At 53.5% G+C, this 49,771-nt stretch carries 82 protein-coding genes and 1 pseudogene (2 of these 83 cut by a window edge); 53 read left to right on the top strand and 30 right to left on the bottom strand.

The window, feature by feature from the left end:
• From OXR61_RS09455 to OXR61_RS09445, 3 genes are all read left to right on the top strand, one after another.
• Positions 1 to 295: the end of an FUSC family protein gene (locus tag OXR61_RS09455; RefSeq protein WP_021508755.1), read on the top strand. 1,760 nt of this gene lie to the left of the window's left edge; only the last 295 of its 2,055 coding nucleotides appear in the window; the start codon falls outside the window, past its left edge; its stop codon occupies positions 293 to 295.
• 106 nt (positions 296 to 401) lie between these two features.
• Positions 402 to 623: a YdgH/BhsA/McbA-like domain containing protein gene (locus OXR61_RS09450; RefSeq protein ID WP_010615756.1), complete on the top strand. Its 222-nt coding sequence runs from the start codon at positions 402 to 404 to the stop codon at positions 621 to 623.
• Between the two features lie 150 nt (positions 624 to 773).
• Positions 774 to 1,475, top strand: a complete 702-nt coding sequence (locus tag OXR61_RS09445; RefSeq protein ID WP_021508754.1) for an aspartate/glutamate racemase family protein — start codon at positions 774 to 776, stop codon at positions 1,473 to 1,475.
• A gap of 125 nt (positions 1,476 to 1,600) precedes the next feature.
• On the opposite strand, the gene OXR61_RS09440 is transcribed toward OXR61_RS09445, so the two are convergent.
• The 6 genes from OXR61_RS09440 to OXR61_RS09415 all read right to left on the bottom strand — a co-directional run bounded on the left by OXR61_RS09440 (position 1,601) and on the right by OXR61_RS09415 (position 6,472).
• Positions 1,601 to 2,872, bottom strand: a complete 1,272-nt coding sequence (locus OXR61_RS09440; RefSeq protein WP_021508753.1) for an alanine racemase — start codon at positions 2,870 to 2,872, stop codon at positions 1,601 to 1,603.
• Positions 2,873 to 2,883: 11 nt separating this feature from the next.
• Complete coding sequence (locus OXR61_RS09435) at positions 2,884 to 3,621, bottom strand: amino acid ABC transporter ATP-binding protein (protein WP_021508752.1); 738 nt, start codon at positions 3,619 to 3,621, stop codon at positions 2,884 to 2,886.
• Positions 3,618 to 4,262 carry an amino acid ABC transporter permease gene (locus OXR61_RS09430; RefSeq protein ID WP_021508751.1) on the bottom strand — a complete coding sequence of 215 codons (645 nt, stop codon included), beginning with the start codon at positions 4,260 to 4,262 and terminating at the stop codon, positions 3,618 to 3,620. The genes OXR61_RS09435 and OXR61_RS09430 overlap by 4 nt, the downstream gene beginning before the upstream one ends.
• Positions 4,259 to 4,996: an amino acid ABC transporter permease gene (locus tag OXR61_RS09425; RefSeq protein ID WP_021508750.1), complete on the bottom strand. Its 738-nt coding sequence runs from the start codon at positions 4,994 to 4,996 to the stop codon at positions 4,259 to 4,261. The genes OXR61_RS09430 and OXR61_RS09425 overlap by 4 nt, the downstream gene beginning before the upstream one ends.
• 53 nt (positions 4,997 to 5,049) lie before the next feature.
• Positions 5,050 to 5,886 carry a transporter substrate-binding domain-containing protein gene (locus tag OXR61_RS09420; RefSeq protein WP_021508749.1) on the bottom strand — a complete coding sequence of 279 codons (837 nt, stop codon included), beginning with the start codon at positions 5,884 to 5,886 and terminating at the stop codon, positions 5,050 to 5,052.
• Between the two features lie 193 nt (positions 5,887 to 6,079).
• Positions 6,080 to 6,472, bottom strand: a complete 393-nt coding sequence (locus OXR61_RS09415) for a RidA family protein (RefSeq protein WP_021508748.1) — start codon at positions 6,470 to 6,472, stop codon at positions 6,080 to 6,082.
• Between the two features lie 381 nt (positions 6,473 to 6,853).
• Between OXR61_RS09415 and OXR61_RS09410 the strand changes: the two genes are divergently transcribed.
• The 3 genes from OXR61_RS09410 to zigA all read left to right on the top strand — a co-directional run bounded on the left by OXR61_RS09410 (position 6,854) and on the right by zigA (position 10,240).
• Positions 6,854 to 7,606, top strand: a complete 753-nt coding sequence (locus OXR61_RS09410; protein ID WP_021508747.1) for an IclR family transcriptional regulator — start codon at positions 6,854 to 6,856, stop codon at positions 7,604 to 7,606.
• A 150-nt stretch (positions 7,607 to 7,756) separates the two neighbouring features.
• Entirely contained in the window at positions 7,757 to 8,863 is a 1,107-nt protein-coding gene (locus OXR61_RS09405) for an ABC transporter substrate-binding protein (protein WP_021508746.1), read from the top strand.
• 159 nt (positions 8,864 to 9,022) lie between these two features.
• Positions 9,023 to 10,240: a zinc metallochaperone GTPase ZigA gene (gene zigA, locus OXR61_RS09400; protein WP_021508745.1), complete on the top strand. Its 1,218-nt coding sequence runs from the start codon at positions 9,023 to 9,025 to the stop codon at positions 10,238 to 10,240.
• A gap of 41 nt (positions 10,241 to 10,281) precedes the next feature.
• Here the strand turns inward: zigA and OXR61_RS09395 are convergent, their stop codons facing one another.
• Both OXR61_RS09395 and OXR61_RS09390 read right to left on the bottom strand, forming a co-directional pair.
• Positions 10,282 to 10,515 carry a hypothetical protein gene (locus OXR61_RS09395; protein WP_021508744.1) on the bottom strand — a complete coding sequence of 78 codons (234 nt, stop codon included), beginning with the start codon at positions 10,513 to 10,515 and terminating at the stop codon, positions 10,282 to 10,284.
• A gap of 57 nt (positions 10,516 to 10,572) precedes the next feature.
• A complete protein-coding gene (locus OXR61_RS09390) occupies positions 10,573 to 11,253 on the bottom strand; it encodes an O-methyltransferase (RefSeq protein ID WP_031279936.1) in 681 nt (226 codons plus the stop codon).
• A gap of 93 nt (positions 11,254 to 11,346) precedes the next feature.
• Between OXR61_RS09390 and OXR61_RS09385 the strand changes: the two are divergent.
• A pseudogene (locus OXR61_RS09385) lies at positions 11,347 to 11,571 on the top strand (helix-turn-helix domain-containing protein); the annotation flags it as partial.
• Between the two features lie 43 nt (positions 11,572 to 11,614).
• Here the strand turns inward: OXR61_RS09385 and OXR61_RS09380 are convergent.
• From OXR61_RS09380 to OXR61_RS09305, 16 genes are all read right to left on the bottom strand, one after another.
• Entirely contained in the window at positions 11,615 to 12,892 is a 1,278-nt protein-coding gene (locus tag OXR61_RS09380) for a DUF3596 domain-containing protein (RefSeq protein WP_267411923.1), read from the bottom strand.
• Positions 12,893 to 12,924: 32 nt separating this feature from the next.
• On the bottom strand, positions 12,925 to 13,173 hold the full coding sequence (locus OXR61_RS09375) for an excisionase family protein (protein WP_267411922.1): 249 nt from the start codon (positions 13,171 to 13,173) through the stop codon (positions 12,925 to 12,927).
• Between the two features lie 97 nt (positions 13,174 to 13,270).
• The gene (locus tag OXR61_RS09370) at positions 13,271 to 13,579 is read right to left on the bottom strand and encodes a hypothetical protein (protein ID WP_267411921.1); all 309 of its coding nucleotides are present in this window, start codon (positions 13,577 to 13,579) and stop codon (positions 13,271 to 13,273) included.
• A 46-nt stretch (positions 13,580 to 13,625) separates the two neighbouring features.
• The gene (locus OXR61_RS09365) at positions 13,626 to 13,955 is read right to left on the bottom strand and encodes a hypothetical protein (protein WP_267411920.1); all 330 of its coding nucleotides are present in this window, start codon (positions 13,953 to 13,955) and stop codon (positions 13,626 to 13,628) included.
• Complete coding sequence (locus tag OXR61_RS09360) at positions 13,952 to 14,158, bottom strand: hypothetical protein (RefSeq protein WP_267411919.1); 207 nt, start codon at positions 14,156 to 14,158, stop codon at positions 13,952 to 13,954. The genes OXR61_RS09365 and OXR61_RS09360 overlap by 4 nt, the downstream gene beginning before the upstream one ends.
• Positions 14,159 to 14,163: 5 nt before the next feature.
• Positions 14,164 to 14,403, bottom strand: a complete 240-nt coding sequence (locus OXR61_RS09355; protein ID WP_267411918.1) for a hypothetical protein — start codon at positions 14,401 to 14,403, stop codon at positions 14,164 to 14,166.
• A 189-nt stretch (positions 14,404 to 14,592) separates the two neighbouring features.
• Entirely contained in the window at positions 14,593 to 14,814 is a 222-nt protein-coding gene (locus OXR61_RS09350) for a hypothetical protein (protein WP_267411917.1), read from the bottom strand.
• Positions 14,804 to 15,148, bottom strand: a complete 345-nt coding sequence (locus tag OXR61_RS09345) for a hypothetical protein (protein WP_267411916.1) — start codon at positions 15,146 to 15,148, stop codon at positions 14,804 to 14,806. Before OXR61_RS09345 ends, OXR61_RS09350 begins: the two co-directional genes overlap by 11 nt.
• Positions 15,141 to 15,548, bottom strand: coding sequence for a hypothetical protein (locus tag OXR61_RS09340; RefSeq protein WP_267411915.1), 408 nt, complete (start codon positions 15,546 to 15,548; stop codon positions 15,141 to 15,143). The genes OXR61_RS09345 and OXR61_RS09340 overlap by 8 nt, the downstream gene beginning before the upstream one ends.
• On the bottom strand, positions 15,548 to 16,057 hold the full coding sequence (locus OXR61_RS09335; protein WP_267411914.1) for a hypothetical protein: 510 nt from the start codon (positions 16,055 to 16,057) through the stop codon (positions 15,548 to 15,550). Before OXR61_RS09335 ends, OXR61_RS09340 begins: the two co-directional genes overlap by 1 nt.
• Before the next feature lie 41 nt (positions 16,058 to 16,098).
• Positions 16,099 to 16,413 carry a hypothetical protein gene (locus OXR61_RS09330; RefSeq protein ID WP_267411913.1) on the bottom strand — a complete coding sequence of 105 codons (315 nt, stop codon included), beginning with the start codon at positions 16,411 to 16,413 and terminating at the stop codon, positions 16,099 to 16,101.
• 26 nt (positions 16,414 to 16,439) lie between these two features.
• Complete coding sequence (locus OXR61_RS09325; protein WP_267411911.1) at positions 16,440 to 16,832, bottom strand: single-stranded DNA-binding protein; 393 nt, start codon at positions 16,830 to 16,832, stop codon at positions 16,440 to 16,442.
• Entirely contained in the window at positions 16,832 to 17,470 is a 639-nt protein-coding gene (locus tag OXR61_RS09320; protein ID WP_267411910.1) for an ERF family protein, read from the bottom strand. The genes OXR61_RS09325 and OXR61_RS09320 overlap by 1 nt, the downstream gene beginning before the upstream one ends.
• A gap of 7 nt (positions 17,471 to 17,477) precedes the next feature.
• Positions 17,478 to 17,864 carry a hypothetical protein gene (locus OXR61_RS09315; RefSeq protein WP_267411908.1) on the bottom strand — a complete coding sequence of 129 codons (387 nt, stop codon included), beginning with the start codon at positions 17,862 to 17,864 and terminating at the stop codon, positions 17,478 to 17,480.
• 64 nt (positions 17,865 to 17,928) lie between these two features.
• Positions 17,929 to 18,900 carry a cell envelope biogenesis protein TolA gene (locus tag OXR61_RS09310; RefSeq protein ID WP_267411906.1) on the bottom strand — a complete coding sequence of 324 codons (972 nt, stop codon included), beginning with the start codon at positions 18,898 to 18,900 and terminating at the stop codon, positions 17,929 to 17,931.
• A gap of 151 nt (positions 18,901 to 19,051) precedes the next feature.
• Positions 19,052 to 19,348: a hypothetical protein gene (locus OXR61_RS09305; protein WP_267411905.1), complete on the bottom strand. Its 297-nt coding sequence runs from the start codon at positions 19,346 to 19,348 to the stop codon at positions 19,052 to 19,054.
• A gap of 81 nt (positions 19,349 to 19,429) precedes the next feature.
• Between OXR61_RS09305 and OXR61_RS09300 the strand changes: the two genes are divergently transcribed.
• On the top strand, positions 19,430 to 19,567 hold the full coding sequence (locus OXR61_RS09300; protein WP_346733068.1) for a DUF2256 domain-containing protein: 138 nt from the start codon (positions 19,430 to 19,432) through the stop codon (positions 19,565 to 19,567).
• Positions 19,568 to 19,580: 13 nt separating this feature from the next.
• On the opposite strand, the gene OXR61_RS09295 is transcribed toward OXR61_RS09300, so the two are convergent.
• The 5 genes from OXR61_RS09295 to OXR61_RS09275 all read right to left on the bottom strand — a co-directional run bounded on the left by OXR61_RS09295 (position 19,581) and on the right by OXR61_RS09275 (position 22,267).
• Complete coding sequence (locus OXR61_RS09295; RefSeq protein ID WP_267411897.1) at positions 19,581 to 19,844, bottom strand: hypothetical protein; 264 nt, start codon at positions 19,842 to 19,844, stop codon at positions 19,581 to 19,583.
• A gap of 124 nt (positions 19,845 to 19,968) precedes the next feature.
• The gene (locus OXR61_RS09290) at positions 19,969 to 20,457 is read right to left on the bottom strand and encodes a hypothetical protein (RefSeq protein ID WP_267411895.1); all 489 of its coding nucleotides are present in this window, start codon (positions 20,455 to 20,457) and stop codon (positions 19,969 to 19,971) included.
• A 63-nt stretch (positions 20,458 to 20,520) separates the two neighbouring features.
• A complete protein-coding gene (locus OXR61_RS09285; protein ID WP_267411893.1) occupies positions 20,521 to 20,838 on the bottom strand; it encodes a hypothetical protein in 318 nt (105 codons plus the stop codon).
• Positions 20,839 to 20,840: 2 nt separating this feature from the next.
• Positions 20,841 to 21,137, bottom strand: coding sequence for a hypothetical protein (locus OXR61_RS09280; RefSeq protein ID WP_267411891.1), 297 nt, complete (start codon positions 21,135 to 21,137; stop codon positions 20,841 to 20,843).
• Between the two features lie 422 nt (positions 21,138 to 21,559).
• Positions 21,560 to 22,267 (bottom strand): helix-turn-helix transcriptional regulator, encoded by a 708-nt coding sequence (locus OXR61_RS09275; RefSeq protein ID WP_267411889.1) that lies wholly within the window; start codon positions 22,265 to 22,267, stop codon positions 21,560 to 21,562.
• 110 nt (positions 22,268 to 22,377) lie between these two features.
• On the opposite strand from OXR61_RS09275, the gene OXR61_RS09270 reads away from it, so the two are divergent.
• The 21 genes from OXR61_RS09270 (at position 22,378) to OXR61_RS09170 (ending at position 32,282) form a co-directional block, all read left to right on the top strand.
• Positions 22,378 to 22,602, top strand: coding sequence for a helix-turn-helix domain-containing protein (locus OXR61_RS09270; RefSeq protein ID WP_267412142.1), 225 nt, complete (start codon positions 22,378 to 22,380; stop codon positions 22,600 to 22,602).
• A gap of 114 nt (positions 22,603 to 22,716) precedes the next feature.
• A complete protein-coding gene (locus OXR61_RS09265) occupies positions 22,717 to 22,986 on the top strand; it encodes a CII family transcriptional regulator (protein ID WP_267411887.1) in 270 nt (89 codons plus the stop codon).
• Between the two features lie 34 nt (positions 22,987 to 23,020).
• Positions 23,021 to 23,713 carry a GIY-YIG nuclease family protein gene (locus OXR61_RS09260; protein WP_267411885.1) on the top strand — a complete coding sequence of 231 codons (693 nt, stop codon included), beginning with the start codon at positions 23,021 to 23,023 and terminating at the stop codon, positions 23,711 to 23,713.
• Positions 23,713 to 24,591, top strand: coding sequence for a hypothetical protein (locus OXR61_RS09255; protein ID WP_267411883.1), 879 nt, complete (start codon positions 23,713 to 23,715; stop codon positions 24,589 to 24,591). Before OXR61_RS09260 ends, OXR61_RS09255 begins: the two co-directional genes overlap by 1 nt.
• A 2-nt stretch (positions 24,592 to 24,593) precedes the next feature.
• Complete coding sequence (locus tag OXR61_RS09250; RefSeq protein WP_267411881.1) at positions 24,594 to 25,445, top strand: ATP-binding protein; 852 nt, start codon at positions 24,594 to 24,596, stop codon at positions 25,443 to 25,445.
• A complete protein-coding gene (locus OXR61_RS09245) occupies positions 25,442 to 25,789 on the top strand; it encodes a LexA family transcriptional regulator (protein ID WP_267411879.1) in 348 nt (115 codons plus the stop codon). The genes OXR61_RS09250 and OXR61_RS09245 overlap by 4 nt, the downstream gene beginning before the upstream one ends.
• Entirely contained in the window at positions 25,786 to 26,007 is a 222-nt protein-coding gene (locus OXR61_RS09240) for a hypothetical protein (protein ID WP_267411877.1), read from the top strand. The genes OXR61_RS09245 and OXR61_RS09240 overlap by 4 nt, the downstream gene beginning before the upstream one ends.
• Positions 26,007 to 26,396, top strand: a complete 390-nt coding sequence (locus OXR61_RS09235; protein WP_267411875.1) for a hypothetical protein — start codon at positions 26,007 to 26,009, stop codon at positions 26,394 to 26,396. Before OXR61_RS09240 ends, OXR61_RS09235 begins: the two co-directional genes overlap by 1 nt.
• Positions 26,393 to 26,917, top strand: a complete 525-nt coding sequence (locus tag OXR61_RS23380; protein ID WP_346733067.1) for a DUF551 domain-containing protein — start codon at positions 26,393 to 26,395, stop codon at positions 26,915 to 26,917. The genes OXR61_RS09235 and OXR61_RS23380 overlap by 4 nt, the downstream gene beginning before the upstream one ends.
• Before the next feature lie 4 nt (positions 26,918 to 26,921).
• A complete protein-coding gene (locus OXR61_RS09225; RefSeq protein ID WP_267411874.1) occupies positions 26,922 to 27,242 on the top strand; it encodes a hypothetical protein in 321 nt (106 codons plus the stop codon).
• Positions 27,214 to 27,642: a recombination protein NinB gene (locus OXR61_RS09220; protein ID WP_267411873.1), complete on the top strand. Its 429-nt coding sequence runs from the start codon at positions 27,214 to 27,216 to the stop codon at positions 27,640 to 27,642. The genes OXR61_RS09225 and OXR61_RS09220 overlap by 29 nt, the downstream gene beginning before the upstream one ends.
• 3 nt (positions 27,643 to 27,645) lie before the next feature.
• Entirely contained in the window at positions 27,646 to 27,840 is a 195-nt protein-coding gene (locus OXR61_RS09215; protein WP_267411872.1) for a hypothetical protein, read from the top strand.
• A gap of 142 nt (positions 27,841 to 27,982) precedes the next feature.
• Positions 27,983 to 28,159, top strand: a complete 177-nt coding sequence (locus tag OXR61_RS09210) for a NinE family protein (protein WP_267411871.1) — start codon at positions 27,983 to 27,985, stop codon at positions 28,157 to 28,159.
• The gene (locus tag OXR61_RS09205) at positions 28,156 to 28,488 is read left to right on the top strand and encodes a phage protein NinX family protein (RefSeq protein WP_267411870.1); all 333 of its coding nucleotides are present in this window, start codon (positions 28,156 to 28,158) and stop codon (positions 28,486 to 28,488) included. The genes OXR61_RS09210 and OXR61_RS09205 overlap by 4 nt, the downstream gene beginning before the upstream one ends.
• A gap of 267 nt (positions 28,489 to 28,755) precedes the next feature.
• On the top strand, positions 28,756 to 29,115 hold the full coding sequence (locus OXR61_RS09200) for a hypothetical protein (protein WP_267411869.1): 360 nt from the start codon (positions 28,756 to 28,758) through the stop codon (positions 29,113 to 29,115).
• On the top strand, positions 29,108 to 29,743 hold the full coding sequence (locus OXR61_RS09195; protein WP_267411867.1) for a recombination protein NinG: 636 nt from the start codon (positions 29,108 to 29,110) through the stop codon (positions 29,741 to 29,743). The genes OXR61_RS09200 and OXR61_RS09195 overlap by 8 nt, the downstream gene beginning before the upstream one ends.
• A 111-nt stretch (positions 29,744 to 29,854) precedes the next feature.
• Positions 29,855 to 30,478: a hypothetical protein gene (locus OXR61_RS09190; RefSeq protein ID WP_267411865.1), complete on the top strand. Its 624-nt coding sequence runs from the start codon at positions 29,855 to 29,857 to the stop codon at positions 30,476 to 30,478.
• Between the two features lie 186 nt (positions 30,479 to 30,664).
• The gene (locus OXR61_RS09185) at positions 30,665 to 30,889 is read left to right on the top strand and encodes a hypothetical protein (protein ID WP_267411863.1); all 225 of its coding nucleotides are present in this window, start codon (positions 30,665 to 30,667) and stop codon (positions 30,887 to 30,889) included.
• Between the two features lie 192 nt (positions 30,890 to 31,081).
• A complete protein-coding gene (locus OXR61_RS09180) occupies positions 31,082 to 31,324 on the top strand; it encodes a phage holin (protein ID WP_059010141.1) in 243 nt (80 codons plus the stop codon).
• A 3-nt stretch (positions 31,325 to 31,327) separates the two neighbouring features.
• Positions 31,328 to 31,831 carry a lysozyme gene (locus tag OXR61_RS09175; protein ID WP_082678661.1) on the top strand — a complete coding sequence of 168 codons (504 nt, stop codon included), beginning with the start codon at positions 31,328 to 31,330 and terminating at the stop codon, positions 31,829 to 31,831.
• A complete protein-coding gene (locus OXR61_RS09170; RefSeq protein ID WP_267411860.1) occupies positions 31,821 to 32,282 on the top strand; it encodes a lysis protein in 462 nt (153 codons plus the stop codon). Before OXR61_RS09175 ends, OXR61_RS09170 begins: the two co-directional genes overlap by 11 nt.
• Before the next feature lie 37 nt (positions 32,283 to 32,319).
• Here the strand turns inward: OXR61_RS09170 and OXR61_RS09165 are convergent, their stop codons facing one another.
• Entirely contained in the window at positions 32,320 to 32,730 is a 411-nt protein-coding gene (locus OXR61_RS09165; protein WP_267411858.1) for a DUF6173 family protein, read from the bottom strand.
• 34 nt (positions 32,731 to 32,764) lie between these two features.
• On the opposite strand from OXR61_RS09165, the gene OXR61_RS09160 reads away from it, so the two are divergent.
• The 24 genes in view from OXR61_RS09160 to OXR61_RS09045 are tightly spaced (at most 58 nt apart) and all read left to right on the top strand, a layout consistent with a single transcriptional unit that may run on beyond the window.
• Entirely contained in the window at positions 32,765 to 33,259 is a 495-nt protein-coding gene (locus OXR61_RS09160; RefSeq protein ID WP_267411856.1) for a terminase small subunit, read from the top strand.
• A 2-nt stretch (positions 33,260 to 33,261) separates the two neighbouring features.
• Positions 33,262 to 34,878 (top strand): TerL protein, encoded by a 1,617-nt coding sequence (locus OXR61_RS09155; RefSeq protein ID WP_267411854.1) that lies wholly within the window; start codon positions 33,262 to 33,264, stop codon positions 34,876 to 34,878.
• 2 nt (positions 34,879 to 34,880) lie between these two features.
• Positions 34,881 to 36,356, top strand: coding sequence for a DUF1073 domain-containing protein (locus OXR61_RS09150; protein ID WP_267411853.1), 1,476 nt, complete (start codon positions 34,881 to 34,883; stop codon positions 36,354 to 36,356).
• 13 nt (positions 36,357 to 36,369) lie between these two features.
• A complete protein-coding gene (locus OXR61_RS09145; protein WP_276591576.1) occupies positions 36,370 to 36,960 on the top strand; it encodes a phage minor head protein in 591 nt (196 codons plus the stop codon).
• A 2-nt stretch (positions 36,961 to 36,962) separates the two neighbouring features.
• Positions 36,963 to 38,204, top strand: a complete 1,242-nt coding sequence (locus tag OXR61_RS09140; protein WP_267411851.1) for a DUF2213 domain-containing protein — start codon at positions 36,963 to 36,965, stop codon at positions 38,202 to 38,204.
• Positions 38,205 to 38,214: 10 nt separating this feature from the next.
• A complete protein-coding gene (locus tag OXR61_RS09135; RefSeq protein ID WP_267411849.1) occupies positions 38,215 to 38,709 on the top strand; it encodes a hypothetical protein in 495 nt (164 codons plus the stop codon).
• Positions 38,710 to 38,723: 14 nt separating this feature from the next.
• Positions 38,724 to 39,662, top strand: a complete 939-nt coding sequence (locus OXR61_RS09130) for a DUF2184 domain-containing protein (RefSeq protein ID WP_267411847.1) — start codon at positions 38,724 to 38,726, stop codon at positions 39,660 to 39,662.
• Positions 39,663 to 39,699: 37 nt separating this feature from the next.
• Positions 39,700 to 40,080 (top strand): hypothetical protein, encoded by a 381-nt coding sequence (locus tag OXR61_RS09125; RefSeq protein WP_267411845.1) that lies wholly within the window; start codon positions 39,700 to 39,702, stop codon positions 40,078 to 40,080.
• The gene (locus OXR61_RS09120; RefSeq protein WP_267411844.1) at positions 40,046 to 40,450 is read left to right on the top strand and encodes a DUF4054 domain-containing protein; all 405 of its coding nucleotides are present in this window, start codon (positions 40,046 to 40,048) and stop codon (positions 40,448 to 40,450) included. Before OXR61_RS09125 ends, OXR61_RS09120 begins: the two co-directional genes overlap by 35 nt.
• Positions 40,447 to 40,941: a hypothetical protein gene (locus OXR61_RS09115; protein WP_267411843.1), complete on the top strand. Its 495-nt coding sequence runs from the start codon at positions 40,447 to 40,449 to the stop codon at positions 40,939 to 40,941. The genes OXR61_RS09120 and OXR61_RS09115 overlap by 4 nt, the downstream gene beginning before the upstream one ends.
• Complete coding sequence (locus tag OXR61_RS09110; protein WP_267411842.1) at positions 40,928 to 41,311, top strand: head-tail adaptor; 384 nt, start codon at positions 40,928 to 40,930, stop codon at positions 41,309 to 41,311. The genes OXR61_RS09115 and OXR61_RS09110 overlap by 14 nt, the downstream gene beginning before the upstream one ends.
• Positions 41,292 to 41,849 carry a hypothetical protein gene (locus OXR61_RS09105; protein ID WP_267411841.1) on the top strand — a complete coding sequence of 186 codons (558 nt, stop codon included), beginning with the start codon at positions 41,292 to 41,294 and terminating at the stop codon, positions 41,847 to 41,849. The genes OXR61_RS09110 and OXR61_RS09105 overlap by 20 nt, the downstream gene beginning before the upstream one ends.
• A gap of 3 nt (positions 41,850 to 41,852) precedes the next feature.
• On the top strand, positions 41,853 to 42,998 hold the full coding sequence (locus OXR61_RS09100; protein ID WP_267411840.1) for a DUF3383 family protein: 1,146 nt from the start codon (positions 41,853 to 41,855) through the stop codon (positions 42,996 to 42,998).
• A gap of 10 nt (positions 42,999 to 43,008) precedes the next feature.
• Positions 43,009 to 43,449 carry a DUF3277 family protein gene (locus tag OXR61_RS09095; protein WP_059010168.1) on the top strand — a complete coding sequence of 147 codons (441 nt, stop codon included), beginning with the start codon at positions 43,009 to 43,011 and terminating at the stop codon, positions 43,447 to 43,449.
• 3 nt (positions 43,450 to 43,452) lie between these two features.
• Complete coding sequence (locus OXR61_RS09090) at positions 43,453 to 43,899, top strand: phage tail assembly chaperone (RefSeq protein ID WP_267411839.1); 447 nt, start codon at positions 43,453 to 43,455, stop codon at positions 43,897 to 43,899.
• Between the two features lie 35 nt (positions 43,900 to 43,934).
• Complete coding sequence (locus OXR61_RS09085; protein WP_007882930.1) at positions 43,935 to 44,084, top strand: hypothetical protein; 150 nt, start codon at positions 43,935 to 43,937, stop codon at positions 44,082 to 44,084.
• A complete protein-coding gene (locus OXR61_RS09080) occupies positions 44,081 to 46,036 on the top strand; it encodes a transglycosylase SLT domain-containing protein (protein WP_267411837.1) in 1,956 nt (651 codons plus the stop codon). The genes OXR61_RS09085 and OXR61_RS09080 overlap by 4 nt, the downstream gene beginning before the upstream one ends.
• Positions 46,036 to 46,602 (top strand): phage baseplate protein, encoded by a 567-nt coding sequence (locus OXR61_RS09075; protein ID WP_224481670.1) that lies wholly within the window; start codon positions 46,036 to 46,038, stop codon positions 46,600 to 46,602. Before OXR61_RS09080 ends, OXR61_RS09075 begins: the two co-directional genes overlap by 1 nt.
• A gap of 8 nt (positions 46,603 to 46,610) precedes the next feature.
• Positions 46,611 to 46,916 (top strand): hypothetical protein, encoded by a 306-nt coding sequence (locus tag OXR61_RS09070; protein ID WP_267411836.1) that lies wholly within the window; start codon positions 46,611 to 46,613, stop codon positions 46,914 to 46,916.
• A 2-nt stretch (positions 46,917 to 46,918) separates the two neighbouring features.
• Positions 46,919 to 47,980, top strand: coding sequence for a hypothetical protein (locus tag OXR61_RS09065; protein ID WP_267411835.1), 1,062 nt, complete (start codon positions 46,919 to 46,921; stop codon positions 47,978 to 47,980).
• Positions 47,980 to 48,318, top strand: coding sequence for a hypothetical protein (locus OXR61_RS09060; RefSeq protein ID WP_267411833.1), 339 nt, complete (start codon positions 47,980 to 47,982; stop codon positions 48,316 to 48,318). Before OXR61_RS09065 ends, OXR61_RS09060 begins: the two co-directional genes overlap by 1 nt.
• A 58-nt stretch (positions 48,319 to 48,376) precedes the next feature.
• Entirely contained in the window at positions 48,377 to 49,129 is a 753-nt protein-coding gene (locus OXR61_RS09055) for a Gp138 family membrane-puncturing spike protein (RefSeq protein ID WP_260640772.1), read from the top strand.
• Entirely contained in the window at positions 49,129 to 49,482 is a 354-nt protein-coding gene (locus OXR61_RS09050; RefSeq protein WP_267411828.1) for a hypothetical protein, read from the top strand. Before OXR61_RS09055 ends, OXR61_RS09050 begins: the two co-directional genes overlap by 1 nt.
• On the top strand, positions 49,482 to 49,771 hold the beginning of the coding sequence (locus tag OXR61_RS09045) for a baseplate J/gp47 family protein (protein WP_267411826.1). The gene runs 910 nt beyond the window's last position; only the first 290 of its 1,200 coding nucleotides appear in the window; it begins with the start codon at positions 49,482 to 49,484; its stop codon lies beyond the right edge, outside the window. The genes OXR61_RS09050 and OXR61_RS09045 overlap by 1 nt, the downstream gene beginning before the upstream one ends.

Below are 49,771 nucleotides of genomic sequence, written 5' to 3'. Positions count from 1 at the left end.
TAACTGCTATGACTATTACACCCGTCATCGGCACCTGCTGCTGGCGCACCAGATAGAAAGCGCGGCCATGTTTCACGAGCTGAGCCAGTTTCTTAAGCAGCGGCTAAAAACGCTGGACAGCACGCCGTCGCCGGCGCTGCTGCATGAGCTTGATGTGTTACTGCTGCGGCTGGAGGCGGCGGCGCAGCAGGAAAATGCGCTGTTTGCGCCGCTGTTTCATCTGTTCAATATCCATCTGTCGCTCTTTCCTGGCGCGCGCTGGCCGCAGCCGCTGGCAGAGCAAAACCGCACATAGTGTGATTAAGATCGCACTTTTTGTTAGGTGGTTAATAATAACAATGGTTACTATAACTTCCATGCAGAGCATTCAGCTCTGACCCAAACATTGAAGGAACATGACCATGAAAAACGTAAAAACTCTGACCATCGCTGCTGTTGCTGCTCTTTCTATGATCTCTTTCGGTAGCTTCGCCGCTGAAAGCATCTCTGTCCACGGCAGCACCCTGGATAGCGCTGAAGCCCAGGTAGCCGCTCAGGCTAAAGCGAGTGGTGCAGACAGTTACAAAATCACCAGCGCCCGCGCAGACAACGGCGTGGACATGACTGCTGAGCTGTACAAATAATAACAATCCCTTTCTCCGTTAACGTGCTTAGCCCGGGTTATCCCGGGCTTTTTTGTGCCTGCGATGCGGTTCAGCGCCGCGACGCTTTCATGCCTTCATTGAATACCGTACAGTGCCAGACGAGCTAATTTCCGTGGGGAACGGTAACTGATGAAAATGATTGGCCTGATTGGCGGCATGAGCTGGGAATCCACCGCGCTCTATTACCGCATCATCAATGAACAGGTAAAGCAACAGCTGGGCGGACTGCACTCGGCGCGCAGCCTGATGTACAGCGTCGATTTTCAGCAGATTGAGAAATTGCAGGTCGCCGGTGAATGGCAGCAGGCCGGTGAAGTCCTGGCCGAAGCCGCCCGTAGCCTGGAGAAGGGCGGGGCGGATTTCATTGTGCTGTGCACCAACACCATGCACAAAGTCGCCGATCACATCACCACGGCCACCCGCATTCCGCTGCTGCATATCGCTGACGCCACGGCACAACGCATTCGTCAGGCCGGCGTGAAACGCGTTGGTCTGCTGGCGACCGCGTTCACCATGGAGCAGGAATTCTATAAAGGGCGCCTTGAGCAGCAATATGACATTGAGGTGCTGGTACCGGACGCTACCGGACGTAAAACGGTGCACGACATTATTTATCAGGAGCTGTGCCTCGGCGTGATCCGTGAAGAGTCACGCGCGCAGTACCGTGACATCATCGCTCAACTGGTGGCAGAAGGAGCTGAAGCCATTATCCTTGGCTGTACCGAAATCACGCTGCTGGTAAAAGCGGAGGATGCGGCGGTGCCGCTGTTCGATACCACATTAATCCATGCGCAGGACGCGGTGAAGCTGGCGCTGGCAACAAATAACTAGCCTGCTAATTATAAGCTGTGTTATTATGTGCTCATTGAAGGCACAACGCCGACCCGCATGGTCGCACAGGGATGTGCCAGAACTGGCTGCCAGCACTGGCAGCCTTTTTTGTGGCTGAAAAAGCGTCAGAACGCTGTTTCCAGTGAATCGGTGACGCAATAGTCATCATCCACCAACGGTAAATAGCGCCATTTATCAAATGCGGTACAGGGATGGGAAATGCCGCAGCCAATCCAGTCGCCCGGTTGCAGCGGATCGTCCGCCGGTAACTGCAAATAAGCGTGCTGATCGTTGACGTCGGTGATGCGCAAATGCGTGGCCGCGCGCGGTGCGCTGCCGTCCGCCTGACGAATCCACAGCGGATTGGGCAGATCCTGATCGAACGGCACATCGCGCCGGCCGAAATCGACAAAGGCCAGCCCCGGCTCCGGACGCGATAACACGCGGCCCCAGATCTCCAGTGCGGCGCTGAAATGGTGCGTTGCACCCGGCTGCGCAAAGGGGGCAATGCGTGCATACAAGCCGCTGTCGTGTGCCATGTACGCACCGGATCGAATCAGCGGCGTGACCGGCAGCGGCAACTGTGCCGCGCTGAAGCCGGCCGCGACCACATCGAACCACGCGCCACCGCCGGCGCTGAGAATAATTTCTCCGCTGGCAAACAGCTGATGTTCAGCCAGCAGCGCGGCGGTCGCGATCATCATCTCGCAGTAATCTTTCACGCGCTGCACGCCTGCGGCATCGCGTCCGGCACCCAGCGCACCTTCATAACCGGCCACACCCACCAGCTGCAGCGAGCGGCTGTCATGGATTGCCTGGGCGATTTCCAGCGCGGTCTGCGGCGAGCGACAGCCGGTGCGGCCGCCGCTGACCGACATCTCCAGCAGCACGGCGATCTGTGCGCCGCCGAGATGCTGCTCAAGCAGTTTTACGCCCTGCAGCGAATCCACATAACAGAGAAAGCCGTGGTCGGGATGTTGCTGTTGCCACTGGCCAATCCAGCGGATCCCGGCGGGATCCACCAGTTCATTGGCGAGAAACACGTTGCGGATGCCAAACTGGCGCAGCGCGCGCACCTGGGCCGGCGTCGCTGCGCTCAGGCCCCAGGCGCCGCCTTCACTGACGGCACGGCGCAGAATCGCCGGCGACATCGAAGTTTTGCCGTGCGCGGCCAGCATCACGCCGTTTTCCTGGCAGAACGCCGCCAGTTGCCGCAGGTTATTCTCCAGCGCCGATTGTTTCATCAGCATCAGCGGTGAGAAAACGTCAGGGCTGTTAAACACAGGCGTACCGTTAGCCAGCGGCTGATTGCCCGTTCCGGCCACCGATTTAAACCGCGGCGCAGGCTGCAGCGCATCCAGCGCGCCGTCGGCCTGCAAAGGGAAGTGAATCGACATCCTGCCTCCTGTTAGTGCTCAAGCACGCGCGACAAAAACTGCTGGGTGCGCGGATTCTGCGGATTAACAAAAATCTGCTCCGGCGAACCCTGTTCGGCGATCACCCCCTGGTCCATAAACACCACGCGATCGGCGGTTTTACGCGCAAAGCCCATCTCATGCGTCACCACCACCATGGTCATGCCTTCGCGTGCCAGACTGCGCATCACTTCCATCACTTCACCAACCAGTTCGGGATCGAGCGCGGAGGTGGCTTCATCGAAGAACATGATTTTCGGCTCGACCGCCAGCGCGCGGGCAATCGCCACACGCTGTTGCTGCCCGCCGGACAGCTGAGCCGGATAGTGATGCGCGCGCTCCGCCAGGCCAACGCGCGTCAGCGCCGCCATGCCGCGTTTGTTCGCTTCCGCTTCGGACAGCTTCTGCGCTTTAATCAGCGCCAGCGTCACGTTGCCGAGTGCGGTTTTATGCGGGAACAGGTTGAACTGCTGAAACACCATGCCGACGTGGCCGCAAATTTCACTGCTGCGTTTACGGTCGTGCAGCGGTACTTCATTGACCCAGATTTCACCGCCGTCGGCGGTTTCCAGACCACTCATAATGCGCAGCACGGTACTTTTTCCCGAGCCGGAGGCGCCAATCAGCACCAGCACTTCGCCCGGCGACACGTCCAGGCTGATCTCTTTCAGTACCTGGGTTGCGCCAAAGGATTTGGTAATACGGCTCAGCGTAATGGCGGATTTGCTCATGATAACTGGCTCCTGGTTTGATGATGTTGAACCCAACGGGAAAGCGGAAAGCAGACAGCGAAGTAGAGCAGGGCGACCAGGCCGTAAACCACCACAGGCTGGCCAATGCGATCGACAATCGCCTGCCCCTGGTGCATCAGCTCCGACATGCCGATCATGCTGACAATTGACGTATCTTTGATCAGTGAAAGATACTGACCCACCAGCGGCGGCAGTACGATGCCGCGCGTTTGTGGCAGCACTACGCTGAGAAACGTCTGGCGTTTTGATAAACCGAGGATCCACGACACTTCCCACTGCCCTTTCGGCACGGCTTCGATGCCGGCCCGGAACACTTCAGCAATGTAAGCGCCCTGATAAATGCTCAGGCCCAGAATGCCGGCGGCGAACAAATTGATTTCATAGCCAAAATAGGCCACGCCGAAGTAAATGAACATCAGGGTGATCAGCACCGGCGTGCCGCGAAACAGCTCGGTGTACAGCACGGCAATCTCTCTGGCGATCGGCAGACGGCTGGTGCGAAGCACCGCGGCGAGTAAACCGAGCAGGGTGCTGCCGGCGATAGCGGCGATGGACAGCAGTAAGGTGATGACCAGCCCTTTCAGCAGGATTGGCAGCGAGCTGATGATAAGTTCGCTCATAACGCATTCTCCCGTTTCACTGGATTAATCAGCCATTTTTTTGCCCACCGCCAGCCGGACTTTTTTACCGGCGTTACCAGCGGCGGGTGGAACAGCCGGCGTCCGGCTACGGTGCCAAGCCATGAAAACAGGTTGCTCAGCACCAGATACACCAGGGCAACGACGCTGAAGGTCTGGATATAAAGCAGGGTGCGCGCGTTGATCACCGTGGCGGTGCCGGTCAGCTCCGGCAAAGCGATCGCCGAGAGCAGCGACGTACCGAGCAGCAGCTGAATCAGGTTATTGATGATCGCCGGCCAGACGGCACGAGCAGCCTGGGGCAGCACCACGCTGAGGAAAATCTGGTGGCGCGGAATGCCGAGGATATATGCCGCTTCCAGCTGGCCCTTCGCCACGGACTGAATACCGGCGCGGAAAGTTTCCGACAAATAGGCACCAACGTTAATCCCCAGTGCCAGCACCCCGGCGGTAAAAGCGCTCATGGTGATACCGAGCGACGGCAGGCCAAAAAAGATGATAAAAATTTGCAGCAGCACCGGCGTATTGCGGATGAACTCAACATAACAGTGGCTGATCCAGCGCAGCGGCGCCAGCGGTGAAGATTTCGCCAGTGCGGCCAGCAGACCGAGCGCCACCGCCAGCGCGAACGCCAGCAGGGTAACCTGCAACGTGAGCCACGCGGCCTCCAGAAAGGTGTCGGCGTAACGCCACAGGGTTAGCCATTGATAACTCATGGTATGACTCCTTCAGGCGGCGCAGCCTGTGCGACTGCGCCGTGGGCGGACAATCAGTATTGCGGATTCAGCGGATAACGCGGTTTGCTGCCGAACCATTTCTCATACAGCTGGGCGTTCTCACCAGATGCGTTGATTTCAAACAGGAATTCGTTGAGGTAATTGGTCCATACCTGGTCGCCCTGTTTCACCCCAAAGGCGTTGTACTCCAGTGGTACCAGCGCTTCGTTGGTCACGGCCAGTGACGGATCGAGCTTCGCCTGGTAAGCGAGGAAGTTGTTATCCTCGATCATCGCATCGGCCTGACCCTGTTTGACGGCCAGAATCGCCGCCTGGGATGAGTCGTACTCCTGAATTTTCACGTCGATGCCGAGGTTGCGCACTTCGTCGCCATTGGTCGAGCCTTTCACCGTGGCAATGGTTTTGCCGGCCATGTCATGCGCAGACTGAATGCCGCTGTTTTTGCGCACCAGCATTGCCTCACTGGCCACTACGTACGGATGGGTGAAGCCAATCTCTTTGGCGCGTTCCAGATTGCGGGTGAAGTTACAAAACACCACATCGACTTTGTTGGTTTGCAGATTAGGGATGCGGTTGGCGCTGGTGGTGTTGACCATTTCCAGCTTCACGCCCATCTCTTTGGCCAGCGCTTTCGCCAGGTCAACGTCGTAACCATCCGGGTTGCCGTCTTTGTCATAAAAACCGAACGGTGCGAAGCTCAGGCAGTCACCGACGCGCAATGTGCCGCGCTGCAGCACGGTTTGCAGCGCCGACTGTGGCGCAGCGCCAGCCTCTTTTTTCTCTTCAGTCGGCGTACAGCCTGCTATCGCCAGCAAGACCAGCGCACCGGCCACGGTTTTGGCACTTAATTTCAGCGATGTTGCATTCATCTTTATGCTCTCTTTAAATGTTTGACGAGACGGCGTTATTCCGCATCACCCGTTTAATAGACGATCGCCAGCGCAGCGGCAGCACCGCCTGTTTCGGGTTATTTTTTTGAAAAAGCAAATGTATTAATTAATATCAGGCTGGCCTGGTGTTGGCGAAGAAAATGAACATCGCAGCCTGGTTGGATGGTATTACTTATTTACGGTCGGCGCGGAAACATTTCATGTCCACTTCGACTTTGCAGTCGACCACTAAATCCTGCACGCTACAAATACGCGCCGGTGGATGACCACTGAATATCTCACTGAATACTTTGTTGAAAGAACTGAAATAACGCGCGTCGGTCAACACCGCCGTCACATGGACCACATCCTCCACGCGATAACCCGCTTCGCGCATGATAGTGAGGCAGTTGTCGAACGCTAACTGTGTCTGTTCGATGATGCCGCCTTCTACCACTTCGCCGTCGCGCATCGGCGTCTGGCCTGAGATATACAGCCAGCCATCGGCCTCAACGGCGCGGGCGAACGGCAATTTTTGCCCGCCGGTACCGGTACCGCCCTCAATGCCATAACGTTTGATCGTCATGTCTTTCTGCTCCTTTGCACACTTCTGTTTCTGTCTGATATACCAGACTGCTATCTGCAATACCGGATAGGACGAGATTTGCACAGCTGTTGCTTTTTTGCAATATGCCAATCGGCAATTAATTTTTTGCCGTGCTGGTGCGATCGCAAAATAAAATCCAGTGCCTGATTTTTTTGAATGGAAATGTGACCGCTATCGAAATTAACAGTGAGGCTCATCCTTTTTATGCGCCACAATGGGGCCCGAAAATAGCGCATGATAAATAAATTCGCCGGAAAGATTTTTATTATTGTGGGGATGGGTAATTCCGTTTGCCGGGTGTATCATGCAGCTCTTTTTAAACGCAGATGAGTAGCACCATAACGACAGGGGAGTGAGCGTATGCCGGATGAAAAAACGTCCCGGGCACGCGGTGTTGACCGGGTTATTGATATTTTTCGCCAGCTGCATATCGCGCGTCAGCCTATGGCGATGCGGGATTTAATCGAAGCGACCGGTGCACCGCGCTCCAGTATTTATGAGCTGGTCAGTTTGCTGAGTGAAGCGGGTCTGGTTGAGCTTGATGCGGAAGGTGCCGTGTTTTTCGGTCGTGAAATGCACTATTACGGTGCGGATTACATGGCCCACAATGATCTGATCCGTCGTGCACATCAGCTTATGGTTGAGATCGTGGCGCGTCATGGCGAAACCGTGCAGCTGTGTATGCTGGAAGGTAACAAATACACCGTGGTGCTGTCGGAGAGCAACGCCCATCCGTTTAAAATCACCTCTGATATCGGTGTACGCGTGCCGATCACCTGGACAGCGACCGGTCGTTTGCTGCTGAGTAACTGGTCGGACAGCGCCATCCTCGACCTGATTCCGGAGGAGGATTATCGGCTGGTCAGCGGTCAGATTCTCGATAAGCAGACCTTCCTTGAAGAGATTCACCGAGCCGGCCAGCTGGGCTACTGCATGACCGAAGGTCTGTCCGAAAGCTTTACCTGCTGTATGGCTGCACCGATTCGCTCGCGCAGCGGCCAGGCGGTCGCGGCGATCTGCTTTATGGTCAGTCGTGATACCCCGGCGGAACGCCGACAGATGCTGTTGCAGGAGCTGATCGCGTCCGGGCAAAAATTGTCTGATTTCACCTGAGCCGTTGCTTCGCCACAGCGTAATGCAGCGGACTCCCGGCGCCGTATTATTCGCTTACAACCCCATGCCGTCGGGTTTATTTTGCCGTGATTAAGGTTGTGTTAAGGTAATTGATAATAATAACTATTTCTTTTACCACGGAGTTTTGGCATGAAAACGCGCCTGTTACTGGCAATGGGGATTCTGGTCTCAACCGCAGCCTGCGCGACTGACTATCCGCTCACCGTCACCGACATGGATGGTCACACGCAAACCATCAGCAAAGAACCGCAGCACATCATTCTGCAGGATGGGCGCGATGTGTTGACGCTGGCGCTGCTCGATCGCGACAATCCGTTTAAACGCGTTGTGGCCTGGAACAATCTGCCGAAAAAGCAGGATACGCAAACCTGGGATATGCTAAAGCGCCGCTGGCCTGAAGCGACAAAAATTGTCGATATGGGCTTCAGCGATCAGGGCCAGGTTAATCTGGAAAGCGTGCTGGCGCAGAAACCGGATCTGATGATTGCGCAGCTGCGCGCTAAGCCGGCGCTGGAACAATCCGGCGTGCTGAGCACGCTGAACAACCTGCACATCCCGGTGCTGTTCGTCGATTATGAACTGCATCCGGCACAAAACACCGCCCCGAGCGTCACGCTACTGGGCAAAGTGCTGAACCGCGAAAGCGAAGCCAAAGCCTACACCGATTTTTACCAGCAGCGCTTCGACCGCATCACGCAAGCCGTTGCGAAGGTCAAAAACAAACCCACGGTATTTATCGAACCCATTGCCGGTAACAGCGATAACTGCTGCTTTACCCACAGCCATAATGGCTGGGGTGGCCTGGTAGAAGCGGTCGGCGGCAAAAATATTGGTTCGGCACTGCTGCCAGGCAATGCCGGCTTTGTCGCGCTGGAAAAAATCATCGCCATGAAACCGGACGTTTACATCATGACCGGTTCGAAGCGGCCAAACAGCAATGTGCTGCCGTTTGGTTACGGCGTGCAACCGCAGGAAGTGCGTGCCACGTTCCAGACGTTATTGCAGCGTACCGGTCTGGCGCAAATCGCGCCGGTGAAGCAGGGGCGCGTGTATGGGGTGTATCATCACTTTTACAATCACCCGTACAACATTATCGGCATGGAAATCCTCGCGAAGGATCTCTATCCACAGCAGTTTGCCGATCTCAAACCGGTGGCGGATTTCCATACCCTCGTGAAAACCTTCACTCAACTGCCGGACGATGCCATCGAACTGAGCTATCCGGACAACCAGTAATTGCCCGCAGCGGGCGCCCGGCCCGCTGTTCGCTTTCCCTGAAAGGCAAAATCCCCACAAAAAGTGCACGACGATCATGACACTGCATATTGTTATGTTATAACATATCAATATCAGCACCCCTTCAGGTGCGCGTGATGTCATTATTCAGGAGTGATTATGTCAGCTTTATCCACAAACGGCGGCTTCAGGCGGCTGCCGGTCACCGTACTCTCTGGCTTTCTCGGTGCCGGAAAAACCACTTTGCTTAACCATATTCTCAACAACCGCGAAGGCCGCCGCGTGGCGGTGATCGTCAACGATATGTCGGAAGTGAATATTGATGCCGCGCTGGTGCGCGAGGGCGGGGCGGCGTTGTCACGTACCGACGAGAAGCTGGTGGAAATGAGCAACGGCTGCATCTGCTGCACGCTGCGCGAAGATTTACTGCTGGAGGTCAACCGGCTGGCTAAAGAGGGGCGTTTTGATCATCTGGTGATTGAATCGACCGGCATCTCTGAGCCGTTGCCGGTGGCGGAAACCTTTACGTTTGCCGATGAAGAGGGGCAAAGCCTGTCCGTCGTGGCGGCGCTGGATACCATGGTGACCGTGGTGGATGGCTACAATTTCCTGCGTGACTATGATTCCAGCGAAAGCGTCCGCTCGCGCGGCGAATCGCTTGGCGAGGAGGATGAGCGCACGGTGGTCGATTTGCTGATCGATCAGATTGAATTTTGCGATGTGCTGATTCTCAACAAAACCGACCTGATTGATGCGGCGGAACAGGCACGGTTGACCGCGATTCTGCACTCGCTCAATCCCCGTGCGCGGATTATTCGCGCGCAGTTTGGTCAGGTGGCGCTTGATCAGGTGCTGAATACCGGCCTGTTTGACTTCGATGCTGCGGCACAGGCTCCTGGCTGGCTGAAAGAGTTGCGCGGCGAGCACACGCCTGAAACTGAAGAGTATGGCATCCGCAGCTTTGTTTTCCGCGCGCGTCGTCCCTTCCATCCGCAGCGTTTTTATCAGGTGATTACGCAGCACATGCAGGGCGTGGTGCGGTCGAAAGGGTATTTCTGGCTGGCAACCCGCCCGCGTCACGCCGGATCCTGGTCGCAGGCCGGCGGCGTCACGCGGCAGGGGCTGGCCGGGATGTGGTGGGCCTGCGTGCCTGAAGATCGCTGGCCGCAGGACGCAGACACGCTGCACTACATCCGCGAAAACTGGCATGAAGGCACGGGGGATGCGCGGCAGGAGATGGTGATCATCGGGATCGATATGGATGAAACCGTGCTGCGTCAGCAGCTGCACCATGCGTTACTGACCGATGAGGAGATGGCGCTGGGGCCAGACGGCTGGGCACAGTTGCCGGATCCGTTCCAGCCATGGTTTGACTGATGCGTCGCCGCGCAGCGGGCTGTGCGGCGACGCACCTATCATCATAACCCGCTATTCACCAGCCGCATCTGGGTGCAGAACGGACACTGACAGCCGCTCACCGCCGCCGCCAGGCGCGCATGCGCTTCGGCAATCGCCAGCGGCTGCGCCTGATCGGTGCTGGCAAGTGCGTTAGCCGGTTTCAGCGCCAGCTTTAACGGATCAATTTTCGCCTGAAATGCCCCCGCTTTCGCCGAAGCAAAAGCAATCACTAACAGTGGAACGGTAACCTTCATCGCAGCAACCTCAATCAGAGCACGGGATTGTAACGATATAACATAAACGTGACGCTGTTAAGCGCCTTTATGTGGCGATCCCAGCCACATTGAAACTTCGACGCCATCAGCAAAAGGCAGCGAGGTATAGAGGCGGCTGCCGTGGACCATTTCCAGATATTCCGGGCTGAAATCGGCATCATCGGCCACAATCAGGGCACCCGGACGCAACCAGGGCTGCACCAGCTGCAAAATCTCCGGATAGATCGCCTTCGCGCCATCCAGCACCAGCATATCAACGCTGGCTGGCAGGTCCTGACTCAGCGTGTCCAGCGCATCGCCCACGCGAATTTCAATCAGGTCACTGACGCCAGCATCGGCAAAATGATTGCGCGCCAGCGCCACTTTGCCCGGTTCAAACTCGCTGGTGATGATGCGACCGCCGCCGTTATCGCGCACCGCCGCCGCCAGGTGCAGGGTGGAGAGACCAAACGAAGTACCAAACTCAACGATATGCTGCGCCCGGCTGCTGCGCGCCAGCATGTACAGCAGTTTGCCGGTTTCCCGCGAGACCGCCAGCGGCACATCTTTTAAATGACCGTAAAGTTCGCGGTAATCGGTTTTGCTCTGCAGCAGACGCGTTTGTTCCTCATCGGACATCACGCGAAACGCTTCATTAGTGGGATGCGCCATGTTATCCGCCAACTCAAACAGATAGTTAAGCAGCGGTGCCAGCGGCGCGGAAGTCAGGGTGTTCATCATCGGGGTTCCTGCATCAGAAGATGGATTTTGCGTCAGGAACATAATACGATGAATTACTCGCATTTCACTATTCGCGTTCAGGAGCAGACAATGGCCGCACAACGTAACGCTAAGATTTCTGAAAGAAAAAAGCCGCAGCAGGCGCGATCCAGTGAGCTGGTGGCAGCCATTTTGCAGGCGGCGACTCAGGTTCTGGAGCAGGAAGGTGCCACACGCTTTACCACTGCCCGCGTGGCCGAACGGGCGGGCGTCAGTATTGGATCGCTGTACCAGTATTTTCCCAACAAGGCCGCTATTCTTTTCCGTCTGCAGAGTCAGGCTTGCTAGATAGTTATCTATCTAAATCATTAGGATGCGTTCAGGCGGTTTTGTTTTGGGGCATGTATGGGGTATTCCTGCCAAATCCGGCGTTCATGATAGTCATCTGATCCAGATTGTTCTCCTTCATCCACTTTCCATATACTGTGTAAATCATCTGCGCAGAAACGTGACCCATCTGGTTAGCTATGAAGCTTGGGTTGGCCCCAGCACTCAATGCCCAGCAAGCATACGTGTGTCTCGTTTCGTAAGCTTTCCTGTGCCTGACGCCCGCCTTCCTTAAAATAATCGCCCATGCTTTGTTAAGAGACCCGTTTACGTACCAGTGCGTTACTTTTCCATTTTTTGCAGTCAGGTGCGGTGAAAAAATGAATGTGCACAAGTCCTTTCTGGTTTCACCGTTCTGCCTGAGGTTAATTTTTACCTCATGCTGAATCCCCATTCTGGTAAGTGGCATCTGGTTTTTCAGCGCCTCTATCGCGGGTTGTGTCAGCTGAATTGTTCTTACTCCAGCCTCAGTCTTAGGCGGCGCGAAGTGATTGGCCAGAGCCTCTCCCCGAGTAACCTTCACGGTCCAGTTTACAGTGTCAACATCCTCCCATGCTAAAGCGTTGAGTTCTCCATGCCTCAGGCCCGTGTTCACAGCGAAGCAGATCATGTTCCTCATCTGCTCTGTCGGACAGCAGTTGAGTATCCGCTGGTACTCTTCTTTCGTAAGTGGGTCCGGATCTGGTCGTGATTGTTTTAGAGGCGAGATTCCCTGGAACGGATTTTTCTCCAGATATCCATTGCATAACCCGAAGTCGAACATGCTGTATAGACGGAGCATGTATCCATTTACGGTTGTTGCCTTCCTTCCAGCCTTAGGGGTGTGCGTCCGTCCTCTCGGTCTTTGCCACCCTTCCATCAATTGCTTTCTGGCAACCAGAATATCTTCCTGTGTAACACTGTTCGCCAGCCTCTCTCCATCAAGAACCTCAAACACGCTCCTGAACGATGCCCTGTAATTTGAAATGGCGTTGACTGAAAGCTCCATCTCCTTGAGTTCCATCCATTTCGTGGACAGCTCGTTTAAGGTGACTGGCTTACGGTTTCCTCCAAATTTGAAAACGTTACGCGAATCAGGGAATTGCTTGCTGTAATCGAAATTTCCTGTTTTGATTGCATAGCACACCGTTGTGCGCAATTCTCCTGCCATTTTCCTGTTCCGGGGTGTATCCGGCACCCCGAGACTTTCCCTAACTCTTTTACCCTGGTAAATGAACCAGATGCGCAGGAACCCTCCATGGTTCTCTACACCAGTTGGATAGCTTGCCATTCACTTTCCTCGGTTGTTGATGGATGCGCCATTTAAGCAGAAATCCGCCGGCGGATCGCCGGTCGCTGCTTCTCAATCCAGTGATTAATTTCTGGCAGGCAATACATGATGGTGCTGTTTTCCTTGGGAGAAAGGTCTGGCGAAACGTGCTTATACTCCCTTCCTTCCATCCATGTGGAGCGGCGGGCATGCTGAATCATGTGTTTAGTCATGCCAGTCACTATGGTGAGAACTGATTCTGAAACCCACTTATTGGGAGCCAGTTGCACAACGTTTTCCATCTCTACTCCTTTGGCGGCCATCGCCACGCAATAATCAGGGCAATAAAAAAGGCGATCCACAGTGTGATATCGCCTGGTGACAGGGTGGGGAGGGTGTTCATGATTCGGTTAGCATCTTGCTGAAATTCGCGCTCATCTCCTTTTTATATCTGTCAATGTCATCTTCCATATTTTTGAATGGAACTTGCTTCCTGCTGCGCTGCAATGTGTATCCGCATCGGGCCATGTACCAGAGAAATGTGTCGACGACATAGATATGACCATCTCTCCAGTTTCCGTTTTCATCAGCATTAGTAATGGTGTTGTGCATAGCCTTAAACAAATCTTTCTGGCTGTGGAAGTCGCGCAGGAATTCAGGCATATATTCACCACTGGTGAGCCACTCAGATAGTAAGTCTTTTGACATAACAGCTCCTCACGCAGAGCGCGATAAAGGTTAATGGGGTGGGGGATTAGATGTGCTGAGCGAAATCCGCGGCTAGCAGAGTTATTGCTTTGCGCAGAGCTTCAGTGCGACGGTTAAGCTTATATTCGACAGTGCGTGATTGGGCGCCATCGGGCTCGCTGACCATCACAACCATTCCGCCAAAGCAGATAGTCATATTCATCAAAGCGGCAAGGTGCACAGCCTGCTCTGTCGAAGCGATCGGATTCCATTCCTTGCCAGCGGCTGCAGTCAGGTTAATTTTTTCCAGTGGTGATACAGCCAAATATCGGGCTGTTGCATGCGACAACTCACATAACTCCTCGTTTCGAAGCTCCAGAATTTCCTCCTGACTCATGCCGCCCCCTTAAACTGCTTGGCGCGCTCAACCTTCTGGTAGTCCTCGCCACACTCCTTGCTGCAGAAACTTCCCTTACTGATAGATTCCTCGCAGTAGTGGCAATGGCCGGTAAACTCAATGGCAGGGCGCTGGCGGTTCTTAAGTGCTATCTCAACGTTGAGTAATTCCAGTTCTGCTGCTGCGTCGATTTCGTCACACATTTTCGTCACTCCCTGATATTGGCAATCATCTTGTCAATGTATTCATCTACCTCAGCGGCATCGCCTGATGCAGATTCCAGCACAGAAACCAGCTCGTCATCGCTCATGGATAATGCAGAAAGAATTTCAACGATGCAGTTGCCAGCAATATAAAGTTCTGATTGGTCAGAGCAATCAGCGAAACAGCCCTTAATGGCTGACACCAGGTTGCATCGAAGCTCATTCGGATAGTCGGTATTAATCATGTTCGGTTCCTTTGGGCAAAAAAAACCGCTTTCGCGGCTAACGGTAAACAGGTGAGCACTCAAGCTGCGCCATTGGCCGGCGCTGCAGTATTCGCTCTTTGATGGATTCGCAGGCTTCCTTTGTCTCCCATATGCGCTCAGAGACGGGAAAGCCTGATGACAGGATGAGTACGAAGCCGATTAGCATGGTCAGGCCTCTGGCTTGCTGTAGAGCGGCTCTGGCTTTCCTGTGAAGCCGTAACTGAGAGCTTCTTCTTCAGTGGCGAATATGTGGCCTGCGATTTCCCAGCAATCCGGCACACTGAACGCCTTACGCAGCGCCAGCAACTCCTTCGCCATTTGCGCCTGCTCCCTCATGGTTTCCTGTGCAGCCAGTATCTCCAGCCGCTCGTTGCTGATTTCATTGGTCATTGCTCGCCTCCGGTGGTGAAGGTTGGGTGTTGAGGCGCTTAACTTCGTCAATGCAATCCGCCCAACCTTCCGCATAATCAATATGAGATTGGTGAGAACCATTCTTCACCTTTAATTCATCCGGCGCCCGCAGCACCGGCGCTGGCGGTGATGTAAGCGCCGCGAGGGCGATTTTTGCCGTCAACACGTCCATCTGATAGCGTGACGTGTTGAACTGTCCAGGCATATGCTTTTCAAGACGGGCAATGTGCCCGGTCTTTAGTCGAATCTCTTCAGTTGCGTGCTGGATCAGCTCCTGCCGCTGCTCCTCAGTCATAGCCGGTAAATTATTCATGGCTGCCATCCTTAATCACTCGATAGGCGATGATGTCCGCCGGAGAATTGTGTCGATGCCAATTCCAGTAACACGCCAATTCTGATGGAATTACCTTTCCGTGACGGAATCTGACTTCCACCTGTACATCAGCCCTAACAGGCCTTTCCCCACCACCCCATTCAATCCAGTCATCCTTACCAGCATTGCCGGGTTCCCAACGAAATGCTGGTGAGATAACTTCATGGACATACGTCCCGCGCTCGTTGAATTGCTCTAGCATTTCCAGGATATCCTCGTCACTTTGCGTATCGCCGTACGAGCCGATGAGAAACATCAATTCAGCCGGTGCGCCGATATTCTGCATCGCGATTACCAACTGTTTGGCAATCTTCATTTTCATGGTGCATGGGTCACTCATCACACACCATCCTTACCAGCATTGCCGGCGCGGAGTTGGGCGGCGAATAAAAGCGCTTGCTCACCCGCATAAACGATCGCAGAGTCATTTTCTTCTTCACCAACCGCGATAGTACGATTTCCGAACATCTCCGCGCCCTCCGCCCGCACCGCGTTCAGGTAAGCGTCAGCGGCTGGGGTTTCCAGTTCCATATTAAGCGGATAGTCGGCATCAATTTCTTCCAGAATGAATTCACCCAGGCGATTGCGACTTTCTGCCATCGCTGACATTTCCGTCACCACCTGATTCATCCTGCTCACCAGTTCCATCACTCCCGCCTGCACCGTATCAGCTTCAATCCCTGCTGATTTAAGCGCTTCCTGTGCTTTGGTGAGGGAGTTAGTGGTGGCGGAGAGTTGCTGCTGCAGTGCGGCGTATTCTTCGTACTTAACCCACTTGCCGCTTAGGCTCTCCATATGACCAGCAACTCCACATTCGGTTGCTAACTTATATCGCTTCACTTCGCTCATCTGAATCCCCTTATTCAATGCCGACCGGGTAAATGCCGGCGTCATTCCTGAATCACGGCACCAAAACGGCCGCGACGTTCTGTTGTGTAATCGCGCCATTCATCAACCGGCCTGGTGACGATGATTCGCGGTAGCGGCGGCATCTTCGACGTTTCCATTGCTATTCGCCGGAGCCGATCGATTTCCTTCAGCTCAGCCTTCCTTGCTGGCGTGAGCAGGCGAGGGTGATCCTTTCCATCTTTGTGTGCTGCTAAGGCCGCCATGACGCCACTCAGCACTTCCTGCTTCCTTCTGGCTATCTCCGCATCGGCTGCATTCAGGCGTGCGAAAGGCGCCGGGTTTACCGGTGATGTCATAGTGGTGGCCTTATTGGTGGGTTAAATCAGAATGGAATATCGGTGTCGTAATCAGGTTCGGTAGATTGACCACGCGATTGCTGCGGCCGACTCTGTTGCTGCCCACTCTGCTTTGGCGGCAGGTCGATATCCCGCACGAGAATGGTTGGAGTCGAAACTTTGGTGCCGTCATCCTTCGTCCATTCGTCCAGAACGAACTCGCCAGTAACGGTGACCTTCGCGCCTTTCAGGATTGATGCCGACAGCTTCTCAGCCATGGCACCGAACATCTTGCACTGCAGCCAGGATGTTTTCTCGTTATCGCCAAAGCCTGATTTGGCCGGCAAAGAGAATGACGAGATGTGCTTTCCATTTGGGGTAACACGCAGAACGGCATCCTTGCCGACATTACCTGCGATTGTGATCGTGTTGATTGGCATTATGCTGTGGCTCCTTCAAGCTCTGATTTTCTGATTTCGTAGACTTCCTTCGCTTTAGCCTGCTCTGGTGTTCCGTCGAGCATCTGCCACGCTTTAGCGAATGCCTGCTTCAGTTCTTCGAGTGTTGCCTTCTTCATCGCTGCTTCAGTGAATGCGGTCAGCGCCGCATCGGGAGCAGGTTTGGCTTTTGGTTGTGGTGCCACATGGTGAACTTCAGCATCTGGATCAACTGCAGTTTCTTCCGTTGGGATGCAGAACGCCTGAAACGCTGCGTACTTATAGGCGATGGACATGGCTTTGTTGGTGGCCTTGTCGCCGCTATCCATGGCTTCACCATATGTCGTAACGGTGTGAACGCTACCGTCTTCTGTGGCAACGAAATCGAACTCAGCCTTAACCACAACGTAAAACAACACGCCGCCTTTTTGCGTGGCTCGCTCAGTTACCGTGCGCTCTGTGATACGCGGAAGAATGACCAGGCCATTCTTAGCCAGCGCTGGAGCCAGTGCGTTATAAACCTGGTCTATGCCGCGAAACTGGAATCCCTGCTGGACGTTTTTTCGATCCTTGCTGATACCTTTCTCAGCCATTTCTTTCGCAACTGCACTGATCGCCTGATAAACCTTTTTTGTTTCCATAAAAACCTCAGAACGGGCATGGCCCGATGAAATATTTCTGTTTCAACTTTTCGCACTTAGCCATGTTCAGCTCTATCTTCATGCGAATGCGATCTCCTGATTTGCGGTACATCAACGCGCTGGCCACGTATGACAACCGGGCAAATTTGCTTATCTGCATCTCAACTTCTGGATTCATGGCTTTCATTTGATAGCTCTCCGTAACAGCTGCATTGCCATTGCCCACTTCGCTTTGTCGCCGAATAAATGGGCTTCGCGTGAAAGCTCCTGCGCTTTCATGAAGTAGCGGTTTTTCATAATGGGTCGCCTTTCTCGTTAAGGGTTCTGGCAATGCGGAGCAGAAGCTCGATGAGTGGACTACGTTTTGGTTCTTCAGATTCAGAGCAGCCAGCAACGGGCCACCCTGCAACGGCGTACGGTTGCATGGCTATTCCTTGGTGTTGGTTAAATTGGGGAAATCAGTAGTTGATAGTGATGGCGCTAATGGTTCCTTTGGCGATCGCAGTGATTACCGCAATGGCTTGCTCTTCGGTCAGCCCGGCATTGGCAATCAGATTGGCTTTGGCCTGATTGTTGATGGCTTTGCGATGCTTCACGTCAGCTGCACGCGCTGCGGCTTCGTCGGCAATGCGTTTCTCTTCAGCCAGGCGGGCATCTTCCGCTGCTTTGGCCTTGCGCTGCTCTTCAGCGATAGCGGCTTGTTTCTCACGCTCTGCCTGATCACGCGCTTCCTGCGCTAAGCGTGCTGTTCGCTCTTGTGCCTCTTTGGCCTCACGCTCTGCACGTTCCTGTGCGGCTATACGATCACGTTCTGCCTGCTCAGCTTTTGCCTTCAATTCTGCTTCGCGCCGCGCTGCTGCTTCGCGTTCCTGCTGCGCTTTCTGTTCAGCCTCAATTTTTGCCTGCTCGACAGCCCGGCGCTTAATCTCTTCTTCGTGAGCAATACGCTGGCGCTCTGCTTCGGCTTTCGCTTCTGCTGCGTCACGGTCGAACTTTTCATTCAGTAGCAGGGCGATCTCATGGTCTGATTCGATTTGCGCTGCCAGCTTCTCAGCGGCAATACGCGCCTCTTCTTCAGCCTTAATTCGCTCCTGTTCAGCCTCCCAGTCGGTGTATGGCTGGCGAGCCTTATCACGCAGCGCATCGAGGCGGTCACGCACAGTCTTGCGGTTGGCGTCGATAAGCTTCGGCACCTCTTTCAACTCTGCGACCAAATCCTTACCCAATCCATCCAGGTAAGATTTTGTCTGTGAAGCGCGGTAGGCCAGTGAAGCGATCTCCTTTCTGCCCTTCGCCGAGGTGACATCCGGCACAAAGGACATAACTTCACGCTCAACCTTCTGAAGAATCTCCTCAATCTGATCAGCTGATTTAAAAACCGTGAGGGCGTTAGCCTTCTCGATAACGACAAGATCCGTTGTTTCGCTCATATTAATTTCCTTCAGGTAAAAAGAAGCCCAGCATTGCGCCGGGCTTAAGGGATGTAACGTTCTCTTTGTTGCTCAAGGGCTCGACTCTTAAGCGTTGGTGACTAGCACCGAAATGCCCTCAGTGAAGGCATTGCGCTGCTGTATCAGATAATCAAGATTCAACCAGCTCTGTATCGTCTGGAACCTGCATAGTCAGCAGCGTGCTATAGCCATGCTCATAAATTGAATATTTGCAGGGCCATTCTGGCACCGGTACGCCTTCATCAACTGGCGATAACCCTATGCTCCACAACCCACTATCAAGATATTGCGCGATGACTAACACTTCGCCCTCGCTTGATTTGAGGTGATACTTGCCGACGTCATTAAAACAACCTATCTCTTCACGTATGGCGCCTTCGCATTCAAACAAATCATCGCTAGCACCATAAAAACGCAGTTCTTTCATCTCTCTCTCCTGTGGTTACTGGCCGCATCGTTGCGACCGCTCTAAATTCATCTAAAATAATCCCTCTGCATCACTTTCCAGATGAGGTGCGTTATGAAGAAAAGTGAACTCCCAACCAAAATATGCACAGTGTGTGGACGACCTTTTACTTGGCGGAAAAAGTGGGAGAAGTGCTGGGATGAAGTGCGTAAGTGCTCGGAGCGTTGCCGGAGGCAGTGAGCGTTGTCAGCTGTTACTGGCCCAGCGCCTTAGCTATCGCTGAATTGGCTGCCTCGCGCTGCTCTGGCGTCAGAATCTTTAACACCTCAGTGTCAGTGGTAACGATGCTTTGCAGCGCCTCAAGCAGCTCCGGAGCAGCAGATGTCAGGTTAGCGTTGGCGATCATCTCTTCTGGATCAAATCCCCAAGATGCCGTCCACGAAATAACGGTTCCATCCTCAGTAGTTACATCAAAATCTTCATCAACTTCCCACCGTCCCGGCGTAAATCCACTCATCTCAAATCCTCGCTATCATCGCCAACCCCATCAGCAACACAGTAACTACCCAGCAGATAATGCAATCTTGTGTGCTCATGGTTTTGGACTTTGTTTAGGTAAAAAGAAACCCGCTCGGGGCGGGTTATGCTGGCTGTTTCATTTGCTCGTTTATCATGTCGATATTGAGCAGGCAGTAAATCGCACATTCAATGTCGTCAGGGGTTAAATCCTTCCCCCGATAATCGTGGTTCAGCCCAACGTGAAAAACTATCGAACCGTGCGAAGGCCCATATCCGTAGGCGCAATCACAGCGCTGGTCGCTCCAGTGTGCATAATTCTTGGTGCCGAAATACTCGTGCTTCAGCGACGTTGCGTTACCTGCTAGATCATCCAATGCATCACGTACACAACTCATCCGTTCAGGTATACCTTTCACGTCACCAAAACTAATAACTACCATGCCGCGCTTCACCATCTCTTCATCAAGGCCAGCGTTAGCAATGTTCATACGCTGAGTGAGGCGAAGAATCTCAGCATCTACATTCTTGATATCCATCTCGTAAACGTCCTGAATCGCCGCCTTCCGTTGCTTTGCTGCGCCCAAATGCTGCGTCAATTCTGTAAGTGTCATACTCACCTCTTATCAGTTCTGCTGCGTCCACGCTGGGTGAACAGCCAATAAAAAGGCTGCGGGTTAGGCAGCCTGATTTGTTCTGTCGATCCGCTCAATTTCGGCAATAAGTAATGCTGCAGCTCGCACTAAATCCTCACGCGGTGACTTTGGTTTCCAGTATTTTTCATCCCACGGCCATATGCTTGGGCATGTTTCTGACTGGTAATTCTCATTATCAAAACTGTGAACCCATCCACGACCCACTACATGCTGTGCATACCCAACAGCAGCAGCAGTCATTTCGTTGTGCGTGTAATTATCATCTCGGTCAGTGGTGTAACCCTCGACCAATTGCTGACGCTGGCGTTCACTGACCACATCTTGAATTGCTTTGCTCATATTCAACCTCTCGCCGTTACGATGTCTTTTGATTTGCGATAGCCAGCTGCGAATTTCGCTACGTCTGGCAAACATGCACTGCCACTCTCATGCTTCTCACGCAGACTAGGCGCTGATGTTGCGCGGGCTACGTTTAAGCTGCATCCGGCGCTGAGCTTGATAAAAGCTGCCTCAATCTTCCGTGCCGTTGATCGGTCAGCATCACATTGAGCTTTGGTTGCTGCGTAATGCTCACCACGTTCACGCATCCGGCGTGATTTGCTGTTTTCTTTTCTGCGTTTAAAGACGATATCTGTCATATCTGCCTCCGTTAATTGGCTTAGGTGATTGGATGGCCGGCACTGATTCCCGGCATAAGGCGCTTGTTCGGCGGCGTCGAGCTTGCTTATTCGCTTGAGCCATCCTCGTTAGTCAGCCACGTCCCACTGCGCATCAGCCTGCGCATTCATCCAATCCCAAAGCCAACCTCACTTTGGCCTACCGCAAGCGGCGGTAGGAGTCTCATTTGTTAAAGAGCGTCGGCGTCCTGCCGGTTGGTGCTGTGCTTCGTGCTGATGTGATAAAGATAACCAAAGTTATGGATTGGGTCAATAACCATGTTTATATAAACTGAGAAATAAGTTATTGGTTACTGATAACTAAGAGAATTTATTTTTGAAAAGCAATAAAAAACCCGGCTCGATGGCCGGGTTTGGTGGGGTTATTACGAATTAAGTGATGTTTACCAACTATGAGATGACCAGAATACTTTCCCGATCACACGAACACTCTTTTGGAATTCTTCTCTTTCGATGATTTCATCGGGATATTCATCGCGATTAATAGACCGGATTATCACTGATGATGGTGTAGCAATGAGCGTCTTCACTCGCAGAAGGTCTGACTGGCATATAGCGTACGTCTTTCCATCACGGATGATGCTGTCCTGCGTGTTAACACCAACCACATCGCCATCATGAAGCGTCGGCTCCATGCTTTGCCCACTTACCCTCACCAGCTTTGCAGCACTCTCAGGAACGCCCATGCGCTTTAAATAGTACCTGCGGAATACAAGTGCGAACTCTGATGACTCTTCTAATTCACAGCTGCCATCACCGGCAGACAAAGAAACATTCAAAAGGGGGATCTCCACAAACTCATCTTCATCCTTGTTCATATCCTCCCATACAACCGCCGAAAGTGATGATTCACGTATGTTGGCTGGTTCAATCCCATAGGTGTACTTCATATCACCCTCACCGGACGACAACCATTCAGGACGCACCTGAAGCGCTGCAGCTATCTCAACAACCTTACGGCTGCTGGAAGCCTTTCCTGATGTCAGCTTCTGAATGGCAGGCTGAGACACACCTGCTTTATCAGCCAGTTGACCTTGCGACAAGCCAGCTTGCTGCATGGCGTAATTGAGACGATCTGCGAATGTTTTCATTCGGCAAATATATAACCCCGGTTATGTGAATTCAAATAACATTGGTTATGGACTAAATGGATAACTTCGGTTATCCTTTGTTTGAATCCATAACCAAAAGAGGCTTAATCATGAATATGGTTATCCAAAAAGCCTTAAGCATAGTTGGCAGCCAGAAACGACTTGCCGATGAGTGTGGTGTTAGCCAGCCAGCAGTTCACAAATGGCTGAAAGGCGGTCTGGTATCACCAGAGAAAGTATCCGCCATTGTTAATGCCACTGGAGGGCAGGTTCAGGCTCACGAAATCCGGCCTGATCTACCGTCCCTGTTCCCTCACCCGGAACAAGCAGCTTAAGTAGCACCGCTCTTTAAAGCTCTGAGATCGCTCCGCCGCTTGTGGAGCACAAACCTAAGTGACTAGCTCACCGCAAAGTCACGCAAACAATTTACTACATGGAAATTATCAATCATGGAACAAGCAAGAAACAGCAAGTTGATCAACGAAGTAGAAACAGAATTACGCAGCCGTCTGACCCACAAAGGGCAGCGCGTTCTGGCTGATGAAGCTGGATGGCACGAATCGAAAGTAAGCCGCTTAAACCTGCGCGATATGGCGACGGTTTTCGTGCTGCTGGAGAAGGTGTGGGAAACGAGCCTGATAGCTGAGGTAGCCCGGCAAGCGGTAGCTGCTGCTATGGGCAAAGAAAAAGCCCCAAACGCGGGAACGTTTGAGGCCTGATGCGAAATGACTGGATCAAATCACAGGGGTAATTATGCACCTAAATGATGTCGAAAGACAACCCGGCGTAATTAAGCAAATGCAGGTTCCTGAGGGGTTTCGCCTTGGCGGATGGGTTTATGTTTTAAGCAACCCTAGCATGCCAAGAATGTTCAAGATCGGCATGACAACAAATAACCCTAAAGCCAGAGCTAAGGAGATATCTTCAGCTACTGGCGTTCCCACGCCTTTTCAAATTGAAGCGTCATTTCATTGCGACAACCCAGCAAAGTCTGAAGCGGCTATTCACAAGGCGCTTTCTGAATGGAGGGTAAGCGAGTCCCGCGAATTCTTCAGTTTGGACCTTGAAGAGATCCTTTATTGCTGTGAAGAGCACTGCCAGGGCAGGGCTGATATGGCAGTTGAGGATATGGCGTTTGAATACAATATCATCTGCTTTGAGAAGCTAACTGAGCTTAACGTATCAGCATTGTTTGATGAGCTTGGCCTCACAACATTTGGCAGCAAGTTAGCCATCGCAGAACGCCTAATCAGATTCGGTTATGAAATCACCTACAACCGATTAATCCAAAACAATCTGTCACTCGTCCTGATCGACGAGAAGGCAATTCCTATCATGAGCGCAGAGCAGCAGCAATTCGAAGAGGAAGAAAGGCAAGTTGCCGAGTATTACCAGAAGCGAGAAGAAGCTGGCATCTGCGGACCATACATACCGGTGGACATCTAATGGCCAGATCTCGAAACATCAAACCAGGCTTTTTCACTAATGATGAACTGGCCGAATGCACCCCAATTGCCCGCCTCTTGTTCGCCGGGCTGTGGACCATTGCAGATAAGGAAGGGCGATTAGATGACCGCCCTAAGAAAATCAAAGCGCTCGTTCTTCCATTCGATAATGTCGATTGCGATGACTGCCTCAAGCAGCTTCACGATCGACATTTCATCAACCGCTACTCAGTAGATGGCAACTGTTATATCCAGATCTCAAACTGGAAGAAGCACCAGAACCCACACTGCAAAGAAGCGGCAAGTGAGATTCCTGAGCCATGCGAAGCACAACCTGAACCGGAAGAAGCACCAGTAAAGAACGGTGCTGAAACGGTTGAAGAACCAGAAAAAAACACCCAACCTGTTGAAATTAATGAGGCACCAGTAGAGCACCATGCAAGTACGGTGCAAGAACCAGTTAAGAACAATTTAAATCCTGCTGATTCCCTTAACCTGATTCCTGATTCCCTTAACCTGATTCCCTATAACACCCAAGCCGCTGACGCGACTTGCGAAGGGGAGGGTCAGGCGACGGTTCATGCCATGTCAGGTCGCTATGCATTCGAAGGAAATATCGTTCGGCTAAATCACAAGGACTACGAAGCCTGGAAGCTGCTTTACCCGAACATCGATCTGAACTACGAGCTGCAAAAGCTGGATATCGAATTCACCCATGATAAGCCAAAAAACTGGTTCATCACCGCCAGCCAGAAGCTCAGCTACCAGAACAAACAAGCCGCATCACGTCCTGTTCAGCCTGTTCGCAGGGCAGTGAACGAAAACTTCGCATCTAAAAACTATGGCACGACTGAGATGCCAGCCTGGATGGAGGGCTAACTATGGATTACAGATCTGAAATCGAATCAGTGCGCCGCAAGCTGGCTGATATCAGTGCTCAACCCACCCCGCTAGAAAACGTAACCTACGAGGTAATCAGCGCGGTATGCGATAAGCATGGAGCATTCCCTCAGCGATGCCGTAAGACCAACATCATGAACCGCGTGCTGGAGACAAAAAGCGAGTGCCCATCATGCCTGCAAGACCGTCTTTTCAAGTTGGAACAAGAGGAGATCGCATCAGAAAAGCGCTGGAAGCAAAGCCAGATTGACCGGCTGATGTCTGACCTTCACCTGCCGGAGCGATTTGCTGATTCAACACTGGATAACTACGAGGTCGTCAACGATGATGCCGGACGCTGCCTTAAGCTATGCAAGGCGTATGCCGCTAAGTGGCCTGAACGCCTTAAGCAAGGCGGCGGATTGGTGATGTGTGGTAAACCCGGCACCGGCAAGAACCACCTTGCACTGGCAATTGCCAAGCATGTGATTCTCGAACACCAGAACTCAGCGCTATTCACCACCGCACTTCGCATTGCTCGACTGTTTAAATCAACCTGGTCGAAAAACAGCGAGCGCACCGAGGCAGAAGTCATCCGGATTTATACCGATCCCGAGCTTCTCATCATCGATGAAGTGGGCGTTCAGTTTGGCAGCGAGGCCGAGAAGTTAATCCTTTTTGAAATCATTAACACTCGGTATGAGCGCATGATGCCGACCATCCTGATTAGCAACCTACCCAAAGATGAGCTATCCGCGTTCATCGGCGAGCGCGTCATTGACCGCATGAACGATGGCGGTGGCTGCACACTGGCCTTCACCTGGGATTCCTACCGTTCGCGGGGTGGAGCATGACCAAGCATGTCACAGAGATTCAGGAGGCTACGCTCGACTTCATGAAGCGGTATAGCGCCGAGCATGGTTTCTTTCCGACCATCACGGAAATTACCGAGGCCATGGGCTGGAAGTCGAGAAACACGGCATACCTCCACGTTAAGGCGCTGGAGAAAAAAGGCGTACTGCAGCGTAAACACAAGCGCAGCCGAAGCATTGTTCTGGCTAACGCGCCAGCAGTTGAGCTGCCCGACCTAAACGACAGCGAATACTGGTATGACGGCGTGTTTAAACACTCGCTTTACCAGCGCGACGTGGTGGACGCCATCAAATCGGCCGGCATGAAAGTTAAGGAGCCAGCATGACACAGGTAATTCACGGGCTGACACGCGAGCAGTTAACCAGTCTGACATTCGACCCGAAAGAGCGACTGCTTAAGGCGCTGATTGAAAACCGCGATAAGTACACCATCAGCAAAGATGGCGTGGTCATAATGAAGCCGGAAGAGACAATCGCAGCTCTCAGGAAGTTGAGCGATTCCCGCTCCGAAAAAGGCGGCAAGAACAAGAAGGGAGGTTTCTGATGGAAGCGAAAAAAATGCCAGATTTGACAGTTTGGTACGGGGCCATGCCGGAAACCAATGGTAAATCCAACTGGACAGCGATACTGCATCGCAAAGGTGAGTGCATTTCGACTGGCATCACCATTGACCGCTCTGAATATCCTGAACGCGTTCGCTATGAAGCTGACCGCATGCGTCATCTGATTGGTGAGCTGCAGGAGAAGCCGGATATTCTGGCTTATGACGCCAACAAGCACAGCGGATATGTGAATCCCGCAACGCAAGCGCCGGTGCTTAAGCCGGTTGAGCTGCCGCCAACGCGCGCATGGGCTTATGGGGTGGTAGAGTGCGTGTCAAAATACGACGTTATCGCCGCCATTCGCGCCGCCGGGTATGAGGTGAAACAATGACTAACCTAACCCCCAGTGAAGCCCGAAGACTAATCGACAAGCTTCACCTCAACCAAACCAAAGAGCACGGCATATCGATACTGGAAGAGAAGTATCTGGCTGCGCTGGAGATTGCGCTGCCGGTGCTGGAGCAGCAGGGTGGGTGGATTAGCTGTAGTGAGCGGATGCCACCAAGCAAGACGGGCGTATTGGTTGGATGCTGGTACGGGCGCGAGTGGGCAACAAAATGGGCCTCACTCATTCACGGACATCCTGATGCTAGCAATGAGGGATGGCTTATTCCTGGCGCATCATGGGTACCAACACATTGGCATCCACTACCAGCATCACCGCAGCAACCCCAAACCAACGGCGATGAGCTGGAGCGTCAGCGGTTCACTCAATGGCTTGAAGATGTGCATGGCCTATACGGTGAAGATGTCGAGTGGCAGCCGGAACGTAACTGCTTTGCAATATTTGGCGTACACCTTGCCTGGTGTGCATGGGAGGCCGCGTTAAGCAGCAAGCAGGAGGAGCGATGAAAAAATGCTGCGGATTATTCGGGCTCATCTTTGGGCATCGCTGGCGCAGGAGAACAAAATACTGGCGCTGCAAAAAGGTGATTTACTACCGACATTACATGAAGTGCACTCGATGCGGCGCAAGGCTGCACCATCCCAGGAGCTAACCATGAGCAACGTAATCCCCCTAAGACCTGACCCACTCCGCAATCTCTACGAACTCATCGACAGCATCCACGACACCCAACCAACACCAGAGCAGAAGCGCATCACCGATGAGGCTTTGGCACTGGTGCAGAAGATGATTGAGGCCAAGCATGGAGACCCAACGTTACCTGCTTCGTAATAACAACGTCAGACAGAACTGCATCACCGCCATCCAGCAACTACCTACCGACACCGACAAACCTCTGCAAGTAACCATTCAGGAAGATACCCGCAGCCTGGCGCAAAACAGGATGCTTTGGGCGTGCCTGCATGACATCTCGAAGCAGGTCGTATGGTACGGACGGAAACTGGATTCGGAATCGTGGAAGCACATTTTCAGCGCCGCACAGCATCAGCAGGACACGGTGCCCGGCATCAACGGTGGCTTTGTCGTTCTGGGTAAGTCGACCAGCAAGATGCGTGTCAGCGAGATGCGCGACCTTATCACCATTATCCATGCCTTCGGCGCAGAGCATAACGTCAGATTCAGCGATGAATCGGCGCTTGCCGCTGAATGGGCCGGCAGATTCGGAAACTAACCAATGACACCCTTTACCGATATTGGCGCAGCCATCGAAGAAGCTGCGTGGCTTGCTCACGTCTATCAGAAACCTCACTGCGTATACCAGCGCTTTGACGGACTGATGGAAGTGACGCCAGAAAATCCAGACCGCAATCCTATGTTCACCACCGGCACGCCGGGAACCGTAACCACTGACTACAGGTGCGCAGCATGAGCAAAGGCAGATACGAACACCCATCACAGCAGCAGTGCAACAAAGTGGCGAAGCTGCGCCAGCAGGGGCTGACCTGGAACATCATCAGCCAGCGAATGGGCTGCAGCATTGACTCCTGCAGGAACATGAATGCGAGGGCGAGATGAGCAGACAGCGTAAGTCACCCACCCAAATCATCATGGATAACATGATATTCAAGCCAACACCCCGCACCAGAAGTAAGCGCAAAATCCAACCGCCCGCAAATGAGGTGAAGACATTCGATTACACCTACGGCCTGTTGCGCGCCAAATGGAACAGAATGAGGCTAACACGATGAATTACGCTGAAATGACGGACTTTGAAATTAACAAAGCAGTACTTTCTGTTTTGAGTAAGTTTCCCGTTCACCCCACACCAAGAGGGGGAGGTAGCGCAGCTGGGGCACCTGTATCGAAAAATTCAATTTTGCATTGGTTTGACTTCTGCAACTCATGGGCTGACGCTGGCCCGATTATCGCGGACAACACTATCAGTCTCATCCACGGGCATGGATTTTGGGACGCGATGACCGATGATGGGTCAGTAGTGTCCACTGATGAAAGCAACCCACTCCGCGCCGCCATGATTGTCTTCCTGATGATGCAGGAGAAGCCCGATGCCGCGTGAACGCTGTCACCGCTGCCACACCATCCTCACCAGTGAAGATAAACACTGGTACGGCGTCTCATGTGAAGAATGTGAACAGGACTACCGCTATGAAGAATGGGAACGACCTCGGGCAATCAAATCAGCCTACTGGCGCTGGCGAGCCGTCTGCTTTGGCGTGCGTTTTCTGTGCGGCATTACTGGCGCCGGAAGAGACCTATTGCTGCGAAAGTTGCGTAGACGAGATATGGGCATCCGATCCGAACGGAATGATGGGAGTGGACGATAATGCTGACCTTTAAACACTTTTGCGACAGGCCGACATGGGCCGCCGCAGCGGGATATAATTTCAATATTATTGACTGTTTGTCAGAGGCGATGCTCAGGATCAATGTCTTGAAAGGGATAAAGGATATTTTGGCTGAAATTCCCGATCTCGAACTGAGAGAGGCCTGGTATAAGCTTCCGATAAGCGCGTTAGCAATATGTCTGGCGATGTCATGGCCGCTGATATTCTGGCTCTTTGGTATCGTCACATACGCGCGCTGCGTTCATGCCAAAAGAAAATACGCAGGAACTGAAGATGAAACGGTTTTGAAAAATCTTCGCGTTTGGCTAAAACAGTTTGAGAGGGGGCGCCATGGCTAAAGGCATCAAGCCGCCTAAGCCGAAGCAATGCCCCATCTGCGGTACCGAATACACCCCACGAAGTTCTCTCCAAAAAGTCTGCCACAACTACAAATGCGCCATTGCCTTCAACAAGAAGCGCGATGAGGAACTTGCTGCGCGCGAACAACGCAAGCAGGAGCGTCTACAGCGTGATGATTTACGGCAGCGAAGGGAGAAGATCAAGGGGAAAGCAGAATGGGAGAGAGAGGCTCAGGCGGCGTTTAACCGGTACATCAGGTGGCGCGACTTTGGTAAAGACTGCGCAAGCCATGATGGGCCACTTATCAGCAACAGCAATTACCTCACCGGCAGTGCAGTAGACGCCAGCCACTACCGCTCACGCGGCGCAGCACCCCACCTCAGGTTTAACGTTTTCAATGTCCATGCTGCTTGCACCCGCTGCAACAGGCAGTTAAGCGGCAACGCCGTTGAGTTCAGGATTCGGCTGATTCAGCGCATAGGCATTGAACGCGTTGAGAGGCTGGAAGCAGACAACACGCCACGCAAATTCGATATCGAGTACCTAAAGCGAGTGAAATCCATATTCACGCGCCGGGCACGTCATTACGAAAAATTGCGCAAGCGTCAGATGGAGTATGCAGCATGACCGAATACCTCAAAGCCAAGTGGCAGAAGCTACGCATTATGAAGATGCGCGGCATGTATGAAATCAACTATCGACTAATCAGGATTGAACTGAAACTGAGAGGCAATAACCATGCGCATTGAACGAGACTTTCAGCAAATCGTCAGGCTTGCCGGTGTTCGTAGCGCTGCGGATATGCGCCGGCTTTTCGGCACAGGATGGAAAACTATTAACCGATCGCAACAGGCATGGATTCGGCACCTGCTCACCTTGTGGGGCCAGCACCTCGGCGGCGAAGATTATGACCGCGGCGAGGTTAATGTCATTGGCCGCCTGATGATGCGCTGCGAATGGAGCGAACAGAAGGGTAAGCAGATTGAGAAAATCGTGTCAGAGCTTCACTGTGAAGGCCTGCGCGGGGAAGAGCTATTCCGCAAAGCCCGTGACTTACTGATGCCGCAAACCTCAACCAGCAACATCATCGCTCTCGCCAAAGAATCTGATGATGCTGCTTTCGTTGAGGCTGTCATGGTGAAAACTTTTGGCCGGGATAATCCGATCCGCAACATGGCCAGATTACGCTACTGCAAACGCAAGAGCGCGCAAAATATTGCTTCCTCCCTGATTTACCACACCGGCCTAAGCACCAAAGAAGGGCGTAACAGAACGGAATGGGCGCTGGATATCCTCGAAGGAGAAATGTTTTACGCAATTAAGCGAGAAATGGAGAAGGAGATTCCTAATTTAGCAGCTTAAATAGAAATAGAGCACAAATAGCTAAAGACAAAGGGCATGTTACCTGGCATATTTCATGTAAGCTCGGGGCGTAAAAGCGAACTGAGCAGGTAACAAATTCCATCACTCTGTGATAATCAAAAAGCCCTGCGGCCTCACCAGCTGCGAGGGCTTTTTTAATGCCTGAAATAACCAAAGAGGAAGGCTATGTCTATCCGAGCAAAATTCCGCTGCCACTTCATTCAGAAAGCAGATGACGATTCACATCGCACCGTGCACCTGAGCGCAGTTACCAGCGGCAGCACTGAAAACGAAGCGTGGTCGAAGTATACGCCTGGCGGGCAGTTGAGCATGCACGTATCTAACCCTGAAGCTTTTAAACAGTTTGAGCAGGGTAAAGAGTACTACCTCGACATTAAGCCAACTGAGTAATCATCACAGGGCGCATTTGCGAGTGCGTCGGATGATGTATTGCTACCCACATAAAAAATCCAGAGCCCAGCCACAGAGCTGGGTTTCTTCCCTTTTGCGCTCGCCCGTCATATTTCACTTACTCCCTTGTAACGAAGGGGCGATGCGCATTTCTTACGACTACAGACGGCACCGACCTAATGGGAGGTGTGTATGGCGATTGATATGAGCAAACTGGCTTCAGGCGCAGCATACGGCGCATCTGCCGGGACAATAGCCAATGGTTTGCTAACCAAACTAAGTCCCGATGAATGGAGTGCTGTTGGCGTGCTGGCCGGTATTGTGGTCGCGCTGATTACGCTCTGTATCAACTGGTACTACAAGCGTAAGGCTACGCTCGCGCAGATTAAGGCGCTGCAGCGCTGGCCCGAGCCGCCTGTCATCGATGAGGATTAGTCCATGGCGATTTCCAGCAACCTTCGCAATAAGCTGATAGCTGTTGCGGGCGGTGGCGCTATTGCGATCGCCACGGTATTCCTCGGCGGTAAAGATGGCGTAGAGGGCAGGGTATACGAGCCGTATAAAGATGTCGCTGGCGTGTGGACTGTCTGCGATGGTCACACCGGAACCGATATCATTAAGGGTAAGAAGTACACCGACCGTGAATGCGATCGCCTGCTGATGCAGGACCTGCAGCCAGTCAAGAAAGCGGTCGACGGCCTGGTAAAAGTTCAGCTGAACGAATACCAGCGCGCAGCTCTCTACAGCTTTACCTATAACGTCGGCACTTCTGCATTTTCCAAATCGACGCTACTTAAGCGGCTTAACTCCGGTGACCAGGCTGGCGCGTGTGAAGAAATGCGCCGATGGGTCTATGCCGGCGGCATGAAGTGGAAAGGGCTGCAAAACCGTCGCGATATGGAGCGCTCACTTTGCCTGGCGGATGGACCAAATGACATCTAAAGCCATTGCAGCTCTTATGTTGTTCCTGCTGATAGGTATTCTCACCGCCGGCGGGTTTGCTCTGTATTACCGCGGCAATGCCATCGACTATAAGGCCCAGCGCGACAAGGCGACAGGCGATCTTAAACTGGCCAATGCGACCATTGACGATATGACTGTGCGTCAGCGTGCAGTTGCCGCGCTTGATGAGAAATACACAAAGGAGTTAGCCAGTGCTCAGGCAACTATCGATCAGCTTCAGCGTGATGTTGCTTCTGGCAAGCGCCGGTTGCAGCTCAACGCGACCTGTACGAAGCAATCCGCCACCTCCACCGGCGTGGATGATGCAGCCAGCCCCGGACTTACTGACTCCGCTGAACGGGATTATTTCACCCTCAGAAGCCGAATCGAGCTCGCCGGAAAGCAAATAGCTGGCCTGCAGCAGTACATCAGAGAGCAGTGTAAGAAGTGATCATCGCAGGGCGAATTTGCGAGTGCGCCCGATGATTTTATGTGCCTTGCTGAAATTTCTCATAATCTTCCCAAGCAGCGAAGCCAATTGGCCTCTTAGGTTGTTCAAGATTTAAGCGTTTTTTCTTAATGAGTAGAACGTTTATTTGGCTAACGTGTTGCACAAGCTCCACCGGACTACCGTCCTCTAGTACGCCAATAAAGGAAATAAGAGACGGATCCCAATAACCTATATTAGTAAAGTGGAATTCGATGATACGGCCAAAACTAGCAAGCTGGCCACCAACTTCAAATTCATCACCTAGATCTTTGTGGAAGTTATTGATCCATACAATAAGACGTCGATGGAATTCATTTGCAAAATTACCTGTAACTGAAAGATTTCGCGCAGCGGCTTGCTTGGCCTCGCGATGCATTAAATCCATAGATATTTGGTTTAAATTATTCATTAAATCGCTCACTCATTACCTCACAGGAACGTAAATGGCACTCACCGACAAACAAGAAATGTTCTGTCGCGAGTACCTCATCGATTTGAACGCCACGCAAGCGGCCATTCGGGCGGGGTATAGCGATGGTTCAGCACGAAACCAAGCGCACCGCCTGATGACAAATGACGACATTTTGCAGCGTATCGCAGAATTAAATCAGGATCGACTTAAGCGAACCAATATTGATGCTGATTACGTGCTGCGACAGGCGGTAAAGCTCCACGAACGCTGCATGCAGGAAGTGGAGCCGCTTACAGACCGCCGCGGTGAAGAGATTACGGACGAGCAGGGCAGGACGGTCTATGGCTTTGATGCCAAAGGCGCTGTCGCCTCCCTCAAGCTAATCGGCGATCACATCACTGTGCAGGCGTTCAAGCAGCAGACATCAACCGAAATAACCGGCGCTGATGGTGCGCCGGTGAAAGTCGACGTTATCAGCATGACGCCGCAGGAAGCAGCAGAGCACTATAAGAAAATTATGGGTTAGATATGCCAATACCATTCCCCTTCGATTTCAAGAACCCGGATTACACTCAGGTTTTTGAGTGGCGGATGGAGAGGCTACAGCGCATCCGCGCCAACCCAGCGATGCTACCCGCGTTGAAGGCATTTTACCGGGATAACCCTGCCCAGTTCATTATCGACTGGGGCATGACAACGGACCCGCGAAACCTCGATTATGGCCTGCCGGTAACAATCCCGTTTCTGCTATTCCCAAAGCAGGAAGAATGGATCGATTGGATAATGGATCGCCGTCGCAGCATGGAGAACGGCATTACTGAAAAGAGCCGTGAGATGGGCCTCAGCTGGACGTCAATCGGTCTTGCCTGTTCTCTTTGCCTGTTCAACAAAGAAATGGTAATTGGTTTCGGCTCCCGTAAAGAGGAGTACGTAGACAGCACTGGCGATCCGAAAGCTCTGTTCTGGAAAGCACGCAAATTCGTTGAGACGCTGCCGGTTGAGTTTCGAGGTAACTGGAACGAGAGAAAGCACGCTCCTTATATGCGTGTAGAGTTCCCGGAAACTGGTGCTGTTCTCAAAGGTGAGGCTGGCGATAACATCGGACGTGGTGACCGAACAACGCTTTACTTCGTGGATGAGGCGGCCTTTCTTCAGCGTCCACTGCTCATTGATGCCGCGTTATCTCAAACGACGCGTTGTCGTATCGATCTGTCATCTGTAAATGGGATGTCCAACCCATTCGCGCAGAAACGCCACGGCGGCCGCATTCCGGTATTCACTTTCCACTGGCGCAGTGACCCGCGCAAAGATGATGCCTGGTACCAGAAAGAGTGCGAAAAAATCGATAACCCCGTTGTCGTTGCGCAGGAACTTGACCTGAATTACAGCGCTTCAGCTGAAGGTGTTCTGATCCCAAATGAATGGGTACAGGCAGCTGTAGATGCTCACATCAAACTGGGCATCACTCCAACCGGCCAGCGACTCGGAGCAATGGATGTTGCTGATGAAGGGCGCGACAAAAACGCATTTTCACGCCGCCACGGCTTTCTGCTTGAAGAAGTGGACGAGTGGTCTGGGGTTGGCAGCGACATTTACAGCTCAGTAGTGAAGGTGTTTGGCCTGTGCGATCACAATAACCTTGAAGAGTTCCGGTTTGATGAGGATGGCCTTGGTGCTGGTGTACGTGGGGATGCAAAAGCCATCAATGAACTACGCCAGCCAGAAGGAAGACCATATATCCTCGCAACCCCATTCCGTGGGAGTGGCTCAGTATTCGACCCTGAAGGCGAGGCTGTCAAAGGTGACAACGGGCAGCCATCGCGACTCAACAAAGACTTCTTTGCTAATGCTAAAGCACAAAGCTGGTGGCATCTTCGCAAACTATTTCGGAACACGTTCCGCGCTATTCAGGGCATGGAATACAACCCTGATGAAATAATTTCTCTGAGCAGCAGCATCACCAACAAAGATAAGCTGATCGTCGAGCTATCCCAGCCAACCTACTCCATCAACGGGGTGGGTAAAATCGTCGTGGATAAGCAGCCTGATGGCACCAAGTCACCTAACTTAGCTGATTCGGTGATGATCAGTTACGCACCGATGGAAACATCACTGGATATATGGGCGCAACTTGGCAGAGGCTGAACATGTCCGAAACAGAAAACGTGTCGCAGCCTTTACCGACGCGTGACAGCTACGAAAACTTTGTTGCCCGCATGGGCGTTAACGAATCGAACCAGTCTGGCGCTGGCACCTACCGCAATAACTGGACTTCCCGCAACCGACTGCTGATTGAGCAGGCTTACCGGTCGTCATGGCTGGTGGGCGCTGGCGTTGATGCGATTCCCGATGATATGACCCGCAAGGGCGTGACCATCACCTCCAAGCTGGAAGATGGCCGCAAGAAGCAGCTCGATAACGCATGGGATGAGATGGCGCTTTGGGAAGCGCTAAACGACACGCTGAAGTGGGCGCGGCTCTATGGCGGTGCTATAGGCGTCATCCTGATTGACGGCCAGAACTACTCGACGCCTCTACGCATTGACGCTATCGAGCCCGGATCATTCAGGGGGGTGATGGTAATGGACCGGTGGATGCTCAACGCTACCACTGAGCGCCGCGTCACAGAGCTGGGGCCGGACTTCGGCATGCCTGAGTTTTACCGCGTGGTGACATCAGCTACCGGCATTCCGCCGTGGCGCATTCATCACTCCAGGCTGATTCGCTTTGACGGCATTCCGCTTCCATATCAGCAGCGCCTGACTGAGAACGACTGGGGAATGTCGGTGATTGAGCGTTGCTTCGATCGCCTGCTGGCGTTCGACTCCACAACAACCGGCGTTGCTCAACTGGTCTATAAAGCCCACCTGCGCACATACAGCATTGATGGCCTGCGTAAGCTGCTGGCGATGGGTAAAGACAGCCCGATGTTTAAGGGGCTGATGTCGCATATGGACATGATCCGGGAATACCAGAGCAACGAAGGCATGACGATTATGGACGCCGCCGACAAGTTCGAGGCGCACACCTATTCGTATACCGGGCTGAGCGATGTGCTTGCACAGTTCGGACAGCAGGTGTCCGGTGCTTTCGGTATCCCGCTGGTTCGCCTGTTCGGGCAGTCGCCTGCCGGGTTCTCGACCGGTGATACTGACCTCGCCAACTATTACGACAACGTGTCGACCCAGCAGGAGCGCAAACTGCGCCGCCCGATCCGCAAGCTCTTCGAAGTGCTGCACATGAGCCTGTTTTCTCAGCCGCTGCCGGATGATTTCGCCTTCGAGTTCAACGAGCTGTGGCAGGTCTCCGACAAAGAGCGCGCGGAAATCGCAAATTCGGTTGTTGATGCCACCACAAAGGCGGTAGATGCAGGGCTTATGACCGATAAGGCTGGGGCGCTGCACCTGCAGGAAACCTCCCGCATTACCGGCATCGGCTCAACCATCAGCGACGAGGATATCGACAATGCCAGTGACCTCCCGCCGCCGACAGAGAAAGACCTCGATAACGTCGAAGCCGCCGAACCTGAAGCGCGCCGAGAGGCAGCTCGGTACACAGCTACGACAGATAGCGCAGGCAGTGGGCGCGATAGTCGAGGGTTCTTACGATGGGTCAAACGATAGCGTTACGGACATCATGGACAGGCTGGAGCGTTATGCCGACCTGATAGAGCCATGGTCTGAAGCAGTATCGAAGCGACTCATCGACACGCTGGTTATTTCGGATGACGCCATGTGGCGTAACCGGTCAGAGCGTATATCTGCCGGTCTGCGTGACCTTATGGATTCAGGCACCGGCGCGGTAACCCGCAGTATCATCAACGAGCAGGTAAAGCTGTTCAAATCGCTCCCACTGCAGGCTGCCGATCGCGTTTACGACATTCACAATCAGGCGATTGAAGCGGTGGTATCCGGCAAGCGCTCCAGCACGCTCACTGACGAAATCATGCGTACTGGAGACGTGACTGAGGCAAGGGCGCGCACTATTGCCCGCACTGAAGTTGGCCGGGCATCAACCGCAATCACTCAGGCGCGCTCAACTGCAATCGGCTCGCGCGGCTATATCTGGCGCACTGCCGATGACAGCGACGTTCGCCACTCTCACAGGAAAATGGAAGGCCAGTATGTCGACTGGGCAAAGCCGCCCACGCTGGATGGCATGACCGGCCATGCTGGACAGTTTCCTAACTGCCGCTGCTACTGCGAAGTCGTCGTTCCCGAGGATTAACGATGCAATATTTCTACACCACCCGCCTCGGCAACACTCGCTTTGAGATGGCCGATGGCTCTCTGCTGTGCAAAGACGTACCGATCGCCCGCACCGGCGCGCAGGTTTACGACGAAAGCGAGTTACCTGGCATTATCGGTGATGACGATGGCGAGATTGTCGTCACACGCGATGCTGACGAGGTATTCCGGCCGGAAACGCTCGCATCGTTTGAAGGAATGGCCTTCACGCTGGGTCACCCTAAGGACATGGTCAACCCGGCGAACTGGAAGGATTATGCCCACGGACATATTCAGAACGTCCGGCGCGGTACCGGCGACCAGTCAGATCTGATGCTGGGCGACATTCACATCAAGACTGCTGAAGGCATTCTGAAGGTGATGGATGGTCAGGACCAGATATCTATGGGCTATGACGCTGAATATGAGCAGCAGGCACCCGGTCAGGCCCGTCAACACACAATTATCGGTAACCACTGTGCGAGCGTACCCAATGGTCGCGCAGGCATTCGCTGTTCAATTGGAGATAGCACATTCATGACTACCAAAAATCAGGGCTGGTTTAGCCAGCTGAAGCGGGCCATTAAAACCAAGGATGCCGATAGCCTGGCTGATTTGGTGGACAATGCGCCATCAGAACTGGTCGAGCCAAACCTTGATCTGGCGCGGGCAGTTAACATCACCATCAACCCTGCTCAGCCTTTGCCACCAGAGCGTGAACTTGGCGGTCTGACCACCGATGAAGAAGGTGAAGCCGGCGGCGCTATGAGCACTGGCGAACTGGAAAAGAAAGTTGATGCTCTGGCGTTGCTGGTTCAACAGTTGATCAACCCATCCTCTGTATCGACCGCTGACAGCGACGATCCGGATGAAGAGGATGAGAAACGCAAATCAACCACTGATGCTGCTTATCATCAGGGTGTGGTGGCTCGCGCTGAACTCATCCTCCCGGGCGTGAAGTTGCCAGAAGGGGGCAAGCTGGCTGCGTTTAAGCGTTCCACCATGGATGCGGCATTCAAAACCCCAGAAGGTCAGGCGCTTCTTACCCCGCTGGTTGGTGATTCTCCGGACTTCAGCAAAATGCCAAAAGCTACGCTGGATGCCGTGTTCGTGTCGGCAAGTGAAATCGCCAAGTCGCGCAACACTGCCCCGGTAACCACTTCTCGCGCCTCGTTTTACGATTCATCCAACAAAAACTCTCCGGCTGCCCTGAACAAGGCATTCGCCGCCCACTGGAATAAATAAGGGATAACCAATGCCTTCATTACTGTACCGGATGCCAGTAGGCATCGCCGGGGCTATCTCACGCCCTCAGGATTTGACCACCGAGCCGGTGATTCTTAATTCCGCCAATACCTTCAGCGCTTACGGCCTGGCGGGTAAAGATAGCGCAGACGGCAAGTTCATCCCTCTGGCAGCAGATGACGCGGCCACAGTGATTACCGGCCTGTATGTGCGCCCGTACCCGACCACTTCAACCCCCGACATGGTTCGTCAGGTTGGCACCGGTAAGAACTTCACCGGTGACGTGATGAAACGCGGATACATGACCGTGAACATCGGCAGCACCGCAGTGAATCTGACCAAAGGCGCGCCGGTTTACGTGCGTAACGCTAACCCGACAGACGCAAGCCCATTGGGTGCAATCCTCGGCGCGGCAGTTACAGACGAAACCATAGTGCTGCCAAACGCTACTTTCACTGGCGCAGGCGATGCTGATGGCAACGCTGAAATCGCATACAACATCTAAGGGAAACGCTAAATATGTTAACTTTTGACCAAGCCACCGTTGACGGTACTGGCGCTTTCCTGGTTGGCGAGCTTGAGCGCCTCGATCAGGAACTGAATATGCCGCTGGTCGGCTACACGTGGTCGCGTGATATTCAGCTGCGCGAAGACGTGTCTATTGCTGATGACATCAGTTCTTTCACCAACTCCACCTTTGCTGCTGCAGGTACACCGAATCCGAACGGTAAAAACTGGATCGGCAAAGACTCTACCGCCATTGCTGGCCCGAACGTCGATATCGCCAAAACCGGCTTCCCGCTGACCCTGTGGGGCATGGAGCTGGGCTGGACCGTTGTCGAACTGGCAGCCGCTGCCAAAGTCGGTCGCCCGATCGACACCCAGAAATTCGATGCGATGCAGCTGAAGTGGAACATGGACACCGACGAGCAGGTTTATCGCGGTGACACTCAGTTGGGCGTGAAAGGGCTCCTCAACTACAACGGTGCGGCAGTAACCAACGCGCCGAAAACGTGGGCAACATCAACGCCTGACGAAATCCGGGCGTCAATCAACCTGCTGCTCTCGAATGCCTGGGCTGCATCCGGTTACACCATTGTTCCACGTGACCTGCTGCTTCCGCCTGAGCAGTTCGCTCTGCTGTCCAGCATCATCGTTTCGTCAGCCGGCAACCAGTCATTACTGACCTACCTGCGCGAAAACACCATCGCCTTCCATCAGAACGGCGTGCCTCTGAATATCCGCGCGGTGAAATGGCTGAAAGGCGCAGGCGTTGGCGGCACTGACCGCATGATGGCCTACACCAACGATAAGAAGTTTGTTCGCTTCCCGATGGTTCCTCTGCTGAGCGTGCCGGTGCAGTACCGCGGCATTTACCAGCTGACAACCTATTACGGCAAGCTGGGCGCTGTTGAGTCTCCGTATCCAGAAACCATGGCTTATCTGGACGGCATCTAACCCATCCGGCCCCGGAAGGGGCCAACAGGAGCAACAAATGGCTAAGAAGACGATTCGCGTCCACACCCCGTTTAACTTCACCGCTGAAGATGGCACCAGCCAGCATTTCCCGGCCGGCGAGCACACAGTTGATGACAAAGTTGCCGATCACTGGTTCGTCGCCGCGCACTCTGATGTGACCGGCAAGGTAAAGGCCGGTGCGGACACTAAAGAGCTGCAGGCGCAAATCGACAGCCTAACCGCACAGCTGGCAGAGAAAGAAAAGGCGCATGGCGAGCTGCAACAATCGGTAGTGGAGAAGGACCAGACCATTACTGACCTGACCGCACAGCTGGCAGCCATGCAGGCGCCCGTGACTGAACCGGTAGGTGAAGGTGGTGCTGATGGCAAGAAACAAAAATCTTCCGACGGTAAGTGATTTCCGCCGCGACTTCCCGCAGTTCAGTGACGCAACGAAATATCCCGATCCGGTTATCCAGTTTCGGCTCAACCTTGCCGACACGCTGATCGATGGCTCAGCTATGGGGGATATGTTCCCCTATCTCGCGGAGCTGTTCGTCGCGCATTACATGGTGCTGTACGCATCTGATACGGCGGCTGGCGCGCTCGGTGGGGCTGGCGGGTCGACCAGTGGTGTTGTTGCGTCCAAGTCAGTGGATAAGGTGAGCGTAAGCTACGACAACAGCTCAACGCTCAATGCTGACGCTGGTTTCTGGAACTTTTCTCGTTACGGCGCTGAGTTCTGGCAGCTGCTGCAGTTTTTCGGATATGGCGGAATTCAGTTATGAAATCAGGCCTGACCATTCGTAGGGACGCCGCTCAAGGCATTCTGGACGCCCTTAAAACCCTCGCTAACAAGGATGTTTTGGTGGGCATCCCTGAATCGAAAGACGAGCGTGATGATGGCGATATCGGCAATGCAGCGATCGGCTACATCAATGAGAACGGTTCGCCGGCGCAGAACATACCGCCGCGGCCGCATCTCAAACCCGGTGTGAAATCGGTTGAGCCTGATTTCCTGCCACACCTGAAGGCGGCAGCGCAGAAAGCACTTGAAGGTAACGGGGAGGGGGCTGTGGCATCGCTCGACCGGGCCGGGACAGTGGCAGCCAATGGGGTAAAGCGATACATCACAATCACCGGCTTTACTCCCCTGGCCGATGCCACGATCGCCAATCGCCTCCGCCGTGGACGCACCGGCAATAAGCCGCTTATCGACACTGGCGAATACCGCCGCTCTATCACGCACGTTGTGAGGGATAAAGATGCCGACACTTGATGTAACTGACGTTCTGTTGTCGCCTGAATTCCTCGATACGACGCTTGTGGTAAAGCGCAGTGAGCAGACCGTTGATAACGACGGATTTGCACAAAACACGGTCACGCAAACCCAGTTCGCTGGGGTGGTAACGGTAGACCGGTCGCTTGAGGCGAAGCGCATGCAGGCCGGGCAGGTTATCAATGGGGCGATCCTGATTGTGACCACTTACAGGCTGACCAGCGGTAATACCGGTGTTGATGCTGACATTGTGACTTACCGCGGGCGTGACTATCGCGTGACGTTTGTCGATCCGTATACGGCCTACGGCGCCGGGTTTGTTCAGGCGCACTGCGAACTGCAGCCATTTGATGGAGGTCCGCGTGAGTAACGAAAGCACCTCAGCCGGCTACCTGACACCATTGAGTGCAGGGCAGGCTTACGATGAAGCGCTTGAGCGTGAACTAAGTCAGTGGGTTCGGGCATTGTCTGGTCTGCCGGCCGGAATGGTTCGACCGAGATGGACGCCAGTGCAGGCTGCATTACCCGCGGCTGATAAAAACTGGTGCGGGTTTGGCATTATTGGTTTTACAGCTGACGATTCTCCCGCCTTCGCACTGCAGACCGATGACAGCAATCAACTATGGCGCCATGAGGTGATTGAAACGCTTGCTTCGTTTTATGGCCCTACAAGCCAGTCTATAGCGACGCTGTTCCGCGACGGGCTGACAGTTGAGCAGAACAACGAAACCCTGAAAACAAATGAGCTATCTCTCGCTGATTACAGTGAATTGACTGCTTTCCCTGAACTCATCAACAACCAGTGGGTGCGCCGGTACGACATCACCGTGCGCCTGCGCCGCAAAGTCATCCGCGATTACGGCATTAAATCTCTGGTCGACGCGCCAGTATCATTCTTTGGAGATTAATATATGGCACAGGGCTTACCTGTTTCCAACGTAGTGAACGTTGATGTGATCATGTCGCCCACTGCGGCCACTGGTCGTAACTTCGGTTCGCTGCTTATTCTTGGCACATCCACGGTTATTCCTGTCACAGAGCGTATCCGCCTCTATACCAGCTCAGAAGATATTGGTGATGATTTTGGCGAAGATAGCCCGGAGTATGCTGCTGCAGTTATCTACTTCTCGCAATCTCCGCAGCCCACTCAGGTGTATGTGGGGCGCTGGGCCAAGACATTATCAGGCAGTGAGTCTGGTAGCGCTGAAACGCTGGCGCAGGCGATCACTGCTGTGATGCAGTTCACCAACTGGTATGGTCTGGGTATCGCCGACGATGAAGATCTGACGGCAGCGGAAATCACGGCTACTGCCGCAGCTATTCAGGCATCAAGCCTTAGCCGCGTGTTTGCCGTGACGTCTGACGACTCTGGGATCATCGACCCTGCATCGACAACTGACATCGCGTCTGCCCTGAAAGCTGCTGGTTACGGACGTACCTTCGTCCAGTATTCGACCAAGAGTAAGTATGCTGCTCTGTCGGCTTTTGGGCGCGCGTTTACGGTGAACTTCACGGGCAATAACACCACGATCACACTCAAGTTTAAAACTGAACCTGGCGTGACGTATGAAACCCTTACCAGTTCACAGGCTGCCGCTGTTGATGCGAAAAATGCCAACGTCTATGTGTATTACGCAAACGACACGGCAATCCTGCAGCAGGGCGTGATGTCCAACGGTGATTTCTTCGATGAGCGCCACGGGCTGGACTGGCTGCAGAATTACGTGCAGACCAATCTTTATAACCTGCTTTACACCTCTACCACCAAAATCCCTCAGACAGAAGCCGGCATTACCCGCCTGCTGTCAAACGTAGAGCAGTCACTTGACCAGGGCGTTTCAAATGGTCTGGTAGCCCCCGGCGTCTGGAATGGCGGCGATATCGGTCAAATCACAGCAGGGGATACGCTTACCAAGGGTTATTACGTCTATGCCCAGCCATTGTCTTCGCAGGCGCAAGCCGATCGCGAAGCTCGTAAAGCCCCGCTTATTCAGGCGGCTATTAAACTGGCCGGCGCGGTTCATTACGCCGACGTTCAGATCAACGTTGTTCGCTAAGGGGATATAAATGGCGACTTACTCTTTTATGGACGTCGTCGCGTCCCTGACAGGACCGACTGGCTCTATTGACCTTGGATATGGCTCAGCTAATTCCGAGGAAGGCATTACCGTCACGATGACGGAATCCAAAAACACCATGACCATCGGTGCTGATGGCGAAGTGATGCATAGCCTGCATGCAGGAAAGAGCGGCACGATGACTGTCACCCTGCTGAAAACATCCCCGGTCAACAAAAAGCTTTCGCTGATGTACAACGCCCAAAGCCAGTCATCCGCTCTGTGGGGAAATAACGTGATCGTGCTGCGCAACCATGCATCTGGAGACATCACCACCGCCCGCGCCGTGGCGTTCCAGAAGCAGCCAGACCATGCAGATGCCAAAGTAGGCAACACCAAATCATGGGTGTTTGACTGCGGCAAAATCGACCAGGTCCTCGGGGAGTTCTAACGGATGGAATTTGAAATCAAAGGCGTGCAGTACCGCACAAAAAAACTGAGCGTTTTCGATCAACTAAAGGTCACCCGTAAGCTGCTGCCGGTTCTCGCCGGCATTATGCCTGACATGCAGAGCATCAAAGATGCCCTGCCAAAAGAGGGTGGCGAAGCAGACCCGCAGGCGGTTTACGGTGTACTCGAAAAGGCCCTGCCTAAGATTGCTGAGAAACTGGCTGACATGACCGAAGAAGATACCAACGCGATTATCTTCCCATGCCTGTCAGTAGTGTCACGCAACCATGGCAAAGGCTGGACTGCGGTAATGCAGTCAGGCGAACTGATGTTTGATGACATCGATCTGATTAGCATGCTGCAGATGGTTGGTCGTGTGGTAGGCGACAGTCTGGGTAATTTTTTGCCCGCACCCCACGCCAGCGAGACGCAGCCCCTTCCAGCGGATTAACGCTCGACTCCCTTCCAGATGGCGAAGATTACCTGATGCGCCCGGTCGATGCCGGGTACATCACTTATACAGCTCTGAAAGATGGGTCAGTTGACCTCGCGGACATTGCCAGGATGAACGACTGGCTGGATATCAAAGCAGATAACAATGCCCGCATTCGCCGCTGGGAACAGGACAACCAATGAACGCTGAAACCATTAAAGACTTCCTTGTTTCACTGGGCTTCCAGATTGACGATGCCGGGGCGCGTAAGTTTGATGCTGTCATCGCAGGCACTACCGCACAGGTTGTAAAAATGGGCGTGGCTGTCGAGGCCGCTGCTCTTTCGGTTGTTGGTTATACTGCAAAAATCGCCAGTGGGTTGGATAACCTCTACTGGGCTTCACAGCGCACAGGTGCCACGGTCGCAGGCATTCAGGCGATCGGATATGCAGCATCGCAAACCGGTTCGAGCGCTGAAGCGGCACGCGGCTCTCTGGAGAGCCTGGCCCGATTCATGCGAAACAGCCCCGGCGCGGAAGGCTTCCTGAACAGACTGGGTGTGCAGACGCGCGACGCCAGCGGCAACATGCGTGATATGGCCTCCATCTTTACAGGTGTCGGTCAGCAGTTGAATAAAATGCCTTACTACCGCGCCAATCAGTATGCGCAACTGCTGGGCATTGATGAAAACACGCTGATGGCGATGCGTCGTGGGCTCGGTCAGTTCAGCGGCCAGTATACGCAGATGGCGAAAACTATTGGTTTCAACGCCGATCAGGCTGCTGCCAGTTCTAACCGTTTCATGACGTCGCTGCGCACATTCGGCCAGATGGCAGGCATGGCGCGCGATAAAATCGGCTCAAACCTCGCCGAAGGGTTATCTGGCTCAATCGATACGTTGCGCAAACAGATAGTCGACAACTTCCCCAAAATTGAAGGGGTGATCACCAGCGGCGTTAAAGGGCTTCTCTGGCTTGCTGAAGTCATCGGCAGGGTTGTTTACCGGCTGATTCAGGCCGGCGCTGACATCATGGATTGGTGGGCATCGCTGGATAAGTCAACTCAGCGTCTGATTGAGATATTTGGCGCGCTAATTCTCGCCTGGAAGTTACTGAATAGCGCCTTCCTGACATCGCCCATCGGCATCATAACCTCGCTCGGTCTTGCCATTCTCGCGCTGTATGACGACTACAAAACGTGGAAAGAAGGTGGCAAGTCCCTCATCGACTGGAAGAGGTGGGAGCCGGAAATCACCAACGCTATTAAAGCGATTGATGAACTGAAAGCCCGCATTTTTGCGCTGTTCGATATTGACCCTCAGACGTGGACTGCAAAGTGGGACCTGAGCAATCTGACGCAAAACCTCGGCAGCCTTGCCCGAATGCTGGATGGTATCGCCCGGCTGATGAGCGCTATAAGGGATGGGCGGTGGAGTGATGCTTATGCTGTAGGTCGTGAACTGCTCCAGCAGAACAGTAATTCAGATGCGCTGCCACAGGTATCTGATAGCGCCAATGGTGCGGCTGACTGGATAAAGTCGAAAACAGGCTTTGATCCACGCAGCATTGGTGAGTGGACACGGAATAAGTTCTTCAAGCGTCCAGAGCCCTCCAAAAATGGCGCGGCACTGCTGGGGTGGCTTGAGCCAACGCTTAATAATCTTGAGCAGATGTATTGGCTGCCAGAAGGCTTGCTGCGCAGTGTCGCTATCGCCGAATCTTCCGGTGACCCCAACGCAATGTCAGGCGCTGGCGCTCAGGGGCTGTTTCAGCTGATGCCGGGAACGGCTAAAGATCTGGGGCTGCGTGGCAATGAATCTTTCGACCCGGTGAAGTCCGCCGGCGCTGCAGCAAAATATCTCAGTCAGCTTCTGAAGGCTAATGGCGGCGACCTGAGCAAAGCCCTTGCCTCTTACAACTGGGGCATAGGCAATGTCCAGAAGCACGGCATGGCATTAATGCCAGAGGAAACGCGCAATTACATCCCGCGCGTTTTGAGCAACATGCCTTCAGCTGGTGGTGCGCAGATCAGCCAGGAAACCAACATCAACATTTACGGCGTAAGCGACCCGGGGCAGGCTGGCAAGGCGGTTGCTGACCAGCAAACCTCGGTCAATTCACGCTTCAGCCAGGCGATGTCTACAGGGCCCCGATAATGGATATTCTCTCAACGCTATTTTCCCTGCAAAGTCGCAGGATAGGGATGATAGTGCCTGACGTGGTGATCACCGAAAAGCACAGCGACACGCTGGAAATCACCGAGCATCCGGTGGAAGACAAGGCGCCGGTTGCTGACCACGCTTTCCGGCGCCCTTCGGATTTGGTGATGGAAGTTGGTTTCGCTGGCGGCGGCTCGCTGCTCGATTTACTGGATACATCATCAATCGGGGTTAGTCTTGGGCTGAGTCCGAAAGAGGTGTATCAGGAGCTTATCGACCTGCAGCGCAGCCGCGTACCGTTCAGCGTCACGACCGGCAAGCGCATTTACAGCAATATGCTGATTCGCGTGCTCGATGTAACTACCGACAAAGCCACTGAGAACGTGCTGGCGGCCACGCTCACGCTGCGTGAGGTGCTGATCACCTCAACCCAGAGCATTGCCGTGGCAGACAAGGCAGACATGTCGCAGGGCGTCAGCACTTCAGCCGTGCAGAACGCCGGCGTTAAATCCACGGTACCGCAAAGCGAATCAATTCTTTCCAGGGTATCAAACCTGTTTTAGGGGGAGTAATGCAGGCCAATGAGATACCGCTGTCGCCGGATAATCAGCAATTCACCACCGCAATTAACGGCGTTAACTACTCCATTCTGACGCTATGGCGTGATGATGCGGGATGGATTATCGACTTGCTGGACAGCAGCGGGGTAGCCATTGTAACGGGCATCCCGCTGGTGACCGGCGCCAATCTTCTGGCGCAGTTCGCCTACCTTAATCTCGGTTTTGGTCTGGCGGTTGTGTGCGATGACCCGGCGCAGGATTATCCGACCAAAACTGATTTGGGAATTCGCAGCCACCTGCTGGCGGTAACGGAGTAAGCATGTCACAGAACTGGATGCGCCACTTTGAGCTGCAAATCCTCTCAGAAAATGGGAAGGGCATCAGCCTGAGTGACTTTAAAGTGGTTTTTAACATCGTTTGGACGGATACGCGCTGGCCGCGTGTTGCGATGGTGCGAATCTATAATCTGTCGAAGGATACGGCTTCGCGCATTCTGGGGCAGGAGTTCGCGAAGATAAAAATCATCGCGGGGTACGATGGCATCGCGCAGCCAGTTGATGCCAGTCAGGTTGGTGTTGTAAAAAACATCAATGCCGCCGAAGTTGGCCAGTCAAACGGCACAAATTTCGGTGAGATATTCAGCGGCGACATTCGCTTCACTATTACCGGGCGCGATAACCCCACTGATACGTGGGTGCTGATTCAGGCCATTGATGGGCACCAAGCGTTTATGAATGCCAGCGTGACCAAAACCCTGTCCGCCGGCTACACGGTTGCTGACGTGCACGCGGCTGCAATGGACAGTTTCAACCCATACGACGTAACGCAGGGGATCACCGGCGATATGCCGGCCACAATATTCCCACGCGGGCGCGTCATTTATCAGTCATCCCGTGACATCATGGATAATGTGGCGGCGCAGTGCGGCGCAACGTGGCAGCTGGTCGCCGGTCAGGCACAAATGGTGCCAACAGATAAGTATGTGCAGAACGCCATTGTGCTTAACAGCGACACCGGCCTGATCGGCATGCCGCAGCAGACGATGGGCGGCGGGGTAAACGTTCGCTGCCTGATCAACCCGAATATTCAGCTCAAAGGTCTGGTGCAGATCGACCAGGCGTCGGTTTACCGCGCCAGTCTGTCAGCTGATGAGGTGAAATCACTACCCAGCCGGGCCAGCGAAACCAATACAAATGGCAATCTCTCGGTGAACGGGACACTGCAACAGCCCGCAAGTATTGCGGCTGACGGCGTGTATATCGTATCGGCTATAGATTATACTGGCGATACCAGAGGTCAGCCGTGGTACATGGATTTGATGTGCATTGCTCGCGGTTCGGCAGACCTCCAAACGAACTCTTCGCTGAACAGGACATACTGATGCGCTGGATTCTCATGTTTGCTTTGTTCGCTGCTGGCTCAGCCTTAGCAGACTCACAATGTGGACCATTTAAGCTTGGCACAAGTGCCGCTAATGATGGTTGGGCACGCATCAATGGGGTTAAGCCAGAAAGTCAGAAATTCACTTTCTTAAAGGCCAACGGCGATTATGAAAACGTGAAAATGCAGTGGCTCGTCCAGCGCAGCGATGCACCTGGCTGGTTTGGCATGGACTACGTTAAGCGTAATGGAAAGGCCATACTCAACGTAGAGGCGATTCGCAGCAACATGGATCAGCCGCGAGTGTTTGGCACTTTCGACTGCCAAAAAATTAATTAACTGCGCATCTTTGAAAATATAACCCGCTTCGGCGGGTTTTTTATTGCCTGGAGTTTAAATGTCAGTATCGCCTCAATCGCTGGCCGGCGGTGAACAGCAGGCCATGAAGGTGCTGTCAGACACCATCTTCTCCATGCTGCGCGTTTCACTGCCCGGCATAATCGAATCCTTTGACCCCATCGCATGCACCTGCACCGTACAACCGGCGCTGAAGGGCCAGACCGCCGACGAACTGGGCAACATGAAATCAGCGCCGCTTCCGCTGCTGGTGGATGTGCCAGTGGTTTTCCCGCGTGGCGGTGGCTGCACGATTACTTTCCCGGTGAAAGCGGGAGATGAGTGCCTGGTGGTTTTCTCCGATCGCTGCATCGACTTCTGGTGGCAAAGCGGTGGCGTGCAGGAGACTGTTGACCCGAGGCAGCATGATTTATCAGACGCATTCGCAATTGTTGGCCCGCAGTCTCAGGCTAACGTCATCAGCAATATCAGTAGCACCACGCTGCAGATGCGCACCGATGACGGTGCTGCATATATTGAGCTTGATCCAAACAGCCATGCAATCAATCTGGTGGCACCAGGCGGAGTGAACGTTACTACGCCATTGGCAAAATTCAGCCAGGCGGTGACCATCTCTGGCCTGCTGACCTGGGCTGGCGGCATGGTGGGAAGTATTGCCTCGGGCACCGCGGCGAAGATTACCGGCGCTATCCAGTTCCTCGGCACGCTTACATCCAACGGCAAAGACATCAGCGACCAGCACACGCATAACGGCGTGCAGACTGGCAGCGGCAATTCCGGCAAGGTGAACTGATGCGATACAGACGCGAAGATGACGACGGTGATTACACCTTCGGGCAGGGTGATGATACCTGGCTGATTAACTCACCTGAAGCAGTGGCGCAGGCGGTTAAAACACGATTCCTGCTCTGGTATGGACAATGGTTTCTCGATACCACTGCTGGCACGCCGTGGATTCAGTCGGTGCTTGGCAAGCAAAAACCTGAGACCTATAACCTTGCCATTCGCCAGCACATCCTCGAAACGCCGGGAGTAAATTCCATCCTGGCTTTTAATACCGATCTGAATACCACCACTCGCCGCGTAATTTTTACCGCGACGATCGACACCATCTACGGAACGACGACAGTCACAAGCGAGGCATAATGGCTCTTGATCTCGACACGCTGGGGCTCTCCGCTACGGTGACCGCCTCAGGGATTAGTGCGCCTGATTACCAGACGATACTCTCCACCATCACCAGTTACTTTCAGCAAATATACGGGACCGACGCCTACCTTGATCCGGACAGTAAGGACGGCCAAATGGTGGCTCTGGTGGCGCTGGCTATCAACGATGCCAACAACACTGCAGTTCAGGTGTACAACTCGTTTTCCCCCTCAACGGCAATGTCTGATGCCCTCACGCGAAACGTGAAGATTAACGGCATCGCGCG

The sequence above is a fragment of the Pantoea sp. GM_Pan_4 genome (genome assembly GCF_026541005.1).
In the GTDB taxonomy this organism is placed as follows: Bacteria; Pseudomonadota; Gammaproteobacteria; order Enterobacterales; family Enterobacteriaceae; genus Pantoea; species Pantoea dispersa.
The sequence above is the reverse complement of the archived record's forward strand: the minus strand, read 5'-3'. Positions and strand labels throughout refer to the sequence as shown.

What these genes read in the sequence shown, in the direction of transcription:
- OXR61_RS09335 (WP_267411914.1), bottom strand. Translation starts at nt 16,057, where the DNA reads ATGAGCGAAGTGAAGCGATATAAGTTAGCAACCGAATGTGGAGTTGCT.
- OXR61_RS09210 (WP_267411871.1), top strand. Translation starts at nt 27,983, where the DNA reads ATGAGCAGACAGCGTAAGTCACCCACCCAAATCATCATGGATAACATG.
- OXR61_RS09390 (WP_031279936.1), bottom strand. Translation starts at nt 11,253, where the DNA reads ATGAACACCCTGACTTCCGCGCCGCTGGCACCGCTGCTTAACTATCTG.
- OXR61_RS09085 (WP_007882930.1), top strand. Translation starts at nt 43,935, where the DNA reads ATGCGCCCGGTCGATGCCGGGTACATCACTTATACAGCTCTGAAAGAT.
- OXR61_RS09395 (WP_021508744.1), bottom strand. Translation starts at nt 10,515, where the DNA reads ATGAAGGTTACCGTTCCACTGTTAGTGATTGCTTTTGCTTCGGCGAAA.
- OXR61_RS09070 (WP_267411836.1), top strand. Translation starts at nt 46,611, where the DNA reads ATGCAGGCCAATGAGATACCGCTGTCGCCGGATAATCAGCAATTCACC.
- OXR61_RS09245 (WP_267411879.1), top strand. Translation starts at nt 25,442, where the DNA reads ATGACCAAGCATGTCACAGAGATTCAGGAGGCTACGCTCGACTTCATG.
- OXR61_RS23380 (WP_346733067.1), top strand. Translation starts at nt 26,393, where the DNA reads ATGACTAACCTAACCCCCAGTGAAGCCCGAAGACTAATCGACAAGCTT.
- OXR61_RS09225 (WP_267411874.1), top strand. Translation starts at nt 26,922, where the DNA reads ATGCTGCGGATTATTCGGGCTCATCTTTGGGCATCGCTGGCGCAGGAG.
- OXR61_RS09090 (WP_267411839.1), top strand. Translation starts at nt 43,453, where the DNA reads ATGGAATTTGAAATCAAAGGCGTGCAGTACCGCACAAAAAAACTGAGC.
- OXR61_RS09325 (WP_267411911.1), bottom strand. Translation starts at nt 16,832, where the DNA reads ATGCCAATCAACACGATCACAATCGCAGGTAATGTCGGCAAGGATGCC.
- OXR61_RS09250 (WP_267411881.1), top strand. Translation starts at nt 24,594, where the DNA reads ATGGATTACAGATCTGAAATCGAATCAGTGCGCCGCAAGCTGGCTGAT.
- OXR61_RS09430 (WP_021508751.1), bottom strand. Translation starts at nt 4,262, where the DNA reads ATGAGCGAACTTATCATCAGCTCGCTGCCAATCCTGCTGAAAGGGCTG.
- OXR61_RS09165 (WP_267411858.1), bottom strand. Translation starts at nt 32,730, where the DNA reads ATGAATAATTTAAACCAAATATCTATGGATTTAATGCATCGCGAGGCC.
- OXR61_RS09310 (WP_267411906.1), bottom strand. Translation starts at nt 18,900, where the DNA reads ATGAGCGAAACAACGGATCTTGTCGTTATCGAGAAGGCTAACGCCCTC.
- OXR61_RS09060 (WP_267411833.1), top strand. Translation starts at nt 47,980, where the DNA reads ATGCGCTGGATTCTCATGTTTGCTTTGTTCGCTGCTGGCTCAGCCTTA.
- OXR61_RS09120 (WP_267411844.1), top strand. Translation starts at nt 40,046, where the DNA reads ATGGCAAGAAACAAAAATCTTCCGACGGTAAGTGATTTCCGCCGCGAC.
- OXR61_RS09355 (WP_267411918.1), bottom strand. Translation starts at nt 14,403, where the DNA reads ATGATTAATACCGACTATCCGAATGAGCTTCGATGCAACCTGGTGTCA.
- OXR61_RS09375 (WP_267411922.1), bottom strand. Translation starts at nt 13,173, where the DNA reads ATGGAAAACGTTGTGCAACTGGCTCCCAATAAGTGGGTTTCAGAATCA.
- OXR61_RS09350 (WP_267411917.1), bottom strand. Translation starts at nt 14,814, where the DNA reads ATGACCAATGAAATCAGCAACGAGCGGCTGGAGATACTGGCTGCACAG.
- OXR61_RS09095 (WP_059010168.1), top strand. Translation starts at nt 43,009, where the DNA reads ATGGCGACTTACTCTTTTATGGACGTCGTCGCGTCCCTGACAGGACCG.
- OXR61_RS09205 (WP_267411870.1), top strand. Translation starts at nt 28,156, where the DNA reads ATGAATTACGCTGAAATGACGGACTTTGAAATTAACAAAGCAGTACTT.
- OXR61_RS09410 (WP_021508747.1), top strand. Translation starts at nt 6,854, where the DNA reads ATGCCGGATGAAAAAACGTCCCGGGCACGCGGTGTTGACCGGGTTATT.
- OXR61_RS09270 (WP_267412142.1), top strand. Translation starts at nt 22,378, where the DNA reads ATGAATATGGTTATCCAAAAAGCCTTAAGCATAGTTGGCAGCCAGAAA.
- OXR61_RS09295 (WP_267411897.1), bottom strand. Translation starts at nt 19,844, where the DNA reads ATGAGTGGATTTACGCCGGGACGGTGGGAAGTTGATGAAGATTTTGAT.
- OXR61_RS09405 (WP_021508746.1), top strand. Translation starts at nt 7,757, where the DNA reads ATGAAAACGCGCCTGTTACTGGCAATGGGGATTCTGGTCTCAACCGCA.
- OXR61_RS09440 (WP_021508753.1), bottom strand. Translation starts at nt 2,872, where the DNA reads ATGTCGATTCACTTCCCTTTGCAGGCCGACGGCGCGCTGGATGCGCTG.
- OXR61_RS09195 (WP_267411867.1), top strand. Translation starts at nt 29,108, where the DNA reads ATGGCTAAAGGCATCAAGCCGCCTAAGCCGAAGCAATGCCCCATCTGC.
- OXR61_RS09445 (WP_021508754.1), top strand. Translation starts at nt 774, where the DNA reads ATGAAAATGATTGGCCTGATTGGCGGCATGAGCTGGGAATCCACCGCG.
- OXR61_RS09380 (WP_267411923.1), bottom strand. Translation starts at nt 12,892, where the DNA reads ATGGCAAGCTATCCAACTGGTGTAGAGAACCATGGAGGGTTCCTGCGC.
- OXR61_RS09435 (WP_021508752.1), bottom strand. Translation starts at nt 3,621, where the DNA reads ATGAGCAAATCCGCCATTACGCTGAGCCGTATTACCAAATCCTTTGGC.
- OXR61_RS09065 (WP_267411835.1), top strand. Translation starts at nt 46,919, where the DNA reads ATGTCACAGAACTGGATGCGCCACTTTGAGCTGCAAATCCTCTCAGAA.
- OXR61_RS09075 (WP_224481670.1), top strand. Translation starts at nt 46,036, where the DNA reads ATGGATATTCTCTCAACGCTATTTTCCCTGCAAAGTCGCAGGATAGGG.
- OXR61_RS09135 (WP_267411849.1), top strand. Translation starts at nt 38,215, where the DNA reads ATGCCTTCATTACTGTACCGGATGCCAGTAGGCATCGCCGGGGCTATC.
- OXR61_RS09300 (WP_346733068.1), top strand. Translation starts at nt 19,430, where the DNA reads ATGAGGTGCGTTATGAAGAAAAGTGAACTCCCAACCAAAATATGCACA.
- OXR61_RS09100 (WP_267411840.1), top strand. Translation starts at nt 41,853, where the DNA reads ATGGCACAGGGCTTACCTGTTTCCAACGTAGTGAACGTTGATGTGATC.
- OXR61_RS09370 (WP_267411921.1), bottom strand. Translation starts at nt 13,579, where the DNA reads ATGTCAAAAGACTTACTATCTGAGTGGCTCACCAGTGGTGAATATATG.
- OXR61_RS09285 (WP_267411893.1), bottom strand. Translation starts at nt 20,838, where the DNA reads ATGAGCAAAGCAATTCAAGATGTGGTCAGTGAACGCCAGCGTCAGCAA.
- OXR61_RS09080 (WP_267411837.1), top strand. Translation starts at nt 44,081, where the DNA reads ATGAACGCTGAAACCATTAAAGACTTCCTTGTTTCACTGGGCTTCCAG.
- OXR61_RS09115 (WP_267411843.1), top strand. Translation starts at nt 40,447, where the DNA reads ATGAAATCAGGCCTGACCATTCGTAGGGACGCCGCTCAAGGCATTCTG.
- OXR61_RS09220 (WP_267411873.1), top strand. Translation starts at nt 27,214, where the DNA reads ATGGAGACCCAACGTTACCTGCTTCGTAATAACAACGTCAGACAGAAC.
- OXR61_RS09425 (WP_021508750.1), bottom strand. Translation starts at nt 4,996, where the DNA reads ATGAGTTATCAATGGCTAACCCTGTGGCGTTACGCCGACACCTTTCTG.
- OXR61_RS09175 (WP_082678661.1), top strand. Translation starts at nt 31,328, where the DNA reads ATGGCGATTTCCAGCAACCTTCGCAATAAGCTGATAGCTGTTGCGGGC.
- OXR61_RS09345 (WP_267411916.1), bottom strand. Translation starts at nt 15,148, where the DNA reads ATGAATAATTTACCGGCTATGACTGAGGAGCAGCGGCAGGAGCTGATC.
- OXR61_RS09050 (WP_267411828.1), top strand. Translation starts at nt 49,129, where the DNA reads ATGCGATACAGACGCGAAGATGACGACGGTGATTACACCTTCGGGCAG.
- OXR61_RS09180 (WP_059010141.1), top strand. Translation starts at nt 31,082, where the DNA reads ATGGCGATTGATATGAGCAAACTGGCTTCAGGCGCAGCATACGGCGCA.
- OXR61_RS09185 (WP_267411863.1), top strand. Translation starts at nt 30,665, where the DNA reads ATGTCTATCCGAGCAAAATTCCGCTGCCACTTCATTCAGAAAGCAGAT.
- OXR61_RS09190 (WP_267411865.1), top strand. Translation starts at nt 29,855, where the DNA reads ATGCGCATTGAACGAGACTTTCAGCAAATCGTCAGGCTTGCCGGTGTT.
- OXR61_RS09055 (WP_260640772.1), top strand. Translation starts at nt 48,377, where the DNA reads ATGTCAGTATCGCCTCAATCGCTGGCCGGCGGTGAACAGCAGGCCATG.
- OXR61_RS09365 (WP_267411920.1), bottom strand. Translation starts at nt 13,955, where the DNA reads ATGAGTCAGGAGGAAATTCTGGAGCTTCGAAACGAGGAGTTATGTGAG.
- OXR61_RS09275 (WP_267411889.1), bottom strand. Translation starts at nt 22,267, where the DNA reads ATGAAAACATTCGCAGATCGTCTCAATTACGCCATGCAGCAAGCTGGC.
- OXR61_RS09420 (WP_021508749.1), bottom strand. Translation starts at nt 5,886, where the DNA reads ATGAATGCAACATCGCTGAAATTAAGTGCCAAAACCGTGGCCGGTGCG.
- OXR61_RS09160 (WP_267411856.1), top strand. Translation starts at nt 32,765, where the DNA reads ATGGCACTCACCGACAAACAAGAAATGTTCTGTCGCGAGTACCTCATC.
- OXR61_RS09330 (WP_267411913.1), bottom strand. Translation starts at nt 16,413, where the DNA reads ATGACATCACCGGTAAACCCGGCGCCTTTCGCACGCCTGAATGCAGCC.
- OXR61_RS09170 (WP_267411860.1), top strand. Translation starts at nt 31,821, where the DNA reads ATGACATCTAAAGCCATTGCAGCTCTTATGTTGTTCCTGCTGATAGGT.
- OXR61_RS09290 (WP_267411895.1), bottom strand. Translation starts at nt 20,457, where the DNA reads ATGACACTTACAGAATTGACGCAGCATTTGGGCGCAGCAAAGCAACGG.
- OXR61_RS09200 (WP_267411869.1), top strand. Translation starts at nt 28,756, where the DNA reads ATGCTGACCTTTAAACACTTTTGCGACAGGCCGACATGGGCCGCCGCA.
- OXR61_RS09240 (WP_267411877.1), top strand. Translation starts at nt 25,786, where the DNA reads ATGACACAGGTAATTCACGGGCTGACACGCGAGCAGTTAACCAGTCTG.
- OXR61_RS09145 (WP_276591576.1), top strand. Translation starts at nt 36,370, where the DNA reads ATGGACAGGCTGGAGCGTTATGCCGACCTGATAGAGCCATGGTCTGAA.
- OXR61_RS09140 (WP_267411851.1), top strand. Translation starts at nt 36,963, where the DNA reads ATGCAATATTTCTACACCACCCGCCTCGGCAACACTCGCTTTGAGATG.
- OXR61_RS09125 (WP_267411845.1), top strand. Translation starts at nt 39,700, where the DNA reads ATGGCTAAGAAGACGATTCGCGTCCACACCCCGTTTAACTTCACCGCT.
- OXR61_RS09110 (WP_267411842.1), top strand. Translation starts at nt 40,928, where the DNA reads ATGCCGACACTTGATGTAACTGACGTTCTGTTGTCGCCTGAATTCCTC.
- OXR61_RS09215 (WP_267411872.1), top strand. Translation starts at nt 27,646, where the DNA reads ATGACACCCTTTACCGATATTGGCGCAGCCATCGAAGAAGCTGCGTGG.
- OXR61_RS09415 (WP_021508748.1), bottom strand. Translation starts at nt 6,472, where the DNA reads ATGACGATCAAACGTTATGGCATTGAGGGCGGTACCGGTACCGGCGGG.
- OXR61_RS09130 (WP_267411847.1), top strand. Translation starts at nt 38,724, where the DNA reads ATGTTAACTTTTGACCAAGCCACCGTTGACGGTACTGGCGCTTTCCTG.
- OXR61_RS09260 (WP_267411885.1), top strand. Translation starts at nt 23,021, where the DNA reads ATGCACCTAAATGATGTCGAAAGACAACCCGGCGTAATTAAGCAAATG.
- OXR61_RS09305 (WP_267411905.1), bottom strand. Translation starts at nt 19,348, where the DNA reads ATGAAAGAACTGCGTTTTTATGGTGCTAGCGATGATTTGTTTGAATGC.
- OXR61_RS09280 (WP_267411891.1), bottom strand. Translation starts at nt 21,137, where the DNA reads ATGACAGATATCGTCTTTAAACGCAGAAAAGAAAACAGCAAATCACGC.
- OXR61_RS09150 (WP_267411853.1), top strand. Translation starts at nt 34,881, where the DNA reads ATGTCCGAAACAGAAAACGTGTCGCAGCCTTTACCGACGCGTGACAGC.
- zigA (WP_021508745.1), top strand. Translation starts at nt 9,023, where the DNA reads ATGTCAGCTTTATCCACAAACGGCGGCTTCAGGCGGCTGCCGGTCACC.
- OXR61_RS09320 (WP_267411910.1), bottom strand. Translation starts at nt 17,470, where the DNA reads ATGGAAACAAAAAAGGTTTATCAGGCGATCAGTGCAGTTGCGAAAGAA.
- OXR61_RS09450 (WP_010615756.1), top strand. Translation starts at nt 402, where the DNA reads ATGAAAAACGTAAAAACTCTGACCATCGCTGCTGTTGCTGCTCTTTCT.
- OXR61_RS09255 (WP_267411883.1), top strand. Translation starts at nt 23,713, where the DNA reads ATGGCCAGATCTCGAAACATCAAACCAGGCTTTTTCACTAATGATGAA.
- OXR61_RS09265 (WP_267411887.1), top strand. Translation starts at nt 22,717, where the DNA reads ATGGAACAAGCAAGAAACAGCAAGTTGATCAACGAAGTAGAAACAGAA.
- OXR61_RS09155 (WP_267411854.1), top strand. Translation starts at nt 33,262, where the DNA reads ATGCCAATACCATTCCCCTTCGATTTCAAGAACCCGGATTACACTCAG.
- OXR61_RS09235 (WP_267411875.1), top strand. Translation starts at nt 26,007, where the DNA reads ATGGAAGCGAAAAAAATGCCAGATTTGACAGTTTGGTACGGGGCCATG.
- OXR61_RS09105 (WP_267411841.1), top strand. Translation starts at nt 41,292, where the DNA reads ATGGAGGTCCGCGTGAGTAACGAAAGCACCTCAGCCGGCTACCTGACA.
- OXR61_RS09340 (WP_267411915.1), bottom strand. Translation starts at nt 15,548, where the DNA reads ATGAGTGACCCATGCACCATGAAAATGAAGATTGCCAAACAGTTGGTA.
- OXR61_RS09360 (WP_267411919.1), bottom strand. Translation starts at nt 14,158, where the DNA reads ATGTGTGACGAAATCGACGCAGCAGCAGAACTGGAATTACTCAACGTT.